Below are 45,412 nucleotides of genomic sequence, written 5' to 3' on the forward strand. Positions count from 1 at the left end.
CCCCTGTGGGAGCGGGCTTGCTCGCGAATGCGGAGTGTCAGGCGACAAATGTTTATCTGATACACCGCATTCGCGAGCAAGCCCGCTCCCACAGGGGTACGCGGTGTTCAGAAATTCACTGTCTGTCTGAGCATCCGCGCCGCCGGCGTATCCGTCGGGCTGACCATCGCATAGTTGTAACCGCCCCCCGACCAGTACTCGGCCTGCAACCCGCCATCACTGCGACTGCCCCTGGGCAACATGAAATTCTTCGGCCCCGCTGGGCGCACGTAGAAGCTGATCTTGTTGCCGCCCTGGTTCTCATACACCACCATCGCCGCCGGTCCCTGTTCGGTGCTCAGCAGGCGTCCGCTGACCGGCTTGAAACCGGCACCGGTCAGATCCGGCAAGCGATTGGCCTGGGTGAAGTAACGGTCGAGCCAGTCCTGCATGTCGCCGTCATCGCCCGCCTTGTAGTCCGCGGGCAACATTCCTTGTTCGGCAATCAGCCGGTAGGCCTGCATGGCATCGGCCATCGGTTGCGCTGCGCTGAGCAGGGTCATTTCCCGGGCCTGCCAGCCGCTGACTCCGCCGATGCTGACGGCGATCAGCAACACCGCGGCGCTGGCCAGGTGACGTCGGGACTGGTTTTTCAGGCGGCGGCGGATCTGCACCGGGTCGAGGTCCGGATTGGCCGGTTGCTGCAAGGCGCCGCTCAGGGCCGCGCGCAGTAGCTGGGCGTCCTGTTGCCAGGCGCGGACCTGGGCGGCGGTTTCCGGTTGGCTGGCGAGAAAGGTCTCTACCAGCAGCCGGTCGGCGTCGCTCAGTTGGTGGTCGATGTAAGCGTGCAGGTCGCGCTCGCTGGGGGGCATGCTGATCATTTGAGTCTCCGCAGAGCTGGGCGGGTGATTTCGCCATCGCTGAGTTGGCGCAGGGCCTGGCGGGCCCGGGACAGGCGGGACATCACGGTGCCGGTGGGTACGTCGAGAATCTCGGCGACCTCTTTGTAACTCAGGCCTTCGACCGACACCCACAACAGCAGCGCGCGCTGTTCGGTGGGCAGTTGATCGAAGGCGTTGAGGGTCGATTGGGCGATCACGGTGCGCTCCACCGAAGGCTGCGCGTCATCGCGCCCGGTGAAGAATTCGAGCATCCGCGCATAACGTCGCGAGCGCCGGTGAGCATCGAGAAACTGCCGGTAGAGGATCGCGAACAGCCAGGCGCGCAAATCGCCGTCGGGGCGTTTGTCACCCCAACTCGACAGCGCGCGCTCGAGGCATGACTGCACCAGATCGTCGGCGCTGCTCGGGTTGCGCGTCAGGGACCCGGCGAAGCGGCGCAATCTGGGAATGATTTCTCTCAGTTGTTCGTCGATATCGTTCATGGAGTTCTGGCTTGTCACTACGCTGAACCAGGAAGACGCCCGGCACTCGAGGTTATTCCACGTCTGAAAAAATAAATACCAGTCGATGGAATAAACCCGAGTGGGGTTCGTCTGCCTGATTCTTCTCACTTGTGGCCGCAGGCCCTGGAGTCTTTCATGGTAGATCGCTCATCACCGCCAACCCGGCCGCCCTTGAGTGCCGCGAGCGTGACGTTGCGCCTGGCCGGCATTGCCGTGGTGGTCGCCGCCGTGGTCGGGGCTTTTGCCTATGTCAACGGCACCCTTGACCCGCAGCGCCTGACCCCGAAAAAACTGGTCAACGTGCTGGAAACCAACAACGGCGTGCACCCCGGTTTTCGCCGCAATCACGCCAAGGGCGTGTGTGTGATCGGCCACTTCGAGAGCAGTGGCGAGGCGCGCAGTTACTCCACCGCGCAGGTGTTCAATGAAGCGCGCACGCCGGTGGTCGGCCGCCTGGCCTTGCCGCCGGGCAATCCCTACGCCCCTGACAGTGCGATACCGATTCGCAGCATGGCGCTGCGCTTCACCCAGGCCAACGGTCAGCAGTGGCGGACCGGGATGAACAGCATGCCGGTGTTCCCGGTGGGCACGCCCGAGGCGTTCTATCAGTTGCAGCAGGCGACCGCTCCGCTGCCGTCGACGGGTAAGCCCGATCCCGCCGCCGTGCCGGCGTTTTTCGGTTCGCACCCGGAAGCCGCACCGTTCCTGGCCTGGATCAAGACCGCAAAACCTTCGGCCAGCTATGTGACGGAAACCTATAACAGCGTCAACGCGTTTTACTTGGTCAACGCCGCCGGACAAAAGCAGGCTGTGCGCTGGAATATGGTGCCGGTGACCCAGGATGCGCCTGGGGCGACGGCGCCAGAAGGCAGCGATTTTCTCGAAAAAGACCTGGTGCAGCGCATCGCCGCAGGCCCTGTGCGTTGGCAACTGATGATCACCCTGGCCAACCCCGGCGATCCGGTCAACGATGCGAGCAAGCCTTGGCCTGAAGGTCGCAAGGTGTTGAACGCCGGTACTCTGGTGATGGAAAGTGTGCAGCCGCAACTCAGTGGCGAATGCCGCGATATCAACTACGACCCGCTGGTGTTGCCGTCCGGCATCGAAGGCTCCGACGACCCGTTGCTCGCCGCTCGTTCCGCCGCTTATGCGACGTCCTACCTGCGTCGCACCAGCGAAGTCAGCCAATTGCCCGCCGCCAAACAGGAGGCCCAGCAATGAGCACTCAACCTAAACACTTCGCTCCCCTGGCGCGCCTGCTGCACTGGCTGATGGCGCTGATGATTATCGCCATGCTGTTCATCGGCGCCGGCATGGTCGCCTCGGTTTCCGAGCGTCATGAGTGGCTGATCAACCTGCACAAGCCGTTGGGGGTGGCCATTTTGCTGCTGGTGATCGTGCGCCTGGTGGTGCGCTTCTCCACGCAACAGCCTCCGTTGCCGGCGGATATGCCGGGTTGGCAAGTCCTGGCGGCCAAGGCTTCTCATGTTTTGCTGTATGCCTTGATGCTGATTTTGCCGTTGCTGGGCTGGGCGATGATTTCCGCTTCCGGTGAGCCGGTGATGCTCAGCAGCTCGGTGCAACTGCCCTCGATCGTGGCGGCCAATGCGCAGATGTTCTCGTTTCTACGCAAGGCCCATGGGTATTTGGCGTATCTGTTGTTCCTGACCGTGCTGCTGCATCTGGCGGCGGCGTTGTTCCATGGTTGGGTGCGACGTGATGATGTGCTCGATAGCATGTTGCGGGGTAGGGATCGCGGCTGATCTAAGTCCGTCAGATCGTTCCCACGCTCTGCGTGGGAACGATCAGGAAGAAGGTAACCCTCTGTACCTGTCAACTTTGACAGTATCGCTTCCCGAAAAAAGCTCGTTCAATGTTCAACGACTGCTGTGGCTCGTGAACAAGGCCAGTCGAAAAGCATTGAATATGTCTTTTCGGGAGATCAAACATGTTCAGCACTGCAGGCTTGTATTGCATACGGCATGTTGTTTTCGCGCTTTTGATTCTGTTGTTGGTGTGCGCTTGTATCCCACCACCGAAAAAAGATCCCGGTCAATCCGCCGCGCAGTTATACGCAGACTTGATCAAGCCTGGCGTATTCGAACGATCAAGTTCGAAGACTATGGATGGCTACACCGTTGAAAGCGGTAATGTGCGGCTGCCGGATAAATCCACGGGTTCGCTGGTGACGGTGCGTTCTTCAGATGGAAGTCTGACGGCTTTGGTCGACAGGCCTGGGGCAAGTGGGCTGCTGTTGATTGATAACAAGGGCGTCGCAACTTTTCAGCCTGAGCCCGTCCTGGCGATCAAGGTCGAAGACGCAGTCCCCAACTCGGGTGAAAAGGTCGTGGTATCCGATCGGGATGAAGCAGGCCCCAAGGTCATTGATGTGCTGATCGGCTACTCCCGAGCGGCCGTGGCGGCGGTAGGCGGCGATGTTCGCGCCAATGCCCTGGCTCAGGTCGAAAGCGTTAACTTGTCGTTGCGCAACTTGCAGGTTTCCGACGTTTCCTTGAGGTTGGTCGGTACGCAAGTCGTTGCGCTGGATTCCCCGATCAGTGTTGAAACACTGGAACAAGTGCCGGTGATTTTTGCCGAAGGCATCGCCAACTTCGAGCCGGATGTTATCTACGGAGTGTTTACTTACAAGGGCGAGCCCGTAACTGGGCAGGGTTATCTGCCGGGACGCACGGCCATCGGTAATCCGTTCAGTCCAACTTTGTTTGCCCATGAACTTGGTCATAACGCAGGTGCAGTAACAGCCGACTCCGCCCGCGCCTGGCGTGAAAGTGCGGGGAGGTTGTCTTCTTACACGCACTTTGCCCGCAAAGTCCCTCAAAGTTTCACCTTCACCTCGGCTTCGTTTGGCACGGTCGGATTCCGGTGGCTGCAGTCACCACGAGCGGTGAAATATGAAGTGATGGGGAAGGAGCCTTTGTTGGAGGGATATAAAAAGCTTGGGGAAAGCACGACCCCGGATGTTGTTTTGTACAACGTGCCGAACGCGAAGATGCCTTATTACGTGGTCGCGGTTTTTGGGGATGGTTCGAAGTCTGAGCCCAGCAATATTGTTTATGCGAAGCCTTATGAAAATACGCTGACGAAATAGCCCTCGCCAGATCGTTCCCATGCTCTGCATGGGAACGATCAGAGAGCGATCACCGCAGGCTATCAACCATCTCGCCAACAACCGTCAACACATCCTTGCCCAACTGCTTCGAACGCTTGCCCGACCAACCCGTGACCGGATTCGGGTGATCGTTGTGGTCCTTGAACGGCATTTCCAGCGTCAGGGACAGGCAGTCGAACTTCTCGCCAACGGCGTTGCAGGCCAGGGTCATGTTGGCCTTGCCCGGTTCGTCGCGGGTGTAGCCGTACTTGGTCTGGAAGTCCTTGGTGGTGTGCTTCAGGCGGCTGCGGAAGTCTTCTTCGAGCTTGGCGATGCGCGGGGTGTAGCCCGGGTTGCCTTCGCAGGCAGCGGTGAAGACGTGGGGGATTTCCTCGTCGCCGTGGGCGTCGATGAACAGGTCCACGCCGTACTTTTCCATCTGCTGCTGGACGAAAAACACTTCCGGGCTCATTTCCGGGTTGGCGTTCTGCCAGGCGCGGTTGAGGTCCTGGCCGGCGGCGTTGGTGCGCAGGTGGCCGTGGAAGGCACCGTCCGGGTTCATGTTCGGCACCAGGTACAGGTCGGCGTTGGCCAGCAGCTTGTCCAGCACCGGATCGTCGTGGCGCTCCAGGCGCTCGATGATGCCTTCCATGAACCACTCGGCCATGTGCTCGCCGGGGTGTTGCTGGGCGATGATCCACACCTTGCGCCGGCCTTCGGCGCCGGTGCCTTTGCGCAGCAATTGAATGTCACGACCTTCGACGCTCTTGCCGGTGGCCAGCAGTTCGGTACCGGCCTTGGTCAGCGCCTGCTCGATCAGCCAGTCGTGGCGACCACGGCTGTAGGGTTCGAAGTAGGCGAACCAAGCGTGGGTTTGCGTGGCTTCCAGGCAGAAGCGCAGGCAATCGCCTTCAAAGATGGTCGGCACGCGGAACCAGTTGACGTGATCGTAGGAGGCGACCGCCTGATAGCCGTCCCATGCCTTGTTGTAGGAAGACTGGCTGGCATTGGTCAGACGAAACCAGTGTTCCTGGCCGACGTGCAGGCCGCTGGCCTTGAAGTGGAACCACTGGAAATGATTGCTCTTGGTGTCGGGTCGGATTGCCAGCAGTGGTTTGAGCGGGTCGCTGAGGTCGATGACCTGGATGTTGCCACTGTCGAAGTTGGCAGTGATGTCGAGGGATTTAGCCACGGTTGGAGTTTCCTGATCTGAATTTTTATGGCGGCTACTTTACACGCAAGGGCAGGGGGCTGGCAGCGAAGAAAAAACGTTTCATCTGCGGCGACCAATCCCGTACCGGGCGCAAAGTCCATCGTCACAGCATAGCCATCGGTGCTGTTACCCCACGCACCTTTTTGTGGCGCTGCTTGTGTAACCACGGTTACAGCATGGGGCATTTCAACTCGCCGGACTCAGGCTGCCGCTCGCCGCAGCTTATCGATTAATCCATCCCAATCAATCACCTGCGCGCCAGGAACGGAATCTGGCATGCAAAGTGCTTTTTTGGCTTTTTTGGCTTTATGGATAATTGGATACAAAACTACAAAAGGTGCATCTGATGAAATTCGCTCCTGCCTATACCGAGCGCCAACCGGTGACCGCCGAGGAAGAGGCCTACAACTTTCTGCTGGAGGCCATTTGCAAGGGTCGTTACCGCACCGGCGAGCGCCTGATCGCCGAGGATATCGCCGGGGAGATCGGCATGAGCCGCATGCCGGTGCGCGAAGCCTTCCGGCGTCTGGATGCCGACGGCCTGGTCACACTGCGGCCCAACCGCGGCGCCATTGTGCGCGGCCTGAACGTCGAGGAAATGCGTGAAGTGTTCGAGATGCGCAGCGCCCTGGAAGGCCTGGCCATTCGTGTCGCCGTACCGAAACTTACCGAGCGTCATTTCAGCCATCTGGAGCGCTTGCTCGACGAGATGGACGACTACCGCGAAGACGGCGCCGAGTGGGTCAGCCGCCATCGCGCCTTCCACGAATACCTGTGCAGCCTGAGCGAACGCCCGCGCCTGATGCGGCAGATTTCGGCGCTGTATTCGGTGATCGAGCCGCACATGCGTCTGTGGCTGCAGCACGCCGATAAACCCCGCAGCGCCCGGGACGAGCACGCATCGATTGTCGAGGCCCTGCGCACGGGCGACGCGGACAAAGCCGCCACCGAAGTGTGCGAGCACATCGAAGGCACCATCCCGCGGCTCATTCAGTTTCTAGAAGCTCATCAACAGAAAGATCGTCCGTAGAAAGCCCATCAATAGAAGAACAACCAGCCAACTGGAGTCATGCACCATGCACAAGCCCTGCGCGTTAGTTGCCGTGTTCACCCTGAGTCTGTGTTCGCAATGGGCGCTCGCCGCCCCCGAGTTGCCCGAGCGTTTGAGCAAGAGCGAGAAAATCGTCTACTGCTCGGGCATGGATTCGCCGCCACTGGTGTCGTTCGACGCCAAGCAGAAACCGGTGGGCCTTCAGGTCGACATGGGCGAGGCGATTGCCAAGCGTCTGGGGGACAAGAAGGTGGAATGGCGCATTTCTCCCTTCGCCGGGCTGATCCCGGCGCTATTGGCGCAGCAGTGCGACATGATCGTCGATCAGCTGTTCGACAAGCCTGAGCGCCGCGAAGTGATCGATATCGTCAACTTCATGTACTCCAGCCAATCCATCGTCGTGCCCAAGGGCAATCCGAAAGGCGTGAGCACCCTGGAAGACCTGTCGGGCCTGAAAGTCGCGGTGAGTAACGGTTCGACCATCCGTTTGCTGCTCGGCAAGGAAAACGAAAAACTCGAAGCCGCCGGCAAGGCGCCGATGAAACTGGTGGTGTACAACGTCGACGCCGATGCCTTCCAGGCCTTGCGCATCAATCAGGTGGACGCCTTCGGCACCACGGTCGAGTCCGCCGGCCACTATCAGCAACTGGCGCCGGACCTGTTCCAGTCCGCGGTGCCGGCCTTCAACCGCATCCTCACCGGTTTTGGCGTGCGCAAGAGCGATCCGCAGCTGACGGTCGCGCTGACCGAGGTCCTGCAGGGCATGCGCGCCGATGGCAGCTACACCGAGCTCCTCAGTAAATGGCATGTCGACAGCGACAAACTGGACTGAGGACAAATCGCATGAATTTCAATTGGGATGTGTTCTGGCAGTACCTGCTGCAGCCCAGCGATGTGTATCTGACAGGGCTGTGGCTGACCTGCCTTATCAGCGTGTCGGCGATGTTGCTCGGTTGCGTGCTGGGGCTGATCGCGGCCTTGATGAAGCTGTCGAGTAACCCGTTCTTGCAATACCCCGTGCGCCTTTATGTTTGGCTGATGCGCGGCACGCCGCTGCTGGTGCAGATCGTGTTTCTGTACACGGCACTGGCGGCGGGCGGGATTTTCCGCTTCGAAGACATCGATCTGGGCTGGATCGTCGTGCCCGGCAATATCCAGGCGGCAATCATCGCCCTGGGCCTCAACGAAGGCGCGTACATGGCCGAGATCATTCGCGCCGGCATCGGTGCGGTGGACAAGGGCCAATACGAAGCCGGGCGCTCCCTGGGCATGACCTTTCCCAAGCTGATGCGGCGGATAGTGCTGCCCCAGGCTTTCCGGGTGATCGTGCCGCCGCTGGGCAACGAGTTCAACGTGATGTTGAAAAACACCACGCTGGTCAGTGTGATCGGGGTTCAGGAACTGCTGCTCAGTACGCAAATGGTTACTTCGGCGACCTTCCGCGTGTTCGAACTGTACCTGGTGGTGGCCATCTACTTCCTCGCCTTGACCACCCTCTGGGGCTTCTTCCAGCGCTGGCTTGAAACCCGCTTCGGTCAGTCCGACCGTCCGGCGCCAGCAGCCAATCGCATGTTCGGTCGCAACACCATGAAACTGTTGAGGGGGCGTTGAGATGGCGCACATGAGTGAAGAACTGGTCATCGAAGCGCTGGACATTCACAAGTCGTTTGGTGATCTGGAAATTCTCAAGGGTATTTCCCTGCAAGTGCGGCGCGGTGAAGTGGTGGTGCTGATCGGGGCCTCCGGTTCCGGCAAGACCACCTTTATCCGCTGCATCAATCTGCTGGAAGACATTCAGTCCGGGCAGATCCGCGTCGCCGGTCAGCCGATGGGTTATCGCACCCGCGCCGACGGCAGTCTGGCCCGGGACTCGGAGCGCAACATCGCCAGGCAGCGCCGAGACATCGGCATGGTGTTCCAGCGTTTCAATCTGTTCCCGCACATGACCGCCCTGGAAAACATCATCGAAGCGCCCATCCAGGTGCTGGGCGTACCTCGCGCGGCTGCGCTGGAACAGGCGCGGGCCTTGCTCAAGCGCGTGGGGCTGGCGGAGAAGGCCGATCACTATCCGTCGATGTTGTCCGGTGGCCAGCAGCAGCGGGTGGCCATCGCCCGGGCCCTGGCCATGAAACCCCAGGCGATGCTGTTCGACGAGCCCACCAGTGCCCTCGATCCCGAGACGGTGGGCGAGGTGCTGCAAGTGATGAAGGAGCTGGCCGAGGAGGGCATGACCATGGTCGTGGTCACCCACGAAATGGGCTTTGCCCGGGAAGTGGCCGACCGGGTCGTGGTGCTCGATCAGGGCGAACTGATTGAGCAGGGCCCGCCTGAACAGATTTTCAGCCAGCCAAAACATGCCCGTACGCGGGCGTTCTTGAGCCGCGTGTTGTGAGCCCATTCAACCGATTTGTGTGAGTCCTGCCATGTTCAAATTTTCTGCTCATGAGTACCCCTACGCCTCACAACGTCAAAGTGTCTTCGCCAAGCGCGGCATGGTCGCGGCCTCGCAGCCGCTGGCCGCTGAAGCCGGGATCGAAATCATGCGTCGCGGCGGCAATGCCATCGACGCCGCCATCGCCACGGCCGCGGCGCTGACCGTGGTCGAGCCCACCGGTTGCGGTATCGGCGGCGACGCCTTTGCCCTGGTCTGGACACAAAACAAGCTGCACGGTTTGAACGCCAACGGCGCGGCGCCGCAAGCCTTGAGTATCGAAGCGGTCAAGGCTGCCGGTCATGAAAAAATGCCCTTGCATGGCTGGACGCCGGTGACCGTGCCAGGCTGTCCATCGGCCTGGGCGGAGCTGTCGTCGCGTTTTGGCCGACTGCCTTTTGCCGACCTGCTGCAACCGGCGATCAGCCTGGCGCGAGACGGTTTTCCCGTTTCACCGGTGGTTGCCCTGCAGTGGCAAACCGCGCTGGAGAATTTCAGCAAGGATCGCGATGAAGTGCTCGAAAGCTGGTTCGAGACGTTCCTGATCGACGGCCGCGCGCCCCGTGCCGGCGAGCTGTTCCGCAATCCGGCCCAGGCGCGAACCCTGAGCGAACTGGCTGCTACCGGTTGCGAAAGCTTCTATCGTGGCGCCTTGGCGCAGCGGCTGGATGCCCACTCGCGAGCCACCGGAGGCTATCTGCGCGGCAGCGATTTGCAGGATTACCGCGCGCAGTGGGTCGAACCGATCAAGGTCAACTACCGTGGCGTGGATGTCTGGGAGATCCCACCGAGCGGCCAGGGACTGGTGGCGTTGATGACGTTGAAGATCCTCGAGGGTTTCGACTTCGATCATCGTGACAGCCAGCAGACCTGGCACCGCCAACTCGAGGCCATGAAACTCGCCTACAGCGACGGTTTGCACTACATCACCGATCCGGAGCACATGCGGGTCGCCGTCGAAGACTTGCTGAGCGATCACTATGCCGCCCATCGTCGCTCGCAGATCGGCGAGCAGGCCGTGGCGCCGCAGCCGGGCGATCCCCATGCCAGCGGCACCGTCTACCTGGCCACTGCCGATGATGAAGGCAACATGGTGTCGTACATCCAGAGCAACTATCACGGCTTCGGTTCGGGCGTAGTCCTGCCCGACAGCGGTATCGCCCTCCAGAACCGGGGTGAGGAATTCAGCCTGGATCCTGCACATTCCAACTGCCTGGCGCCGGGCAAGAAGACCTTCCACACCATCATTCCGGGATTCCTCAGCAAGAACGGTGTGGCGATGGGACCGTTTGGCGTGATGGGCGGTTACATGCAGCCCCAAGGGCACGTGCAGATGGTGATGAACCTGGTGGATTTCGGCCTCAACCCGCAAGCGGCCCTGGATGCGCCGCGCTGGCAATGGCTGGGTGGGTTGAAGGTGGGTATCGAGCAGAACGCGTCACGGGATGTGGCGGCGGCGCTGGCGCGGCGTGGACATGGGGTTGAGGTGGTGTGCGATCTGACCGGTTATGGGCGCGGGCAGATTATCTTGCGTGATCCAGAGAGTGGGGTGCTGTGTGGCGGGACGGAGCCGCGGGCGGATTCGCATATTGCGGTGTATTGAAGTGCGGTGAACCGGGAGGGGGGGGCGTCGTCCCTGACGCGGAGGCAGCTTAGAGTGTATGCAATTGATTCTCAAGTGCTATTTGCCATTACTTTGCCTGCGTCTTCAGGGGCCCGTCTTGCCATCCGGAAAACTTTTGATATGATCCGCGCCATCGAATTTGCGGCACCCAAAGACTTCATTAGCCTGAAGCCATAAGCCAGAAACTGGCAAAAAAAAGACCCGGCAAAAAGCCGGGTCAAAAACCGTGATTAGCCTGATGAGGAGATAGTCCAAGAGTCCGACCTAAGGTCCCTTGGCCCATCGACTGATCTCGCGATCAGTTGGTGAAATAATAATCATTCTCGTTTGCAGGTCAAGCGGTTTGTTTGCGCTATTGGAAAATTTTTTCCCGCCCTCTGTTTTTATCCCTTCGCCTCAAACGCTCTGATGCCTCTCCAGCGCCCGATCCACCATGGCTCTGGCCATGTCGATCATGTGCACCACCGAAAGCGCTAGGTCCCGACTCGAGCCCTGCAATTGCTTTGCGGCTTCGTAGGCCGTGGCACCTGCACAGCGTAAAAGGTCCGTGGCATGCACCAGCGCCTCTTCGCCACTGACATTTTTGTTCACATCAAAAAACCGCACTTCGCCTGCCTCTTCCGCTGCGGCCGGTTTCAGGTAGTAGTCCAGTGCACGCTGGGCCGCGGCGCAGCCTTGGGGAGAGGTCAGGGAAGTATCAATCTGGATATCGGGTAAATCGTCGCTGGGTTGGGTCATGGTTAGGGCAAGCTCCGTGATAGATTCAGATCCGTGAACGGATATTAGTACGATCTGTATTTGTGACCATATTTGAAATACTACATTTTGTGTTTTGCTGGCAGGAGCCGACCCCTTATGGTGCCGCACATGGATAAATGGATTGAGTTGGTCAAAGACAAGATGGGTGAGATCAAAATCACCCAGGAAGAGCTGGGCGATCGCGTGGAAATGTCCCAGGGCGGCATCGGCCACTGGCTCAACAAACGTCGCGAGCCGAGCATCGAGGACATGAACAAGGTGTTGAAAGCCTTGGGCATGGACTTTCTCGAAGTGGCGATGGTGCTTCGCGAACGCCTCGACACGCCCGACGACGAAATGCCCATGGCGCAAAAGTACAACCCGTACTTCCGCTACCCGGTCAGCGACTGGCAGGAAACCGGAATCTGTGAAGACGAACCGGCGAAATACCGTTTTGAACTGACCGATTATTACGCCCGGGGCGCGGCGTTCTGGTTGACGGTGTCGGGGGATGCCATGACCGCGCCCAGCGGTTTGAGCATCTCGGAGGGGATGTCGATTCTGGTGGACCCGGACGTCGCCGCCGAGCCCGGAAAACTGGTCATCGCCCAGTGGCCGACCAGCAGCGAGGCGATTTTTCGCAAGCTGATCGAAGAGGGCGGGCAGCGTTACCTGGTCCCGCTCAACCCGACCTATCCCAAAGCCCTGTTCACCGACGAGTGTCGAATCATCGGTGTGGTGGTTCAGGCAACAATCAAGTTCTGACCCGAACGGTCCTCGCATGGCGCAGGACCGTTCTTCGTTTTACGCCTCTTCGAATTCGACCAGCGCGCTGCCTTCGCTGACCATCTCGCCTTCCTGGCAATACAGCGCCTTGATAACTCCGGCGTGGGGCGCGCGAATGCTGTGTTCCATCTTCATCGCTTCGAGCACCACCAGTTGCGCGCCGGCTTCGACCGTTTGCCCGGCCTCCACCAACACCCGCACGATGCTGCCGTTCATGGGCGCGGTCAGCCCGCCTTGATGGCTGTGGCTGGCTTCAACGGCGCTGATCGGGTCGTAGGACTCGATGCGGCGCAGTTCACCGTCCCATTGCAGGTACACCACCTCGCCGCGACGAATCGCCCGATGCTGGCGGCGCACACCCTGGTGCTCGGTCAGCAACTGCTCGCCCCTGAGCTGCCCGCCGTGGGCGTTTGGCGCGCCCAGGGTCAAGGCGCGGTCCTGGCCTTCGCAGCTCAGGTGCAGGGTGATTTCCGCAGGAAGGCCGGAACGGAAACCGTTGCCGATCGCCCATGGCGAACTCTGGTCGTCGCTGCGTGGCGCGTTGTGCTGGCTCTGGGCAAAAGCCTGGGCGGCGGCCTGCCAGAACTCGTCGCTCAGGCCCGCAGGGGCCGGCAGCAACTGATCCTGGAAGCGCGGGATGAAGCCGGTGTCCAGTTCGGCGGCGGCGAACGCCGGGTGGGCGATGATCCGGCGCAGGAAGTTGATGTTGGTCTTCAGCCCACCAATCGCGAACTCGTCGAGCATGCTCAGCAGGCGCAGGCGTGCCTGTTCGCGGTCCTCGCCCCAGGCAATCAGCTTGCCGAGCATCGGGTCGTAGAACGGCGAAATCTCGTCGCCTTCCTCGACACCGCTGTCCACCCGCCGACCGGCGCCGGGTGCGGATTCGCGATACAACTCCAGGCGCCCGGTGGCCGGCAGGAAGTCATTGCCCGGATCTTCGGCGTACAGCCGCACTTCGATTGCATGGCCGACCAGCGGCACCTGATCCTGGGTCATCGGCAGCGGTTCGCCGCGAGCGACGCGGATCTGCCAGGCCACCAGGTCGAGGCCGGTGATGGCTTCGGTGACCGGGTGCTCGACCTGCAGACGGGTGTTCATCTCCATGAAGAAGAACTCGGCACGGGCGTCCAGCAGAAACTCCACGGTGCCGGCACCGACGTAACCGATGGCCTGGGCCGAACGCACGGCGGCTTCGCCCATGGCCCGGCGCAGTTCCGGGCTCAGGCCGGGAGCGGGGGCCTCTTCGACGACTTTCTGGTGCCGACGCTGAATCGAGCAGTCGCGTTCGTTGAGGTACAGGCAGTTGCCGTGCTGATCGGCGAACACCTGGATTTCCACGTGACGCGGCTTGAGCAGGTACTTTTCCACCAGCATTCGCGAATCGCCGAATGACGACTGGGCTTCACGCTGAGCCGAGGCCAGGGCTTCGGCCAACTGGCTGACGTCCTCGACCACTTTCATGCCCTTGCCGCCGCCACCGGCCGTGGCCTTGAGCAGCACCGGATAGCCGATGCGTTCGCAGGCGTCGCGGAAGGTGTCGAGGTCCTGGGCTTCGCCGTGGTAACCCGGCACCAGCGGCACGCCGGCGGTTTCCATCAGGGCCTTGGCGGCGGATTTGCTGCCCATGGCGTCGATGGCCGAGGCGGGCGGGCCGAGGAAAATCAGCCCGGCGGCTTCGATGGCGCGGGCGAAGCCTGCGTTTTCCGAGAGAAAGCCGTAACCGGGGTGGATCGCCTGGGCGCCGCTGGCCTTGGCCGCCGCGATCAGTTTGTCGATCTGCAGGTAGCTGTCGGCGGCCTTGCTGCCACCGAGGTCGACACGGATATCGGCTTCGCGGCTGTGGCGGGCGTCACGGTCGGTGGCGCTGTGCACGGCCACAGTGGTCAAGCCCAGGGACTTGGCGGTACGCATCACGCGGCAGGCAATCTCGCCGCGATTAGCCACCAGCAGGGTAGTGAGGACAGGGGCGCTCATCAACGCGACTCCTTGGTGGTTTTTTCGGCTTGCCAGCTTGGCGGACGTTTTTGCAGGAAGGCCCGCAGACCTTCCTGGCCTTCGGGGCTGACGCGGATGCGGGCGATGGCGTTTTCGGTGTAGCGGCGCAGGGCCGGGAGCAGCGAGCCGTCGCCAACTTCGCGCAGCAGGTCCTTGCTGACCCGCATGGCTGCCGGGCTGTTGAGCAGCAGGTTGTCGATCCACTGCTCGAGCTTCTGCTCAAGCTCGGCCGATGGATAGCTTTCCGAGAGCAGGCCCAGTTCCTGTGCCCGCTGGCCGCTGAAACGTTCGGCGGTCAAGGCGTAGCGGCGGGTGGCGCGCTCGCCCATGGCTTGCACCACGAACGGGCTGATCACCGCCGGGGCCAGGCCGATGCGCACTTCCGACAGGCAGAACTGCGCGTCGTCGGCACCGATTGCCATGTCGCAGCAGCTGATCAGGCCCAGCGCGCCGCCGAAGGCCGCGCCTTGCACCACGGCCAGGGTCGGGATCTTCAGCTTGGCCAGGTTGTACATCAACTCTGCCAGTTCCCGGGCGTCGTCGAGGTTGGTCTGGTAATCGAGTTCGGCCGATTGCTGCATCCAGGCCAGGTCCGCGCCGGCACTGAAGTGCTTGCCGCGACCGCGCACCAGCAGGAAACGCAGGCTCGGATCGCTGGAGACCTTATCGAGGGCCAGGATCAGTTCGCGGATCATTTGGGCGTTGAACGCGTTGTTCTTTTCTTCGCGGCTGAGCCACAGGGTTGCGAAACCCCTGGGGTCGGTCAGCAGTTCGAGGGTGTTGAAGTCGCTCATGAGTTCCACTCTTTTAACTGTAGGAGCGAGCATGCTCGCGATGGTCGTTAACGATTACGCTGTAAACCTGATGCCCCGCGGTGTTCTCGAGTCCATCGCGAGCGTGCTCGCTCCTACAGGGGGTAGGATCACATCCGGAACACGCCGAAGCGGCTCGGTTCGATTGGCGCGTTCAGCGACGCCGACAAGGCCAGGCCCAGGACATCGCGGGTCTGCGCCGGGTCGATGACGCCGTCGTCCCACAGGCGAGCGCTGGAGTAGTAGGGGTGGCCCTGTTCTTCGTACTGGTCGAGGATCGGCTGCTTGATCTCGGCTTCCTGCTCGGCGCTGAAACCCTGGCCGCTGCGCTCGGCCTGCTCGCGCTTGACCTGTACCAGCACGCCGGCGGCCTGTTCGGCGCCCATCACGCCGATGCGCGCGTTCGGCCACATCCACAGGAAACGCGGATCGTAGGCCCGACCGCACATGCCGTAGTTACCGGCGCCGAAGCTGCCGCCGATGATCACGGTGAACTTCGGCACCTTGGCGCAGGCCACGGCGGTCACCAGTTTCGCGCCGTGCTTGGCGATGCCGCCGGCCTCGTATTTCTGGCCGACCATGAAGCCGGTGATGTTCTGCAGGAAAAGCAAAGGAATGCCGCGCTGGCAGGCCAGTTCGATGAAGTGCGCGCCTTTCTGCGCGGCTTCGGCGAACAGGATGCCGTTGTTGGCGAGGATCGCGATCGGGTAGCCGTGCAGGTAGGCGAAACCGCACACCAGCGTCGTTCCGAACAATGCCTTGAACTCGTCGAATACCGAGCCATCCACTAGCCGCGCAATCACTTCACGCACGTCGAACGGCTGCTTGGCATCGGCCGGCACCACGCCGTACAACTCGTCGCTGCTGTAGAGCGGGGCGATGGGCGCGCGCTGCTGCACTTCGCCGAGTTTGCGCCAGTTGAGGTTGGCAACGCTGCGGCGTGCCAGGGCCAGGGCGTGTTCGTCGCTCTCGGCGTAATGGTCGGCAACACCGGAGATCTTGCAGTGCACATCGGCGCCACCCAGGTCTTCGGCGCTGACCACTTCACCGGTGGCGGCTTTTACCAGCGGCGGGCCGGCGAGGAAAATCGTCGCCTGCTCGCGAACCATGATCGCTTCGTCGGCCATCGCCGGCACGTAGGCGCCACCGGCGGTGCAGGAGCCCATCACCACGGCGATCTGCGGAATGCCCATGGCGCTCATGTTGGCCTGGTTGAAGAAGATCCGGCCAAAGTGCTCTCGGTCGGGAAACACTTCATCCTGGCGCGGCAGGTTGGCGCCGCCGGAGTCCACCAGATAGATGCACGGCAGACGGTTCTGCTGGGCGATGGTCTGGGCGCGCAGGTGTTTTTTCACGGTCAGCGGGTAGTAGGAACCGCCTTTCACCGTGGCATCGTTGGCCACGATCATGCACTCGATGCCTTCCACGCGGCCGATCCCGGCAATCACGCCCGCGGCGGGAACGTCTTCGCCATACACTTCGTAGGCCGCCAGCTGGCTGATCTCAAGAAACGGCGAACCCGGATCGAGCAGGCGGTTGATGCGCTCGCGCGGCAGCAACTTGCCCCGCGAGGTGTGGCGTTCTTGCGCTTTCGGACCGCCGCCTTGCTGTACCTGGGCGAGCAGGGTGTGCAGGGCGTCGACCTGTTTGAGCATGGCCGCGCTGTTGGCGGCGAACTCCGCTGAACGGGGGTTGAGCTGGGTATGCAGGATAGCCATGGGCAGCTCCGTTTAGCGGGTTTCGTTGAACAGTTCGCGACCGATCAGCATGCGACGGATCTCACTGGTGCCGGCGCCGATTTCGTACAGCTTGGCGTCACGCAGCAGACGACCGGCCGGGAATTCGTTGATGTAGCCGTTGCCGCCCAGGATCTGGATCGCGTCCAGCGCCATTTGTGTGGCGCGCTCGGCGCTGTAGAGGATCACGCCGGCGGCGTCCTTGCGGGTGGTTTCGCCACGTTCGCAGGCCTGGGCCACGGCATACAGATAAGCGCGGCTGGCGTTGAGCTGGGTGTACATGTCGGCGACCTTGCCCTGGATCAGCTGGAATTCGCCGATGCTCTGGCCGAACTGCTTGCGGTCGTGGATGTACGGCACGATCAGGTCCATGCAGGCCTGCATGATCCCGGTCGGGCCGCCGGAGAGCACCACGCGCTCGTAATCGAGGCCGCTCATCAGCACTTTCACGCCGCCGTTGAGTACGCCGAGGATGTTTTCTTCCGGCACTTCGACGTCATCGAAGAACAGCTCGCAGGTGTTCGAACCGCGCATGCCCAGCTTGTCAAACTTGTTGCTGCGGCTGAAGCCCTTCCAGTCGCGTTCCACAATGAAGGCGGTGATGCCGTGTGGGCCCTTTTCCAGATCGGTCTTGGCGTAGATCACGTAGGTGTTGGCGTCCGGACCGTTGGTGATCCAGGTCTTGCTGCCATTGAGGACGTAGTGGTCGCCGCGTTTGTCGGCGCGCAGTTTCATCGATACCACGTCGGAGCCGGCATTCGGTTCGCTCATGGCCAGGGCGCCGATGTGTTCGCCGCTGATCAGCTTCGGCAGGTATTTGAGTTTCTGTTCGTGGGTGCCGTTGCGGTTGATCTGATTGACGCAGAGGTTGGAGTGGGCGCCGTAGGACAGGGCCACAGAAGCCGAACCACGGCTGATTTCTTCCATCGCCACCACGTGGGCCAGGTAACCCAGGCCGGCGCCGCCGTACTCTTCCGGTACGGTGATGCCCAGCAGGCCCATGTCGCCGAATTTGCGCCACAGATCGGCGGGGAACAGGTTGTCGCTGTCGATCTGAGCGGCGCGCGGGGCGATCTCTTTGGCGACGAAGGACTTAACCTGATCGCGCAGCATGTCGATGGTTTCACCGAGGGCAAAATTCAGGGTCGGGTAGTTCATGGGTCACCTTTTGGCTTTTTTGTCGGGTGGGGAGGGCAGCGATTCAGCTCTCACCTTTACGTTAACGTAAGCCTGTGACGAATGGCTGTCAATCACCCTTTACGTTAACGTCAACTTAGGTGATTCTGTAGGAGCCGAGCTTGCTCGCGAAGGACGTTAACGATCACGGTTACCTGTCTGGATAAACCCCTGCCTGGATAAACCGTTGCCTTGACCTCCATCGCGAGCGGGTTCGCTCCTACAGAATAAAGACAATAGGGGTCGTCATGGATCAACCCAGTGCAAACCCGCAGCGCAGCTACACCCGAGGTTCCCAGGACAAAGCCTTGCTGGCGATGACCATCGGCCAGGCGTTCGACAACACGGTCGCGCAGTACCCGGACGGCGAGGCTCTGGTCGTGCGTCATCAGCAGGTGCGCTACACCTGGCGGCAGCTGGCCCAGGAGGCGGACCTGCACGCCAGGGCGATGCTGGCGCTGGGCATGCAGGCCGGTGACCGGCTCGGTATCTGGGCGCCGAACTGCGCGCAGTGGTGCATCAGCCAGATCGCCAGCGCGAAAATCGGCGTGATCCTGGTCAACATCAACCCGGCCTATCGCAGCTCGGAACTTGAGTATGTCCTCAAGCAATCGGGTTGCAAGTGGCTGGTGTGCGCCGGGGCGTTCAAGACCTCCAATTATCACGCGATGCTGCAGGGCCTGGCGCCTGAGCTGGCCGAACACGCCATCGGCCAATTGCACAGCGAACGCCTGCCTGAGCTGCGCGGCGTGGTCAGCCTGGATGCGCAACCACCAGTCGGTTTCCTGCCGTGGTCGCAACTAAGCGATCTGGCGGGCAGCGTGTCGGTCGAGCAATTGCGCGAGCGCCAGGACAGCCTGCATTTCGATCAGGCGGTGAACATTCAGTACACCTCCGGCACCACCGGTTTCCCCAAGGGCGCGACCCTCAGTCACTACAACATTCTCAATAACGGTTACATGGTCGGCGAAAGCCTCGGCCTGACCGCCGCTGACCGGCTGGTGATCCCGGTGCCGCTGTATCACTGCTTCGGCATGGTCATGGGCAATCTGGGCTGCATCACCCACGGCAACACGATGATTTACCCCAACGATGCCTTCGATCCGCTGCTGACCCTGAACACCGTCGCCGAAGAAAAAGCCACCGCCCTGTACGGCGTGCCGACGATGTTCATTGCCATGCTCGATCAGCCGCAGCGCGCCGAGTTCGACCTGTCGAGCCTGCGCACCGGAATCATGGCCGGCGCGACCTGTCCGATCGAAGTGATGCGCCGGGTCATCAATGAAATGCACATGAGCGAAGTGCAGATCGCCTACGGCATGACCGAAACCAGTCCGGTGTCGTTGCAGACCGGTCCATCGGACGACCTGGAATTGCGTGTTACCACGGTCGGTCGCACCCAGCCGCAACTGGAAAGCAAGATCATCGACGAGGCGGGCAACCCGGTACCGCGCGGCACCATAGGCGAGTTGTGCACCCGCGGTTACAGTGTGATGCTCGGTTACTGGAACAACCCGCAAGGCACCGCCGAAGCGATCGATCAGGCCGGCTGGATGCACACCGGCGACCTGGCGAGCATGAACGACGAGGGCTATGTGTGCATTGCCGGCCGTAACAAGGACATGATCATCCGTGGCGGCGAAAACATTTATCCGCGCGAGCTTGAGGAGTTCTTCTTCACCCACCCGGCGGTGGCCGATGTGCAGGTGATCGGCATTCCGTGCTCGCGTTACGGTGAGGAGATCGTCGCCTGGATCAAGTTCCACCCCGGCCACAGCGCCACCGAGCAGGAGCTGCAGGCCTGGTGCAAGGAGCGCATCGCGCACTTCAAGACACCGCGTTACTTCAAGTTCGTGGACGAATTCCCGATGACCGTGACCGGCAAAATCCAGAAATTCCGCATGCGGGAGATCAGTGTCGAGGAATTGCGCGGCAAGCAGGCCTGACCGAAACCCTGTGGGAGCGGGCTTGCTCGCGAATGCGTTGGATCAGTCGCCACATGTGTTGACTGACACACCGCATTCGCGAGCAAGTCGAATCGTCGCACCGCCGCTCCCACAGTTTGATCGAGGTGAAATACTGAATCGCAGACAGCACAAAGGGGAGCCGAAGCTCCCCTTTAATTTTCGTTGCGCGTGCTCTTTTTTATTATTGAGGGGCGGTCTGTTTTTGTTATTGGCAACCGTTGCCCTTTACCGCTGTTTTTGGCGATCCCCATCCGGGATCAAGAGCAAACGTATTTTTTTGAGCGCTGATCTACTTTCTCGCCAAGCGATCCAACCGATACGGGAGCTACCTGAAGGTAGTTTTATTGTTCTCTGCCCGGTTGCGGGTAACTCCGAAAAGCACCCTGAAAAGCACATCTTCTCCAAAAAAATCTGTTAGCTGCGTCTCTGCCGTGTTGTTTTTGTTATGTCAGAGTCGTTACGTCTTGTTTTTATTAGTGGTGTCGCATTTTTTATTCTTGTTATGCCATAGAGATAGCAGAAGCCGTGCCAACTTTTAAAAACCCTTTAAAATCAACAACTTAATAATTTGTAGGATTGTTCTCTCAGGCAAACCCTGACATTTTGTTTCCGTGTTACTCGCTTTTCCCCACGTTTGTGATGTCGCGGTAACACACGCGCGTGTCGTTGCCCTCACTGTGCGCTACGGGCCTTGGCCACGCGGGAACCGGTCGGGCGGCCGAGCACGGCGCTGATCTGCTGACCGGCCTTGATCAGTGCGTCCAGGTCGATGCCGGTCTGAATGCCCAGGCCGTTGAGCAGGTACACCACGTCCTCGGTGGCGACGTTGCCGCTGGCGCCCTTGGCGTATGGGCAGCCGCCGAGGCCGGCGATGGAGCTGTCGAACACCGAGATGCCTTCGAGCAGGCTGGCGTAGATGTTGGCCATGGCCTGGCCGTAGGTGTCATGGAAGTGCCCGGCCAGCTTCTCGCGCGGTACTTCGGCCGACACCACCTCGAACATCTTGCGGGTGGCGCCGGCGGTGCCGGTGCCGATGGTGTCGCCCAGAGACACCTCGTAGCAGCCCATGGCATAGAGTTCGCGGGCGACCCGGGCCACCTGCTCGGGGGCCACGTCGCCTTCATAGGGGCAACCCAGCACGCAGGACACGTAACCGCGCACCGTCACCCCGTGTTGCCGTGCCGCGTCCATGATCGGCACGAAACGCTCCAGGCTTTCGCTGATCGAGCAATTGATGTTGCGCTGGGAGAAGGCTTCGGACGCGGCGGCGAACACCGCGACCTCCTTGACCCCCGAGGCGATGGCATCTTCAAAACCGCGCAGGTTGGGGGCGAGCGCACCGTAGGTCACGCCGGGCTTGCGCTGGATCTGCGCGAACACATCGGCGGAACCGGCCATCTGCGGCACCCATTTTGGGGACACGAAACTGCCGACTTCTATATAGCCCAGGCCCGCGGCCGTGAGCGCGTCGACCAGCTGTACCTTGTCGGCGACGCTGATGGGTTGGGCTTCGTTTTGCAGACCATCGCGTGGGCCGACTTCGACAAGGCGTACGTGGGACGGTAGGGACATGGGATTGGACCTGTGTAGTTGAACCATAACCTGTAGGAGCGAGCATGCTCGCGATGGAAGCTCAGGCACCGCGGGCTTTCAGGTAGCCAGCGTCATCGTTGACGACCATCGCGAGCGTGCTCGCTCCTACAGGGGAGGGTGGTTACTGGACGGCCTGCTGGCTCTTGAGGGTTTGTTCCAGCGCCTGCACGCAGCGCTCTTCGGCGGTGTCGAGTTCCAGTTTCATCTGTTCGATGTCCAGCAGTTGCTGTTCCAGCTGGGCCCGGCGTTCGCTGATTTTCGCCAGCATGCTGTGCAGTTGCTTGGTGTTACCGCTGGACGGGTCGTAGAGTTCGATCAGCTCGCGGCATTCGGCCAGGGAAAAGCCGATGCGCTTGCCTCGCAGGATCAGTTTCAGGCTCACCTTGTCCCGGGGCGAATAGATACGCTCCTGACCCCGGCGCTCGGGGGTGAGCAGGCCTTGTTCTTCATAAAAGCGAATGGCCCGGGTGGTGATGTCGAGCTCGCGGGCAAGGTCGGAAATGCTGTAGGTCTGGCTGCTCATGGAAGCGCTCACGAAAGGTCATGACACTAAGCTAAAGGCAGGTTGACGTATACGTCAAGGGGGAGGGTTTACTGGTGTCTTTACGGGCCTCTTCGCGGGCAAGCCTCGCTCCTACAGGTTCGCAAAAAATTGCGGACGACCGGTATCTCTGTAGGAGCGAGGCTTGCCCGCGAAGAAGGTGACGCGCTGCTGCGACCTACGCACTCTCGAGTTTTTTCTCATGCGCCGTCACCTGCTGGCACAACTCGATCATCTGCTCGCGCATCCAGCGGTTGGCCGGGTCCTGGTCGGTGCTTTCGTGCCAGTAGAGGTGAGTTTCGACCGGCGGTACATCGTTGACCGGCAAATTGAACGCGTGCAAATCGTTACGGCGGGCGAAACGTTCCGGCACGGTCATGACCATGTCGGTCTGCTGCATCACTTGCGAGGCCATCAGGTAATGCTGGGAGCGCAGGGCGATCTTGCGCTGGATGCCCATCTTGCCCAGCGCCAGGTCGACATAACCCAGGCCGCTGCGGCGACTGGAAATATGGATGTGAGTCAGCCCCAGATACTCATCGAGCGTGAGCTTTTCCTTGCCCGCCAGCGGGTGCCCCTTGCGCATGGCGCAGACGTAACGGTCCTCCATCAGCTTGACGTGGCGCACTTGCGGGTCGGTGTTGAGCGGCGCGTCCACGGCAAAATCCAGGCGCCCGGCGGCCAGTTCCTTGGTGGTTTCGCGGCGTTTGGACAAAAAGCTTTCGATGATCACCGTGGGCGCCAGGCGGCGCAGGCGCTGGAAAAGCGGCGGCAGGATCACCGCCTCGGTGAGGTCGGTCATGCTGATGCGGTAGGTCTTGACCGCCTGCTGTGGATTGAAGATGCGGCTTTCCTGCACGGAGACGCGCAGCAGCGAGAGCGCGTTGCGCACCGGGCCGATGATGTTCTGCGCCATGGGCGTGGGCACCATGCCCTGGGCGGTACGCACGAACAGCGGATCGTTGAAGGTCTCGCGCAGGCGGGCCAGGGCATTGGACACCGCAGGCTGGGTAATGCCGACGATCTGCCCGGCGCGAGTCAGGTTGGCTTCGGTGTAGATCGCGTCGAAGACGATGAAAAGGTTGAGGTCGACCTTGCTCAGATTCATGCGCTGCACTCTTGTTATAAGGTGTTATCGGGACGTCTTCTTCGGACCCGGGAGGGCCTTGGCAATCAGCCGATCATATATCGGTGATGAATGTTAATACACGCCGAGAATAGGCTAGGTAAATTTTCGTAGCTGTTCTAGCATCGATTGCATGATCTAAACAACCTCCCCCAAGAAGGTATCTGCTCATGGATTTCGCTTATTCGCCCAAGGTCCAGGAACTGCGCGAACGCGTGACTGCGTTCATGGACACCTACGTTTATCCGGCCGAAGCCGTGTTCGAGCGCCAGGTCGCCGAGGGTGACCGCTGGCAGCCGACGGCGATCATGGAAGAACTCAAACTCAAGGCAAAGGCCGAAGGCCTGTGGAATTTGTTTCTTCCTGAGTCCGAACTCGGCGCCGGCCTGACCAACCTTGAATACGCACCACTGGCGGAAATCATGGGCCGCTCGCTGCTGGGCCCGGAGCCGTTCAACTGCTCGGCGCCGGACACCGGCAACATGGAAGTGCTGGTGCGCTACGCCAATGAAGAGCAGAAGCAGCGCTGGCTTGAGCCGCTGCTGCGCGGCGAGATCCGCTCGGCCTTCGCCATGACCGAGCCGGACGTGGCGTCTTCCGATGCCACCAACATGGCGGCGCGCGCAGTGCGCGACGGCGACGAGTGGGTGATCAACGGCAAGAAATGGTGGACCTCCGGCGCCTGCGACCCGCGCTGCAAAATCCTGATTTTCATGGGCCTGAGCAACCCGGATGCACCGCGTCATGCCCAGCATTCGATGATTCTGGTGCCGGTCGATTCCCCCGGCGTGAAGATCATCCGCCCGCTGCCGGTGTTCGGTTACGACGACGCGCCTCACGGCCACGCTGAAGTGCTGTTCGACAACGTGCGGGTGCCATACGAAAACGTGCTGTTGGGTGAGGGTCGCGGATTCGAGATTGCCCAGGGTCGTCTTGGCCCGGGCCGGATTCACCACTGCATGCGTTCGATCGGCATGGCCGAGCGCGCGCTGGAACTGATGTGCAAGCGTTCGGTGGCGCGCACGGCGTTCGGCAAGCCGCTGGCGCGACTGGGCGGTAACGTCGACAAGATCGCCGACTCGCGGATGGAAATCGACATGGCGCGCCTGCTGACCTTGAAGGCGGCGTACATGATGGACACCGTCGGCAACAAGGTGGCTCGGAGCGAGATTGCGCAGATCAAGGTGGTGGTGCCGAACGTAGCCTTGCGGGTGATCGACCGGGCGATCCAGATCCATGGCGGGGCAGGGGTGTCGAACGATTTCCCGCTGGCCTACATGTACGCCATGCAGCGCACCCTGCGCCTGGCCGACGGCCCGGACGAAGTGCACCGCGCGGCGATCGGCAAGTTCGAAATCGGCAAGTATGTGCCGAAAGAGATGTTGCGTAACGGGCAGTAACAGACACCGCGTAATCGTTCATCGCGAGCAGGCTCGCTCCCACAGGGATCACCAATACCTTTGTGGGAGCGAGCCTGCTCGCGATAGCGTCGGTCGATTCACTGCATCAGCTTCAGATTCAGTACACCCAAACCTCAACCCGCCGATTCTTGATCCTGCCTTCGTCCGCGCTATTGGCCGCCACCGGCATTTCCGCGCCGAAGCCGCGCACCTCGCGCAACACCACGCCGCTTTTCACCAGTTCCCGTCGTACCGCCATGGCCCGCAGTTTCGATAGCAGGTCGGCGCGTGCCGGGTCGCTCTTGGCGTCGCCGAAGCCAACCAGGGTGATCTGCCGATCGTTCTTCTCATGCTGCTTTATATAGTCGAGCACCCGCGTCAGGTCCTGCCGGGCCTTGTTGTCCAGCGTGGCGCTGCCTTCCTCGAAACGAAAATTCACCGACAGCCGCTGGGCGTGACGGCTGAGTCCCTGATAACCCTCGGGCATCAGCGCGTTCGGCGTGACGGCCATGGCCTGCACGGTCTGGGCGATGAAACCGTTTGCGGCGACGATCGCCTGGCCCTGGGTGCTTTGGGTAAACGCCACCAGCGCCTCGGCCCATCGATTGTTGCCGGCCGGCGGCAGGTAAAAGAACAGACGGCGGGACAACGGGTAGTCTTCGGTGGCGATCAGGCTATTGAGCGGAAGCATGGCCTGAGACTGGCCATCGACAATCGCCACCGCCTTGGCCTGACGCACGTAGGGCAGGCCAATGAAACCGATGCCCTGCGGATCGAGGCTGATGGCGTCGGACAACTGCTCGCTGGATTCGAAGCGTTTCGCGGCGCCGCTCAGGGTTTTCCCGCGGCCGCTGAGCACCAGTTCCTTGAAAGTGTCGTAAGTGCCGGATTGATCATCCCGCGCATACAGATGAATCGGACCGCCGCTGCCGCCGACTTCTTCCCAGGTTTTGACGTCGCCACTGAAAATCCGCGCCAGTTGCACGGTGTCCAGTTGGTTCAGCGGGTTTTGCGGGTGAAGGATGATCGCCAGGCCGTCGATGGCGATGACCTGTTCGGCGCCGGGGCTTTTCAGATCACCCAGGGCTTGCAGGTCTGTCACCTCGCGGTCCTTGATCGGGCGCGAAGATGCGGCGAGGTCGGCGTTGCCGATTTTCAGCGCGGCAAAGCCGGTGCTGGAACCGTGGGCCGCCAGTTCCACCTCGACCCGGCGCCCCTGGGCGGTTTCGCCGACGATGCGCAGTTCGTTGGCGGTGTCCGGGGTTTCGCTGTGAATGTTGACCAAGCCCTGTTGGCGCATCAGGCCCTTGACCAACGCCGGACCCAACGCAGCGCCGATGGTGTTGGAACCCTGGATGCGCAGCACCGGGCCGTGTTCCGGCGTCGGCAAATCCCCGGCTGAAGCCGTCAGCGGCAGCCAGGTGCAGAGCAATAACAGGAACAACACGCGCAGCGTCATGCCGGCACCTTTTTAGACAAGGAAAGTGCCGGGAGAATAAGTCAGTAACATTACTGAAAAATGACGGTTTCCATTGTGGGAGCGGGCTTGCTCGCGAATGCGGTGTGTCAGTCGCCACATGTATTGATTGACACACCGCCTTCGCGGGCAAGCCCGCTCCCACAAGGGGATTGTGTGAGCCCGTGATCAGCTCAATTCAAGCCAGATCGGCGCATGATCCGACGGTTTTTCCATACCGCGCAGTTCATAGTCGACTCCAGCCGCCTTGACCCGCGGCAGCAAGCCGTGGGAGGCGAGGATCACGTCGATACGCAGGCCGCGCTTGGGTTCGTCTTCAAACCCACGGCTGCGGTAGTCGAACCAGCTGAAGACATCAGCCACTTCGGGGTTCAGGTGGCGGAAGCTGTCGGTCAGGCCCCAGTTCTTCAGGCGCGCCATCCACTCGCGTTCTTCGGGAAGGAAGCTGCATTTGCCGGTTTTCAGCCAGCGCTTCATGTTGTCCGGGCCGATGCCGATGTCGCAGTCTTCCGGGGAAATGTTCACGTCGCCCATGACCACCAGCGACTGGTCGTTCTTGAACTGGCTTTCCAGCAAGACTTGCAGATCGCTGTAGAAGCGCGCCTTGGCCGGGAATTTGGTCGGGTGGTCGCGGCTTTCACCCTGGGGGAAGTAGCCGTTCATGATGGTGACCGGCGCGCCGTTGGCGTCGGCGAAGGTGCCCCAGATGAAGCGGCGCTGGGCGTCTTCTTCGTCGCTGGCAAAGCCCTTGTGCACGGCAATCGGTTCCTGGCGCGAGAGCAGGGCGACGCCGTAGTGGCCTTTCTGGCCGTGGAAATACACGTGGTAGCCCAGGGCTTTGACTTCATCGAGGGGGAACTGGTCGTCGTGGACCTTGGTTTCCTGCAACCCGATCACATCGGGCTGGTGCTTTTCTATCAGCGCCGCCAGCTGATGGGGACGGGCGCGCAGCCCGTTGATGTTGAAGGAGACGATCTTCATGGTCGGCAGTCCTGGCAAAAAGGGCGATGCTAGCTGACCTGTAGGAATCGGGCCAGTGTTGTAGTGGGGCAAGTCTCGCTCCAAGCGTCTATACCTGTGGGGGAACTGTATCGTCGCCCACAGCTCGTACTAAAAGAGCGCAGCCACTCGAGCTGTGCCGGGGAGATCAACCGTCATGCCCGAAACATCCACCGCCATCGCCGATATCCACATGCTCGACAGCGGCTATGCCCGCGAAGCGCGTTCCCTGTTGTATCAGGCGTATCGGCACGAGCCGACCTTCAGTTACCTGTTCGAAGCCGAGCGCCCGGGCTACGAGCAGCGGGTGCGCGCCACGGTGCGCGAACTGGTCACGCAGCACTTCATGCAGGACTTGCCGGCCATCGGCCTGCTGGTCAACGACCGCCTGATCGGCATCGCCCTGATCGCGCCACCGCAACGTCGGCTCGGCATCACCGAAAGCTGGGCCTGGCGCCTGCGCATGGTGCTCAGCACCGGTTTTCGCTGCACCCGTCGCTACCTCGAATATCACGATGCGGTCGCCGCGTGCTCGCCGTCGGACTCGGTGCATGTCCTGCCGTTGCTGGGGATTCACCCGCAATTCCAGGGCAAGCACTTTGGCGAACAGCTGCTGCAAGCGGTGCACAACTGGTGCGCGGTGGATGAAACTTCCCAGGGCGTGGTGCTCGACACCGGCGATGAGCGCTATCTGGAGTTCTACAAGCGCCAGGGCTACGAGGAAATTGGCGAGGTGGCGGTGGGGCCGGTGCGCGACCACGTGTTTTTTCACCCCAACCCCCAGGTGGTGCAGAGCGCGACGGCCTGAGTGGCGAACTTTTGCGGCGTCCCGGGCTCTATCACCGTCCGACGCCCGTGATAGCATCCGCGCTTATGAAGTTTCCAGGAAGAATCACCAGTGGCGTGCTCCTGCTGATCAGCAGCTGCACGGCACTGGCCCAAAGTGAATTGGATGTGCGGATCAAACCGTCCAACGATGCACTCAAAGCCAATATAGAAGGCTATATCGGCAGTCTCGGCGATCGTGACGAAGAGGCGCTGCTGCGCTTCAGTCGCGGCGCCGAAGAACAGGCGCGCAAGGCCGCCCAGGCCCTGGGCTATTACCAGCCGCAGATCGACAGCACCGTCACCGGCGGCAAGACCCCGCACCTGATACTCAACATCGAACCCGGCGAGCCGGTGCACCTGCGCAACGTCACCATCCGCGTCGACGGTCCTGCGGCCTCCCTCAAGTCCTTTCGTGTGCCCGAGAACCATGCGCTGCAAACCGGCGCCGTGCTCAATCATGGGCAATACGACGACGCCAAGCGGCTGATCCAGAATCAGGCCTCGCGCTTCGGTTTCTTCAGCGGTCGGTTCACCAGTTCGAAACTGGCGGTCGACCCGCGGGCTGGCGTAGCGGATATCGAGTTGATCTACGACAGCGGTCCGCGTTACTCCATGGGCAAGGTCAGTTTCGAGGGCGACACCCCGTTCGATGAAGACCTGCTGCAACGCATGGTGCCGTTCAAGGCCGGTACGCCCTACGACTCCGAACTGATCGCCGAACTCAGCCAGGCGCTGCAATCGAGCGGCTATTTCGAGGCCGTGCGGGTCGATGCCGCGCCTACGGCGGCGAAAGACAACGTGATCCCGGTCGACGTCAAGCTGGACACCCGCAAGCCACGGACCTTGGGCCTGGGGCTTGGTTATTCCACCGACGTCGGCCCGCGGGTCAAGGCCAACTGGACCCGCCACTGGGTCAATCCCCAAGGTCACAGTTATGGCTGGGAAACCGAAATCTCCGCGCCACGGCAGAACGTCGGGGTGTTCTACGACATTCCACTGGACCCGCCGCTGACCGACAAACTGCGTTTCGCCGGCGGCTACCAGAACGAAGAAATCGCCGACAAGGACAGCCTCAGCAAGCTGCTGACCCTGGGCCCGGAGTGGCACAGCAAGTTGCCCAGTGGCTGGCAACGGGTGGTGTCGCTCAAGTGGCAGCGCGAGGAATACCGACTGGGCGACGACTCCGGACTCAGTACCTTGCTGATGCCCGGCGTGAGCTACACCTACCTGAAAAGCGACAACCGCATCGACCCGCACAACGGCTATCGCCTGGCATTCGAAACCAAGGTGGCCAAGGAAGGGCTGGGTTCGGACAACAATCTGGTGTACGGCTCGGCGCTGGTCAAAGGCTTGACCACGGTGTTCGACAAACACCGCTTCCTCGGCCGGGTGCAGGTCGGCGGTAGCGCCACCAACGGCTTCAAATCGATCCCGCCTTCCTTGCGTTTCTTCGCCGGTGGCGATCAGAGCGTGCGCGGCTACGACTATCAGAGCCTGTCCCCGGAAAACAACCAGGGCGACCGCATCGGTGGCCGCTACATGGTGACGGCCAGTGCCGAGTACCAATATTCGGTGGCCGAAAAATGGCGGGTCGCGACATTTGTCGATCAGGGCAACGCCTTCAATAACCTTGAACTGCCAAGCCTCAAGACCGGGGTCGGTATCGGCGTGCGCTGGGTATCGCCGGTGGGGCCGATCCGCCTCGACCTGGCCCATGCGCTGGACGACGATGGCGGTATCCGATTGCACTTTTCCATGGGGCCAGAGTTGTGAAGCCTGTTTTTGTAAGGCGAGGTTTGAAGATTGTGTCACTGGCGATTCTGGCGCTGCTGTTGCTGATCGTCGTGACATTGACCAGCGTGCTCGGCACAGCGACCGGCAGCCGCTGGGCGCTGGGATTCGTGCCGGGTCTGACCCTGGACAACTTCCAGGGCCGACTCGGCAGCCAGTGGAGCGCCGATCATCTGTTGTGGGAACAGGGCAGCGACCGGGTCGAACTGAACAAAGTGATCTTCGCCTGGCGGCCGCTGTGCCTGACCCGCATGACCCTGTGCATCGATCAGCTGAAGGCCGATCAGGTCAGCCTGCAAATTCCCCCGAGCAACGACGCGCCAGACAGCGGGCCGATCAGCCTCCCGGACTTGAAGCTGCCCGTGGCCCTGGAACTGGGCGACATTCAGGTCGGCAGCCTGCTGTTCAACGGCAGCGAACAGCTCAAGGGCCTGCAACTGGCGGCGCACTGGACCGCCAACGGCCTGCAGATTGATTCGGTGAAATTGCAGCGCGACGAACTGAGCCTGAATCTCTCCGGCCTGCTGCAACCCACCGGCAATTGGCCGCTCAAGGCCGAAGGCAACCTGACCCTGCCTTCGCCCGGCACCGAGCCTTGGGCGCTGGCGCTGAATGTCGACGGTGAGCTGCTGAAAACCTTGAATCTGAAAGCCGACAGCAGCGGTTACCTGAACGGACAACTGACTGGCGAGCTGCAAGCTCTGGCGGAAAATCTGCCGGCCAAGGTGCGTATCACCGCCGATAGTTTCAAGCCCGTCGCCGATCTGCCGGACACCCTGCAATTCAATCAACTGGTTCTCACCGGTGAAGGTGACCTGAAGAACGGTTACCAGCTAGTGGGCAGCGCGACACTGCCCGCCGAAAAAGGACCGGTGGCACTGGCTCTGCAAGGCAAGGTCGACGCCAATGGCGCGCAAATCGCCGCCCTGGACCTGAGCGCCAGCGACAAGCAAAGCCTGAAACTCAGCGGCCAGCTGGACTGGAGCAAGGGTTTGACCGCCGACGCGAAAGTCGACTGGCTGGATTTCCCCTGGCACAGCCTGTACCCGGTGATCGACGAACCGGAAGTCACCTTGCGCACCTTCAAGGGCGAAGTGTCCTACACCGACGGCAAGTACCTCGGCCACTTCGACGCCGCGGCGGACGGACCGGCCGGCGCCTTCACCCTGACCAGCCCGTTCGCCGGCGACCTGACAAAAGTCTATCTGCAACAGATCCAGCTGGTGGCCGGGCAGGGCAAGGCCGAAGGGCACCTGAACCTGCAATTCGCCGATGGCATTGCCTGGGACACCGCGCTGGATCTGTCGGCAATCAACCCGGCGTACTGGGTGGCGGAGTTGCCGGGCACCCTCGCCGGACCGCTGCGCAGCAAGGGCGAGTTCAAGAACGAACAGCTCAGCCTGAACGCCGACCTGGACTTGAAGGGCAAACTGCGTGGCCAGCCGGCCGTGCTGCAAGCCAAGGCCGATGGCGCCGGCGAGCAATGGAACCTCAACGCGTTGCAGATCCGTCTCGGCGACAACAGCATCAATGGCAAGGGCAGCCTGCAACAGAAACTCGCCGGGCAGATCGACATCAAGCTGACTCGCCTGGCCCAGCTCTGGCCGCAGTTGCGCGGGCAGATCAATGGCCGGGTCGACGTCGCCGGTACTCTCAAGGCGCCCCAGGGCAAGCTCGACCTGCAAGGCACGCAACTGGCGTTCGCCGAACATCGCCTGCAAAGCCTGAACCTGGACGCCACGCTCGACAGCGCGCAACGGGCGAAAATCGACCTCAAGGGCAGCGGCATCCAGACCGGTGACACGTCACTGGGCACCCTGACCGCCAGTGGCCAGGGCGACATCAAGAACCAGAAACTCGACCTCGATCTGCAAGGGCCGAAGCTGAAACTGGCCCTCGGTTTCGATGGCGCGCTGGACAAGGGCAACTGGCGCGGACGGCTGGCCAATGGCGATATTCAGGCCGGCGGGCAGGACTGGAAGCTGCAGGGTCCGGCAAAGCTTGAGCGTCTGGCGGACGGCAAAATCAACTTCGGCGCCCATTGCTGGATGTCCGGCGCCTCGAGTCTGTGCGGTGAAGATCAGCGCCTGATGCCGGAACCGAAGCTGCGTTATCACCTCAAGCAGTTCCCGATCGAAAGCCTGGCCCAATGGCTGCCGAAGGATTTCGCCTGGAAGGGCAGCCTCAATGCCGACGTGCAACTGGACGTGCCGGCCAGCGGTCCGAACGGCCAGATCAGTATCGATGCCAGCGGCGGCACCCTGCGGGTCAAGGAAAAGGACCAGTGGCTGGACTTCCCGTACCAGACCCTGAACCTCACCAGCAAGCTCACACCCAAGCGCATCGACACCAACCTCAATTTCGTCGGCGGCAAGCTCGGCGAGCTGATGGTGCAGGCGCAGATCAATCCGCTGCCGAAGGACAAGCCCGTGTCCGGTTCATTCCGCCTGAGCGGCCTGGACCTGTCGGTGGCCCGTCCCTTCGTGCCGATGGTGGAAAAATTGACCGGGCGTTTGAACGGCAGCGGCACCATTACCGGTGGCCTGCTGGCGCCGCAGATCAATGGCAATCTGCTGCTCAGCGACGGTGAAGTCTCCGGCCCGGAATTGCCGATGGAGATCGAGGCCCTGCAAGTGCGCGCGGTGATCGCCGGCGAAACCGTGCAACTCAACGGCGACTGGAAAAGCGGCAAGACCGGGCAAGGCAGTCTCAACGGCGATATCGCCTGGGGTCAGGCGCTGGCGATGAATCTGGCACTCAAGGGTTCGCAGTTGCCGGTCACCGTCGAGCCATACGCCAAGCTCGAAGTGGCGCCGGACCTGAAAATCTCGATCAAGGACGACAAGCTCGCGGTCGCCGGCAAAGTGCTCGTGCCCAAGGGCGAGATCACCATTCGCGAATTGCCGCCATCGACGGTCAAGGTCTCCGATGACACGGTGATCGTCGGCCAACAGACCGAAGAGGGCAAACCGCCGATGGCCACGGTCATGGACATCGATGTGGTGGTGGGCGAGGAGAAGCTGGCTTTCTCCGGGTTCGGGCTGACGGCGAACCTGCAGGGGCATGTGCACATCGGCGACAACCTCGACACCCGTGGCGAACTCTGGCTCAACGACGGCCGTTACCGCGCCTATGGCCAGCGCCTGACGGTGCGTCGTGCGCGTCTACTGTTCGCCGGTCCCATCGACCAGCCATATCTGGATATCGAAGCCATCCGCCAGACCGACGATGTGATTGCAGGGATTCGCCTGAGCGGCAGTGCCGAGCAGCCGACCACGCAGATTTTCTCGGAACCGGCCATGAGCCAGGAGCAGGCGCTGTCCTATCTGGTACTCGGTCGTCCGCTGAGCACCAGCGGCGAAGACAACAACATGCTGGCGCAGGCGGCCCTCGGTCTGGGGCTGATGGGCAGTTCCGGGGTGACGGGCAGCCTGGCGAAGAATCTGGGCATCGACGATTTCCAGCTCGATACTCAGGGCAGCGGCAACGCCACCAGCGTGGTCGCCAGCGGCAACCTCTCCGAGAAGCTCAGCCTGCGCTACGGCGTCGGCGTGTTCGAACCGGCCAACACCATCGCCTTGCGCTACAAGCTGAGCAAGAAGGTCTACCTGGAAGCGGCGGGCGGCGTGGCCAGTTCGCTGGATATCTTCTACAAGCGGGACTTCTAGATCCCGTTGTCTCCCAAATCGGCATCGCCCCAATCGCGAGCAGGCTCGCTCCCACAAGGATCACACTGACCTCTGTGGGAGCTTTATGAGCACATACCTGTGGCGAGGGGGCTTGTCGAAACGTCGCACCGCCCCGTTGGACTGCGCAGCAGTCCCGTCTTTTTGGGGTCGCTTCGCGACCCAGCGGGGGCAAGCCCCCTCGCCACAGGAATTGTGTTCACCCCTAAATCCGACGCCATTGGTCAACTAATTGCAAAGCAACCTAACTATTACGTTGACATTGGCTGCCTAGGCAGTAACATCTGGTCATACATTCACTGCCTAAGCAGCTAATCGGTGGTCAGATGAAACATTTCTCTCCAGACAACTTCCACAATTGCCATCTCGGCATGCTGCTCGGACGTGCCGCGCTGCTCAAGGACCGCATCCTCGACACGCACATGGAACCCCACGGCATTACCGCCGCGCAGTTCAAGGTGCTGATCATCATCGCCCAGTATGGCGTCGATTCGCCGGGCGAGCTGTGCCGCCACCTGTCCCTGGACAGCGGCTCGATGACCCGCATGCTCGATCGTCTGGAGCAGAAAGGTTTCCTCGCTCGCCAACGCTCCGAAGAAGATCGCCGTCAGGTACGGCTGGTGCTGACAGAAGAGGGTCAGTCGCTGGCCGACCGCCTGCCGCACATCGGCGCCGACGCCATGAACGAACTGGCAGGTGCCGTTTCTCCCGAAGAGCTGCAAACCCTGGAAAACATCCTCAAGAAAATACTGCTGGCGGCCGGTGACTCGATCACCGTGCTGCGGTTGGGTGGTACTCATGAACAGTAAAACCGTACGCACGGGCCTGAGCCTGGTGCTGCTGGCCATGACCCTGGCCGGTTGCGCCAACTACAGCGGCCTGAACCCCGAAGGCGTCAGCCTCGATGCCAAGAGCCTCAAGGCCGGACAATCCCTCAACGGTGTCACCCTGTCGCCGGCAGCCTGGCCGCAAAGCGACTGGTGGAAGACTCTTGGCGATCCGCAGCTCGACGGTCTGATCCGCGAAGCCCTGCACGACAGCCCGGACATGCAGATCGCCGACGCCCGCGCCCATCAAGCCAGCGCCGCGGCATCGGCCGCCGACGCCGAACGGATGCCGACCCTAGATGCCAGCGCCGGTGTCAGCCGTTCGCGCTTTGCCAAGGATCAGGATCCGCTGGGGCAGGGCGATCACTACGCCACCGTGCGCAGCCTGGCAGCCACCTTCAATTACAACTTCGATCTCTGGGGCGGTCAGCGTGACGCCTGGGAAGCCGCGCTGGGCCAGGCCCGTGCCGCCGAAGTCGACCGTCAGGCCGCGCAGTTGACCCTGTCCGCCGACGTCGCCCGCGCCTACAGCGATCTGGGGCTGGCGCACATTGTCTATGACCTGTCCGCCGAGGACCTCAAACGCACGAGGCAGATGCTCGACCTGAGCCAGCGTCGCCTGGCGTCCGGGATCGACAGCCAGTATCAGTTCCAGCAGACCGAAAGCCTTGAAGCCACTTCCCAGGCCAACCTGATCGACGCCGAAAAACGCCTGAACAGCGCGAAAATCGCCCTGGCCGTGTTGCTCGGCAAAGGCCCGGACCGTGGCAATGAAATAGCCCGCCCGCAAATCCTCAAGGCCAGCGCCGTGGCTTTGCCGTCGGTATTGCCCGCCGAGTTGCTCGGCCGACGTCCGGACCTGGTGGCCGCGCGCTGGCGGGTGGAGGCGGCGAGCAAGAGCATCGACGCCGGCAAGACCCGCTTCTATCCCAACTTGAACCTCAGTGCCGCTGCCGGTGCCGAATCCTTGTTGGGCGACGCGATGTTCGGTTCGGCCAGTCGCTTCTTCAACATCGCACCGACGATTTCGGTGCCGATTTTCGACGGCGGCCGCCTGCGAGCCGACCTCGATTCCCGCGACGCCGACTACGACCTGGCGGTGGCGCAGTACAACAAAAGCCTGGTCAAGGCGCTGGGGGATGTCAGCGACAGCATCAACCAGCTGCGTGACATCGGCCGGCAGATCGCCGCCCAGCAGCACGCCACCGACATTGCCCAGCAGTCTTACAACACCGTGGTCCAGCGGTACGGTTCCGGCATCGGTAACTACCTGGACGTGCTCAGCATCGAGCAGCAATTGCTTCAGGCCCAGCGTCAGCTGGCCAGCCTGAATGCCGAGCAGATCGACCTGTCGATCCAACTGATGCAGGCGCTGGGTGGCGGGTTTCAACCAGAGGCCATCGCTTCCTCGACTACAGCCGCTCCAGCCACGCTGACTCACTAATTCAAGGTATTTGTCATGGCCACTGCCGATACAACCTCAACTGAAACAACCCAGGGAAATCCCAACTCGGGCAAGCGCAAGTTCATGCTGCTGATCCTCGCCATCGTGGTCGTGTTGTGCGGCGCGGGCGTGTGGGCTTATCACGAGTTTTACGGGCGCTGGAGCGAAAGCACCGACGACGCCTACGTCAACGGCAACGTAGTGGAAATCACCCCGCTGACTACGGGTACGGTGGTCAGCATCGGTGCCGATGATGGCGATCTGGTGCAGGAAGGCCAGGTGCTGGTGAACTTCGACCCCAACGATGCCCAGATCGGCCTGCAAAACGCCCAGGCTTCCCTGGCGCGCACCGTGCGTCAGGTCCGTGGTCTGTACAGCAACGTCGACGGCCAGAGAGCCCAGGTCAACGCCCAACAGGCCGAAGTGCAAAAGGCCCAGGACAACTACAACCGCCGTAAGAATCTCGCCGCCGGCGGGGCGATTTCCCAGGAAGAACTGTCCCACGCCCGTGACGACCTGACCTCGGCGCAAAACGCCTTGGCCAACGCCCAGCAGAAACTCAAGACCACCAGCGCTCTGGTGGACGACACCGTGGTGTCTTCGCACCCGGACGTGATGGCGGCCGCCGCGCAATTGCGCCAGGCCTACCTGAACAATGCTCGCAGCACCCTGATCGCACCGGTCACCGGCTACGTGGCCAAACGCACCGTGCAACTGGGCCAGCGGGTCCAGCCGGGCGAGGCGCTGATGGCGGTGATCCCGCTCAATCAACTGTGGATCGACGCCAACTTCAAGGAAACCCAGCTGCGTGACATGCGCATCGGCCAGCCGGTGGAAATTGAAACCGACCTCTACGGCAGCAGTGTGAAATACAGCGGCACCATCGACAGCCTCGGTGCCGGAACCGGCAGCGCCTTTGCCCTGCTGCCGGCGCAGAACGCCACCGGTAACTGGATCAAGATCGTCCAGCGGGTGCCGGTGCGGATTCATGTCAACGCCGATGAACTGGCCAAACACCCGTTGCGCGTCGGTCTGTCGACCATCGTCGATGTCGATCTGCACGACCAGAGCGGCCCGGTGCTGGCCCAGCAGCCGCCGCAAAAGGCCTCGTTCAGCACTAGCATCTACGACCGCCAGTTGGCCGAAGCCGACGCCATGATTACGCAACTGATTCACGACAACAGCGCCTCGGTCAGCAAGACCGCGAAACGCTGATTCGCCAATCCGTCGGCCGCGCCTGTGACGGGCGCGGCGCCCACCCGGTTTCCAAGGATTCGCGATGAGCAATAACGCCTCTTTCACGCCACCCAGCCTGGTGCTCAGCACCATCGGCCTGTCGCTGGCGACCTTCATGCAGGTGCTCGACACCACCATCGCCAACGTGGCCTTGCCGACGATTTCCGGCAACCTGGGCGTGAGTGCGGAGCAGGGCACCTGGGTCATTACCTCGTTTGCCGTGAGCAACGCCATCGCCTTGCCGCTGACCGGCTGGCTCAGCCGGCGCTTCGGCGAGGTGAAGCTGTTTGTATGGGCGACGCTGCTGTTCGTGCTGGCGTCGTTCCTCTGCGGGATTTCCACCTCGATGCCGGAACTGGTGGGCTTTCGTGTCCTGCAAGGGGTCGTGGCGGGGCCGTTGTACCCGATGACCCAGACCCTGCTGATTGCGGTCTACCCGCCGGCGAAACGGGGGATGGCCCTGGCGCTGCTGGCGATGGTGACGGTAGTGGCGCCGATTGCCGGGCCGATTCTCGGCGGCTGGATCACCGACAGCTATAGCTGGCCGTGGATTTTCTTCATCAACGTGCCGATCGGGCTGTTCGCCGCCTGGGTGGTGACGCAGCAGATGAAGAAACGGCCGGTGGTTACCAGTCGCCAGCCGATGGATTACGTCGGTCTGATCGCGTTGATCATCGGCGTCGGTGCCTTGCAGATCGTGCTCGACAAGGGCAATGACGCGGACTGGTTCGAATCGAACTTCATTATTATTGGTACGGCCATTTCCGTGGTCGCCCTGGCGTTTTTCGTGATCTGGGAAATGACCGACGAGCATCCGGTGGTGAACCTGCGGCTGTTCGCTCACCGTAACTTCCGTTACGGCACCATCGTGTTGATTCTGGGTTACGCCGGGTTCTTCGGGATCAACCTGATCCTGCCGCAGTGGCTGCAGACGCGGCTAGGCTACACCGCGACCTGGGCCGGTTTCGCCGTGGCGCCGTTGGGCATCCTGCCGGTGCTGCTGTCACCGTTCGTCGGCAAATACGCGCCGCGCTTCGACATGCGGGTGCTGGCGGGCGGGGCGTTCCTGGCCATTGGTTTGAGCTGTTTCATGCGTGCCGGTTTCACCAATGAAGTGGACTTCCAGCACATCGCCATGGTGCAGCTGTTCATGGGGATCGGCGTGGCCCTGTTCTTCATGCCGACCCTGACCATCCTGCTGTCGGATTTGCCTCCGCATCAGATTGCCGACGGCTCGGGCCTGGCCACGTTCCTGCGGACCCTGGGCGGCAGTTTCGCGGCGTCGTTGACCACCTGGATCTGGATCCGCCGCGCCGACCAGCACCATGCGTACCTGACCGAAAGCATCACCCAGTACGACCCGGCCACCCGCGAGACGCTGACGCAGTTGGGCGGAGAAGGGGCCAAGGCGTACACGCAGCTGGAGCAGATGGTTACCAGCCAGGCGTACATCATGTCCACGGTGGACTACTTCACCTTGCTGGGCTGGATGTTCATGGGGCTGATCCTGATTGTCTGGCTGGCAAAACCACCGTTCACGGCCAAGGCCGGGCCTGCGGCCTCCGCCGGCCACTAAGACCTCCGCTGCCCCCTGTAGGAGCTAGCTTGCTCGCGATGGACGTTAACGATGACGCGGGAAGCCTGACACCCCGCGGTGCGCCAACCTTCATCGCGAGCAAGCTCGCTCCTACAGGGCAGGCGCAGCCAACTGCGGCGGCGGGGCGAAGTCGAAGGGGGCGAGGGTGTAGCCGCTGTCGTCCACTTGTAGCGCCCAACCCTGACGATCCCAATCCCCCAACACGATGCGCCGTGCGGCCTGGTCGCCGATCTGCAACTTGTGAATCGCCGGACGATGGGTATGCCCGTGGATCAGGGTCTTCACCCCGTATTCCTGCATGATCCGCGGAATTTCCTCCGGCGTGACATCGACGATGTCATTGGCCTTCATCCGCGTTTGCGCGCGGCTTTCGCTGCGCAGCTTGCGCGCCAGCTTGTGCCGGGTGCGCAGCGGCAGATGGCGCAGGATGAACAGGGTGACGGGGTTACGCAGGTAGCGACGCAGCTTCATATAGGCTTCGTCGCGGGTGCACAGGCTGTCGCCGTGCATCAACAGCACCGGCTCGCCATTGAACGGCACGACACTCGGATCTTTCAGCAACGTGCAGCCGGCCTGTTTGCAGAAGGCCTGGCCCAGCATGAAATCGCGATTGCCGTGCATGAGAAAGATGGCCGTGCCGCTGTCGCTCAATTCGCGCAGGGCCTGGCAGATGGAACGCTGGAAAGGGGTCATGGCGTCGTCGCCAATCCACGCTTCGAAGAAGTCGCCCAGAATGTACAGCGCACTCGCCGAGCGGGCGCGTCCGGCGAGCAAATCCAGAAACGCCCGGGTAATGTCCGGGCGCTCCTCTTCCAGATGCAAGTCTGAAATCAGCAATATCACTCAATGATCTCGGCTTTCTCGATGATCACGTCGTCTGCTGGTACGTCTTGGTGGCCGGCCTTGGAAGTGGTGGCAACACCTTTGATCTTGTCGACAACGTCGGTGCCTGCGGTGACTTTACCGAATACCGCGTAGCCCCAGCCCTGAACGTTCTTGCCGCTGTGGTTCAGGAAGCTGTTGTCGGTCACGTTGATGAAGAACTGTGCCGAAGCCGAATGCGGCTCCATGGTACGGGCCATGGCGATGGTGTACTTGTCGTTGGAAAGACCGTTGTCGGCTTCGTTCTGGATGCTCGGGCGCTTGTCTTTCTTTTCTTTCATGCCTGGCTCGAAACCGCCGCCCTGGATCATGAAGTTACCGATGACACGGTGGAAAACGGTGTTTTCGTAGTGACCGGCTTTGACGTACTCGACGAAGTTGGCCACGGTGATCGGAGCCTTGGCAGCGTCCAGTTCCAGAACGATGTCGCCAAAGTTGGTAGTCAGTTTGACTTGGGTCATGATCGGTACTCTTTGTAGGGAATTCGTGGGCATTGGAACATTTCATTCCGTTACCGGTTCAGCCTGATCGGCCAAGCTGCGCAGTTTAGCGTGACAGACGCGAATTTCGAGGCTGTTTTTTCGTTTGTCGCCGATTAAATGCGACCGTTTGCCAAGCACGCTCTGTCAGGTGCTTGACGGCATCGGCTATGATAGCGGCTTTGTTTTGTCCGGCCTCGACCCAGGCCACGCACTTCGCCAAGGATTCTATGAGCAAGCCCACTGTCGACCCTACCTCGAATGCCAAGACCGGCCCTGCCGTGCCGGTCAACTTCCTGCGGCCGATCATCCAGGCGGACCTGGACTCGGGTAAGCACACGCAGATCGTCACCCGTTTCCCGCCTGAGCCCAACGGCTATCTGCACATCGGTCACGCCAAGTCGATCTGCGTGAACTTCGGTCTGGCCCAGGAGTTCGGCGGCGTCACGCACCTGCGTTTCGACGACACCAACCCGGCCAAGGAAGACCAGGAATACATCGACGCGATCGAAAGCGACGTCAAGTGGCTGGGCTTCGAGTGGTCCGGCGAAGTGCGCTACGCCTCGCAATACTTCGACCAGCTGCACGACTGGGCCGTCGAGCTGATCAAGGCCGGCAAGGCCTATGTCGACGACCTGACCCCGGAGCAGGCCAAGGAATACCGTGGCAGCCTGACCGAGCCTGGCAAGAACAGCCCGTTCCGCGACCGCAGCGTCGAAGAGAACCTGGACTGGTTCGCCCGCATGCGCGCCGGTGAGTTCCCGGACGGCGCTCGCGTTCTGCGCGCCAAGATCGACATGGCCTCGCCGAACATGAACCTGCGCGACCCGATCATGTACCGCATCCGTCATGCGCATCACCACCAGACCGGCGACAAGTGGTGCATCTACCCGAACTATGACTTCACCCACGGTCAGTCGGACGCCATCGAAGGCATCACCCACTCGATCTGCACCCTGGAGTTCGAAAGCCATCGCCCGCTGTATGAATGGTTCCTCGAGCACCTGTCAGTGCCGGCCAACCCGCGCCAGTACGAGTTCAGCCGCCTGAACCTGAACTACACCATCACCAGCAAGCGCAAGCTCAAGCAACTGGTCGATGAGAAGCACGTCAACGGCTGGGACGATCCGCGCATGTCCACGCTGTCGGGCTTCCGTCGCCGTGGCTACACGCCGAAATCGATCCGCAACTTCTGCGAAATGATCGGCACCAACCGTTCCGACGGCGTGGTCGACTTCGGCATGCTCGAATTCAGCATCCGCGACGACCTCGACCAGAGCGCCCCGCGCGCCATGTGCGTGCTGCGTCCGCTGAAGGTCGTGATCACCAACTATCCGGAAGGCCAGGTCGAGAACCTCGAACTGCCGTGCCACCCGAAAGAAGACATGGGCGTGCGCGTCTTGCCGTTCGCCCGCGAGATCTACATCGACCGCGACGACTTCATGGAAGAGCCGCCGAAAGGCTACAAGCGCCTGGAACCGGCTGGCGAAGTGCGTCTGCGCGGCAGCTACGTGATCCGTGCCGACGAAGCGATCAAGGACGCCGACGGCAACATCGTCGAGCTGCGTTGCTCCTACGATCCGGACACCCTGGGCAAGAACCCTGAAGGCCGCAAGGTCAAGGGCGTGGTGCACTGGGTTCCGGCTGCCGGCAGCGTGGAGTGCGAAGTACGCCTGTACGACCGTCTGTTCCGCTCCGCCAACCCGGAGAAGGCCGAAGACGGCGCCAGCTTCCTGGACAACATCAACCCTGATTCGCTGCAGGTACTCACCGGTTGTCGTGCCGAACCGTCGCTCGGCAACGCACAGCCGGAAGACCGTTTCCAGTTCGAGCGCGAAGGCTACTTCGTCGCGGATATCAAGGACTCGAAACCGGGCGCTCCGGTATTCAACCGTACCGTGACCCTGCGTGATTCGTGGGGCCAGTGATTCAGCGTCAAGGAAATAACGTGCTTACGATCTACAACACGCTCACCAAGAGCAAAGAAGTCTTCAAGCCGCTCGATGGCAACAATGTGCGCATGTACGTGTGCGGCATGACCGTGTACGACTACTGCCACCTGGGCCACGGCCGCAGCATGGTCGCCTTCGACCTGGTGACCCGCTGGCTGCGTTTCAGCGGCTATGACCTGACTTATGTGCGCAACATCACCGACATTGACGACAAGATCATCAATCGGGCCAACGAGAACGGTGAATCGTTCGAAGCCCTGACCGAGCGCATGATCGCGGCGATGCACGAAGACGAAGCGCGCCTGAACATCAAGAAGCCGGACATGGAGCCGCGGGCCACGGACCACATCCCTGGCATGCACGCGATGATCCAGACCCTGATCGACAAGGGTTACGCCTACGCACCGGGCAATGGCGACGTGTACTACCGCGTCGGCAAGTTCATGGGCTACGGCAAGCTGTCGCGCAAGAAGATTGAAGACCTGCGTATCGGCGCCCGCATCGAAGTCGACGAGTCCAAGCAGGACCCGCTGGACTTCGTGTTGTGGAAAGCCGCCAAGCCGGGCGAGCCGAGTTGGGAATCGCCATGGGGCGCCGGGCGTCCGGGCTGGCACATCGAGTGCTCGGTGATGTCGACCTGCTGCCTGGGCGAGACGTTCGACATTCATGGCGGCGGCAGCGACCTGGAGTTCCCGCACCACGAGAACGAGATCGCCCAGAGCGAAGCGGCCACCGGCAAGACCTACGCCAACGCGTGGATGCATTGCGGCATGATCCGGATCAACGGCGAGAAGATGTCCAAGTCCTTGAACAACTTCTTCACCATCCGCGACGTGCTGGACAAGTACCACCCGGAAGTCGTGCGTTACCTGCTGGTGTCGAGCCACTACCGCAGCGCCATCAACTATTCGGAAGACAACCTCAAGGACGCCAAGGGCGCCCTGGAGCGTTTCTACCACGCGTTGAAAGGCCTGCCGAAAGTCGCCCCGGCTGGCGGCGAAGCGTTCGTCGAGCGCTTCACCACGGTGATGAACGACGACTTCGGTACGCCGGAAGCCTGTGCGGTGTTGTTCGAGATGGTGCGTGAGATCAACCGTCTGCGCGAGAGCGATCTCGACGCGGCGGCCGGTCTGGCGGCGCGCCTGAAGGAACTGGCTGGCGTGCTGGGCGTGTTGCAGCTCGAAGCCGAAGACTTCCTGCAAGCCGGTGCCGAAGGGCGCGTGGATGCAGCCGAGGTCGAAGCGCTGATCGCCGCGCGCCTGGCGGCACGTGCCGGCAAGGACTGGGCCGAATCCGACCGCATCCGCGACCAGCTCACCGCCATGGGCGTGGTGCTGGAAGACGGCAAGGGCGGGACGACCTGGCGGTTGGCTGACTGATCGTCAGAGCTGCTGAAAAACAAAACCCGCCTTGTGCGGGTTTTTGTTTTTGGGGTGGGTACAAATAGTGCGGTGCCCTGACTGACGTCATCGCGGGCAAGCCCGCTCCCACAGTGGTTCGGGGTGAAGTCAGATTCTGAGTACGACGAAGATCCCTGTGGGAGCGGGCTTGCCCGCGATGGTCTCAAGCCTTACGCGGTCATTCTGTCTGACGCAACCGCTTGTAAAGGGTATTGCGACTAACCCCCAACCGCCGCGCCAGATGGGAAATGTTGCCTCCCACCGCCTGCAACTGCCGATTCAGATCCTCCACATCATCCAGATCCACCATCACCAGCGGCTCCGGTGTCTCGATCGGCTCCATATCCAGATCGACAAAAAAATCATCCGGCAAATGCTCAGGCCTTACCGGCTGTTCCTCGGCCATGGCCAGCGCCACCTGCATCACGCTGCTGACCTGCCGCAGGTTCCCCGGCCAGGGGTGGCGATCGAACAGTTCCAGCACCTCACGGCTCAAGCCCGCCCATTGGCTGGTCTCGCGATGTTGTTCCCACAAGCGCTTGAACAGCGCCTGCTTGTCACTGCGCTCGCGCAAGGGCGGCAGTTCCAAGGTCAAGCCGCCGATGCGGTAATACAGGTCCTCGCGAAAACGCCCCAATTGCACCTGTTCGCGCAATGAACGGTTGGTCGCGGAAATGATGCGGATGTCCACTGGGAACAGCTCGCTGCTGCCCACCGGTTGCACGCAGCGTTCCTGCAACACGCGCAGCAGCCGCGCCTGAGTCGGCAGCGGCATGTCGCCGATTTCATCGAGGAAGAGGGTGCCTTTATCGGCCTTGCGGATCAGGCCGATGCTGCCTTTCTGGTTGGCCCCGGTGAAGGCGCCTTTCTCGTAGCCGAACAGCTCGGACTCCACCAATTCGGCGGGAATTGCCGCACAGTTGACGGCGATCAGCGATTGTTTGTTGCGCGAGCTGGCCTGGTGCAGGGCCTTCACGAACACTTCCTTGCCGACCCCGGTCTCGCCGTGGATCAGCAGCGGAATGTCCTTCTCCAGCAGACGCTCGGCCTGGCGGACGGCCTTTTCCACGCGACTGTCGCCGAAGTGCAGGGTATTGAGGCTGATCGCGGCCGGTGGCGGTTCGGCAGGTTCGGCGCTTTTTTGTTCAGTAAACACCCTGGGTTGAATCAAAGCCTGCTTCGGCCGTTTCAGCACGCACTGGAAACGGTTGCGCCCGGAAGCCTGGAGCGAGAAGGGCAGGCCTTCCGGCTGATTGAGCAAATCCAGCAACGACACCTTGAACAGACTCTCAACGCTGACCCGCGACAAACGCACACCCAGTAGATTATCGGCACGCCGGTTGGCGGACAGCACGTGGCCACTCTCGTCGAAGATCAGCAACCCGGCCCACTGACTGTCGAGGTTGTTCAGGCCGGTGTTGAAGGTCAACTGGAAATGCTGGCCGTGGAACAGATTGAGGATCAGCCGGTTTTCCACGGTCTGACTCATCATCTTGACCATGCCCAGGGTGTGGGACGGCGGCAGGTAACTGTCGCTGGACACATCCAGCACGGCAATGACCTTGCGTTCGGCATCGAAGATCGGCGCGGCGGAACCGGTCATGAAACGGTTGGCCTTGAGGAAGTGTTCATCGTGCTCGATGTGCACCGCCTGCTCGCACGCCAGCGCAGTGCCTATGGCGTTGGTCCCGCTGCAACGCTCCATCCAGCTGGCGCCGGCGGCAAACCCGCGGGCCAGCCCCGGCTCGATGAATCGCTGGGTGCCCCAGGACGTCAGCACCTGGCCCTGATTGTCGGCGAGCATGATCAGGCAGTTGGAGTTGCTGAGGATGTTCTCGTAGTACGGCAGCACTTCCTGATGGGTGGTCTGCACCAGTGAATGCTGGCTCTCCAGCAAGTGCGCGATGTCGGCGGCCGGCAGCTGATCGAAGGCCGGCGTGCTCTGATGGCTCAGGCCGAACGCACGGCAACGGGACCAGGAGTCCTGGATGATGGCGTCATGGGATAACGCGGGGGCAGGTGCGGCCATGGCAGTGGATCTCTGAATCAGCTTTTATTGTTTTTATGAAATTTGCGAGAGCTGTGATTCGCCTCATGCCTGTAGGAGCACGGCTTGCCGGCGAAGGCGATTT

At 61.6% G+C, this 45,412-nt stretch carries 36 protein-coding genes; 20 read left to right on the plus strand and 16 right to left on the minus strand.

All coding sequences use genetic code 11. From position 1 onward, the window contains the following. Positions 1–107: 107 nt before the first annotated feature. Together ACW9JE_RS07760 and ACW9JE_RS07765 are read right to left on the minus strand one after the other, a co-directional pair. Positions 108–860 carry an anti-sigma factor family protein gene (locus ACW9JE_RS07760; RefSeq protein WP_457432410.1) on the minus strand — a complete coding sequence of 251 codons (753 nt, stop codon included), beginning with the start codon at positions 858–860 and terminating at the stop codon, positions 108–110. Beyond that, entirely contained in the window at positions 857–1,363 is a 507-nt protein-coding gene (locus tag ACW9JE_RS07765; RefSeq protein ID WP_175377434.1) for a sigma-70 family RNA polymerase sigma factor, read from the minus strand. The genes ACW9JE_RS07760 and ACW9JE_RS07765 overlap by 4 nt, the downstream gene beginning before the upstream one ends. A 156-nt stretch (positions 1,364–1,519) precedes the next feature. On the opposite strand from ACW9JE_RS07765, the gene ACW9JE_RS07770 reads away from it, so the two are divergent. The 3 genes from ACW9JE_RS07770 (at position 1,520) to ACW9JE_RS07780 (ending at position 4,493) form a co-directional block, all read left to right on the plus strand. Then, positions 1,520–2,605 (plus strand): catalase family peroxidase, encoded by a 1,086-nt coding sequence (locus ACW9JE_RS07770; protein WP_457432411.1) that lies wholly within the window; start codon positions 1,520–1,522, stop codon positions 2,603–2,605. Continuing rightward, positions 2,602–3,147: a cytochrome b gene (locus ACW9JE_RS07775; protein WP_457432412.1), complete on the plus strand. Its 546-nt coding sequence runs from the start codon at positions 2,602–2,604 to the stop codon at positions 3,145–3,147. The genes ACW9JE_RS07770 and ACW9JE_RS07775 overlap by 4 nt, the downstream gene beginning before the upstream one ends. 185 nt (positions 3,148–3,332) lie before the next feature. Continuing rightward, the gene (locus tag ACW9JE_RS07780) at positions 3,333–4,493 is read left to right on the plus strand and encodes a hypothetical protein (RefSeq protein ID WP_457432413.1); all 1,161 of its coding nucleotides are present in this window, start codon (positions 3,333–3,335) and stop codon (positions 4,491–4,493) included. Between the two features lie 49 nt (positions 4,494–4,542). On the opposite strand, the gene ACW9JE_RS07785 is transcribed toward ACW9JE_RS07780, so the two are convergent. Further along, the gene (locus ACW9JE_RS07785) at positions 4,543–5,685 is read right to left on the minus strand and encodes a M14 family metallopeptidase (RefSeq protein ID WP_224534096.1); all 1,143 of its coding nucleotides are present in this window, start codon (positions 5,683–5,685) and stop codon (positions 4,543–4,545) included. A 367-nt stretch (positions 5,686–6,052) separates the two neighbouring features. On the opposite strand from ACW9JE_RS07785, the gene ACW9JE_RS07790 reads away from it, so the two are divergent. The 5 genes from ACW9JE_RS07790 to ACW9JE_RS07810 are packed head-to-tail and all read left to right on the plus strand — an operon-like array spanning position 6,053 to position 10,791. Beyond that, positions 6,053–6,736, plus strand: a complete 684-nt coding sequence (locus ACW9JE_RS07790) for a GntR family transcriptional regulator (RefSeq protein ID WP_457432414.1) — start codon at positions 6,053–6,055, stop codon at positions 6,734–6,736. Between the two features lie 46 nt (positions 6,737–6,782). Then, complete coding sequence (locus ACW9JE_RS07795) at positions 6,783–7,589, plus strand: ABC transporter substrate-binding protein (protein WP_224534094.1); 807 nt, start codon at positions 6,783–6,785, stop codon at positions 7,587–7,589. Between the two features lie 11 nt (positions 7,590–7,600). Continuing rightward, a complete protein-coding gene (locus tag ACW9JE_RS07800; protein WP_224534093.1) occupies positions 7,601–8,368 on the plus strand; it encodes an amino acid ABC transporter permease in 768 nt (255 codons plus the stop codon). A 1-nt stretch (position 8,369) separates the two neighbouring features. After that, on the plus strand, positions 8,370–9,149 hold the full coding sequence (locus ACW9JE_RS07805; protein ID WP_224534092.1) for an amino acid ABC transporter ATP-binding protein: 780 nt from the start codon (positions 8,370–8,372) through the stop codon (positions 9,147–9,149). Between the two features lie 31 nt (positions 9,150–9,180). Then, entirely contained in the window at positions 9,181–10,791 is a 1,611-nt protein-coding gene (locus ACW9JE_RS07810) for a gamma-glutamyltransferase family protein (RefSeq protein WP_224534091.1), read from the plus strand. Positions 10,792–11,208: 417 nt separating this feature from the next. Here the strand turns inward: ACW9JE_RS07810 and ACW9JE_RS07815 are convergent, their stop codons facing one another. After that, positions 11,209–11,550 carry a DUF6124 family protein gene (locus ACW9JE_RS07815; protein WP_224534090.1) on the minus strand — a complete coding sequence of 114 codons (342 nt, stop codon included), beginning with the start codon at positions 11,548–11,550 and terminating at the stop codon, positions 11,209–11,211. A 129-nt stretch (positions 11,551–11,679) separates the two neighbouring features. On the opposite strand from ACW9JE_RS07815, the gene ACW9JE_RS07820 reads away from it, so the two are divergent. Then, positions 11,680–12,315: a LexA family protein gene (locus ACW9JE_RS07820; protein ID WP_224534089.1), complete on the plus strand. Its 636-nt coding sequence runs from the start codon at positions 11,680–11,682 to the stop codon at positions 12,313–12,315. A 39-nt stretch (positions 12,316–12,354) separates the two neighbouring features. Here ACW9JE_RS07820 and ACW9JE_RS07825 read toward each other — a convergent pair whose 3' ends face one another. The 4 genes from ACW9JE_RS07825 to ACW9JE_RS07840 form a co-directional block, all read right to left on the minus strand. After that, the gene (locus tag ACW9JE_RS07825; protein WP_457432415.1) at positions 12,355–14,310 is read right to left on the minus strand and encodes an acetyl/propionyl/methylcrotonyl-CoA carboxylase subunit alpha; all 1,956 of its coding nucleotides are present in this window, start codon (positions 14,308–14,310) and stop codon (positions 12,355–12,357) included. After that, a complete protein-coding gene (locus tag ACW9JE_RS07830; RefSeq protein ID WP_457432416.1) occupies positions 14,310–15,125 on the minus strand; it encodes a gamma-carboxygeranoyl-CoA hydratase in 816 nt (271 codons plus the stop codon). The genes ACW9JE_RS07825 and ACW9JE_RS07830 overlap by 1 nt, the downstream gene beginning before the upstream one ends. 128 nt (positions 15,126–15,253) lie before the next feature. Next, entirely contained in the window at positions 15,254–16,861 is a 1,608-nt protein-coding gene (locus ACW9JE_RS07835) for a carboxyl transferase domain-containing protein (RefSeq protein ID WP_457432417.1), read from the minus strand. A gap of 12 nt (positions 16,862–16,873) precedes the next feature. Continuing rightward, positions 16,874–18,037: an isovaleryl-CoA dehydrogenase gene (locus tag ACW9JE_RS07840; protein ID WP_457432418.1), complete on the minus strand. Its 1,164-nt coding sequence runs from the start codon at positions 18,035–18,037 to the stop codon at positions 16,874–16,876. A 266-nt stretch (positions 18,038–18,303) separates the two neighbouring features. Here ACW9JE_RS07840 and ACW9JE_RS07845 point away from each other — a divergent pair, with 266 nt between their 5' ends. Continuing rightward, on the plus strand, positions 18,304–20,001 hold the full coding sequence (locus ACW9JE_RS07845) for an AMP-binding protein (RefSeq protein WP_457432419.1): 1,698 nt from the start codon (positions 18,304–18,306) through the stop codon (positions 19,999–20,001). 693 nt (positions 20,002–20,694) lie between these two features. Here ACW9JE_RS07845 and ACW9JE_RS07850 read toward each other — a convergent pair. The 3 genes from ACW9JE_RS07850 to ACW9JE_RS07860 form a co-directional block, all read right to left on the minus strand. Beyond that, entirely contained in the window at positions 20,695–21,594 is a 900-nt protein-coding gene (locus tag ACW9JE_RS07850) for a hydroxymethylglutaryl-CoA lyase (RefSeq protein ID WP_457432420.1), read from the minus strand. A gap of 142 nt (positions 21,595–21,736) precedes the next feature. Then, entirely contained in the window at positions 21,737–22,138 is a 402-nt protein-coding gene (locus tag ACW9JE_RS07855; RefSeq protein ID WP_224534082.1) for a MerR family transcriptional regulator, read from the minus strand. A 196-nt stretch (positions 22,139–22,334) separates the two neighbouring features. Further along, positions 22,335–23,264, minus strand: a complete 930-nt coding sequence (locus tag ACW9JE_RS07860) for a LysR family transcriptional regulator (protein ID WP_175377415.1) — start codon at positions 23,262–23,264, stop codon at positions 22,335–22,337. Between the two features lie 188 nt (positions 23,265–23,452). Between ACW9JE_RS07860 and ACW9JE_RS07865 the strand changes: the two genes are divergently transcribed. Continuing rightward, positions 23,453–24,682 (plus strand): acyl-CoA dehydrogenase, encoded by a 1,230-nt coding sequence (locus tag ACW9JE_RS07865; RefSeq protein WP_457432421.1) that lies wholly within the window; start codon positions 23,453–23,455, stop codon positions 24,680–24,682. Positions 24,683–24,800: 118 nt separating this feature from the next. Here ACW9JE_RS07865 and ACW9JE_RS07870 read toward each other — a convergent pair whose 3' ends face one another. Continuing rightward, positions 24,801–26,141 (minus strand): substrate-binding domain-containing protein, encoded by a 1,341-nt coding sequence (locus ACW9JE_RS07870; RefSeq protein ID WP_457432422.1) that lies wholly within the window; start codon positions 26,139–26,141, stop codon positions 24,801–24,803. 186 nt (positions 26,142–26,327) lie between these two features. Then, the gene (gene xthA, locus ACW9JE_RS07875; RefSeq protein WP_457432423.1) at positions 26,328–27,140 is read right to left on the minus strand and encodes an exodeoxyribonuclease III; all 813 of its coding nucleotides are present in this window, start codon (positions 27,138–27,140) and stop codon (positions 26,328–26,330) included. A gap of 175 nt (positions 27,141–27,315) precedes the next feature. On the opposite strand from xthA, the gene ACW9JE_RS07880 reads away from it, so the two are divergent. The 7 genes from ACW9JE_RS07880 to ACW9JE_RS07910 all read left to right on the plus strand — a co-directional run bounded on the left by ACW9JE_RS07880 (position 27,316) and on the right by ACW9JE_RS07910 (position 38,546). Then, positions 27,316–27,966: a GNAT family N-acetyltransferase gene (locus ACW9JE_RS07880; RefSeq protein WP_457432424.1), complete on the plus strand. Its 651-nt coding sequence runs from the start codon at positions 27,316–27,318 to the stop codon at positions 27,964–27,966. Between the two features lie 65 nt (positions 27,967–28,031). Further along, positions 28,032–29,759: an autotransporter assembly complex protein TamA gene (locus tag ACW9JE_RS07885; RefSeq protein ID WP_224534077.1), complete on the plus strand. Its 1,728-nt coding sequence runs from the start codon at positions 28,032–28,034 to the stop codon at positions 29,757–29,759. Then, complete coding sequence (locus tag ACW9JE_RS07890) at positions 29,756–33,445, plus strand: translocation/assembly module TamB domain-containing protein (RefSeq protein ID WP_457432425.1); 3,690 nt, start codon at positions 29,756–29,758, stop codon at positions 33,443–33,445. The genes ACW9JE_RS07885 and ACW9JE_RS07890 overlap by 4 nt, the downstream gene beginning before the upstream one ends. Before the next feature lie 344 nt (positions 33,446–33,789). Beyond that, positions 33,790–34,272 carry a MarR family winged helix-turn-helix transcriptional regulator gene (locus ACW9JE_RS07895; protein WP_224534075.1) on the plus strand — a complete coding sequence of 161 codons (483 nt, stop codon included), beginning with the start codon at positions 33,790–33,792 and terminating at the stop codon, positions 34,270–34,272. Next, positions 34,262–35,734 carry an efflux transporter outer membrane subunit gene (locus ACW9JE_RS07900; protein WP_457432426.1) on the plus strand — a complete coding sequence of 491 codons (1,473 nt, stop codon included), beginning with the start codon at positions 34,262–34,264 and terminating at the stop codon, positions 35,732–35,734. The genes ACW9JE_RS07895 and ACW9JE_RS07900 overlap by 11 nt, the downstream gene beginning before the upstream one ends. A gap of 15 nt (positions 35,735–35,749) precedes the next feature. After that, entirely contained in the window at positions 35,750–36,949 is a 1,200-nt protein-coding gene (locus tag ACW9JE_RS07905) for an HlyD family efflux transporter periplasmic adaptor subunit (RefSeq protein ID WP_457432427.1), read from the plus strand. A 64-nt stretch (positions 36,950–37,013) separates the two neighbouring features. Next, on the plus strand, positions 37,014–38,546 hold the full coding sequence (locus tag ACW9JE_RS07910) for a DHA2 family efflux MFS transporter permease subunit (protein WP_224534072.1): 1,533 nt from the start codon (positions 37,014–37,016) through the stop codon (positions 38,544–38,546). 111 nt (positions 38,547–38,657) lie between these two features. Here the strand turns inward: ACW9JE_RS07910 and lpxH are convergent, their stop codons facing one another. Next, positions 38,658–39,410, minus strand: coding sequence for a UDP-2,3-diacylglucosamine diphosphatase (lpxH, locus tag ACW9JE_RS07915; RefSeq protein ID WP_457432428.1), 753 nt, complete (start codon positions 39,408–39,410; stop codon positions 38,658–38,660). Further along, complete coding sequence (locus tag ACW9JE_RS07920; RefSeq protein WP_224534070.1) at positions 39,407–39,910, minus strand: peptidylprolyl isomerase; 504 nt, start codon at positions 39,908–39,910, stop codon at positions 39,407–39,409. Before ACW9JE_RS07920 ends, lpxH begins: the two co-directional genes overlap by 4 nt. Positions 39,911–40,158: 248 nt before the next feature. On the opposite strand from ACW9JE_RS07920, the gene ACW9JE_RS07925 reads away from it, so the two are divergent. Continuing rightward, positions 40,159–41,856 (plus strand): glutamine--tRNA ligase/YqeY domain fusion protein, encoded by a 1,698-nt coding sequence (locus ACW9JE_RS07925; RefSeq protein WP_457432429.1) that lies wholly within the window; start codon positions 40,159–40,161, stop codon positions 41,854–41,856. A gap of 20 nt (positions 41,857–41,876) precedes the next feature. Further along, positions 41,877–43,259, plus strand: coding sequence for a cysteine--tRNA ligase (gene cysS, locus ACW9JE_RS07930; RefSeq protein ID WP_457432430.1), 1,383 nt, complete (start codon positions 41,877–41,879; stop codon positions 43,257–43,259). A 199-nt stretch (positions 43,260–43,458) separates the two neighbouring features. Here cysS and ACW9JE_RS07935 read toward each other — a convergent pair whose 3' ends face one another. Beyond that, the gene (locus tag ACW9JE_RS07935; RefSeq protein ID WP_457432431.1) at positions 43,459–45,309 is read right to left on the minus strand and encodes a sigma-54-dependent Fis family transcriptional regulator; all 1,851 of its coding nucleotides are present in this window, start codon (positions 45,307–45,309) and stop codon (positions 43,459–43,461) included. Positions 45,310–45,412: the final 103 nt, after the last annotated feature.

This window comes from Pseudomonas sp. SDO55104_S430 (assembly GCF_054070595.1).

Bases quoted from the DNA above. Each gene is read 5' to 3' on its own strand.
- ACW9JE_RS07800 (WP_224534093.1), top strand. From the start codon at position 7,601: ATGAATTTCAATTGGGATGTGTTCTGGCAGTACCTGCTGCAGCCCAGC.
- ACW9JE_RS07795 (WP_224534094.1), top strand. From the start codon at position 6,783: ATGCACAAGCCCTGCGCGTTAGTTGCCGTGTTCACCCTGAGTCTGTGT.
- ACW9JE_RS07870 (WP_457432422.1), bottom strand. From the start codon at position 26,141: ATGACGCTGCGCGTGTTGTTCCTGTTATTGCTCTGCACCTGGCTGCCG.
- ACW9JE_RS07895 (WP_224534075.1), top strand. From the start codon at position 33,790: ATGAAACATTTCTCTCCAGACAACTTCCACAATTGCCATCTCGGCATG.
- ACW9JE_RS07760 (WP_457432410.1), bottom strand. From the start codon at position 860: ATGATCAGCATGCCCCCCAGCGAGCGCGACCTGCACGCTTACATCGAC.
- ACW9JE_RS07790 (WP_457432414.1), top strand. From the start codon at position 6,053: ATGAAATTCGCTCCTGCCTATACCGAGCGCCAACCGGTGACCGCCGAG.
- ACW9JE_RS07905 (WP_457432427.1), top strand. From the start codon at position 35,750: ATGGCCACTGCCGATACAACCTCAACTGAAACAACCCAGGGAAATCCC.
- ACW9JE_RS07935 (WP_457432431.1), bottom strand. From the start codon at position 45,309: ATGGCCGCACCTGCCCCCGCGTTATCCCATGACGCCATCATCCAGGAC.
- ACW9JE_RS07780 (WP_457432413.1), top strand. From the start codon at position 3,333: ATGTTCAGCACTGCAGGCTTGTATTGCATACGGCATGTTGTTTTCGCG.
- ACW9JE_RS07900 (WP_457432426.1), top strand. From the start codon at position 34,262: ATGAACAGTAAAACCGTACGCACGGGCCTGAGCCTGGTGCTGCTGGCC.
- xthA (WP_457432423.1), bottom strand. From the start codon at position 27,140: ATGAAGATCGTCTCCTTCAACATCAACGGGCTGCGCGCCCGTCCCCAT.
- ACW9JE_RS07770 (WP_457432411.1), top strand. From the start codon at position 1,520: ATGGTAGATCGCTCATCACCGCCAACCCGGCCGCCCTTGAGTGCCGCG.
- ACW9JE_RS07810 (WP_224534091.1), top strand. From the start codon at position 9,181: ATGTTCAAATTTTCTGCTCATGAGTACCCCTACGCCTCACAACGTCAA.
- ACW9JE_RS07765 (WP_175377434.1), bottom strand. From the start codon at position 1,363: ATGAACGATATCGACGAACAACTGAGAGAAATCATTCCCAGATTGCGC.
- ACW9JE_RS07880 (WP_457432424.1), top strand. From the start codon at position 27,316: ATGCCCGAAACATCCACCGCCATCGCCGATATCCACATGCTCGACAGC.
- ACW9JE_RS07865 (WP_457432421.1), top strand. From the start codon at position 23,453: ATGGATTTCGCTTATTCGCCCAAGGTCCAGGAACTGCGCGAACGCGTG.
- ACW9JE_RS07815 (WP_224534090.1), bottom strand. From the start codon at position 11,550: ATGACCCAACCCAGCGACGATTTACCCGATATCCAGATTGATACTTCC.
- ACW9JE_RS07885 (WP_224534077.1), top strand. From the start codon at position 28,032: ATGAAGTTTCCAGGAAGAATCACCAGTGGCGTGCTCCTGCTGATCAGC.
- ACW9JE_RS07825 (WP_457432415.1), bottom strand. From the start codon at position 14,310: ATGAGCGCCCCTGTCCTCACTACCCTGCTGGTGGCTAATCGCGGCGAG.
- ACW9JE_RS07840 (WP_457432418.1), bottom strand. From the start codon at position 18,037: ATGAACTACCCGACCCTGAATTTTGCCCTCGGTGAAACCATCGACATG.
- ACW9JE_RS07845 (WP_457432419.1), top strand. From the start codon at position 18,304: ATGGATCAACCCAGTGCAAACCCGCAGCGCAGCTACACCCGAGGTTCC.
- ACW9JE_RS07850 (WP_457432420.1), bottom strand. From the start codon at position 21,594: ATGTCCCTACCGTCCCACGTACGCCTTGTCGAAGTCGGCCCACGCGAT.
- ACW9JE_RS07775 (WP_457432412.1), top strand. From the start codon at position 2,602: ATGAGCACTCAACCTAAACACTTCGCTCCCCTGGCGCGCCTGCTGCAC.
- ACW9JE_RS07820 (WP_224534089.1), top strand. From the start codon at position 11,680: ATGGATAAATGGATTGAGTTGGTCAAAGACAAGATGGGTGAGATCAAA.
- ACW9JE_RS07830 (WP_457432416.1), bottom strand. From the start codon at position 15,125: ATGAGCGACTTCAACACCCTCGAACTGCTGACCGACCCCAGGGGTTTC.
- ACW9JE_RS07805 (WP_224534092.1), top strand. From the start codon at position 8,370: ATGGCGCACATGAGTGAAGAACTGGTCATCGAAGCGCTGGACATTCAC.
- ACW9JE_RS07835 (WP_457432417.1), bottom strand. From the start codon at position 16,861: ATGGCTATCCTGCATACCCAGCTCAACCCCCGTTCAGCGGAGTTCGCC.
- ACW9JE_RS07920 (WP_224534070.1), bottom strand. From the start codon at position 39,910: ATGACCCAAGTCAAACTGACTACCAACTTTGGCGACATCGTTCTGGAA.
- ACW9JE_RS07860 (WP_175377415.1), bottom strand. From the start codon at position 23,264: ATGAATCTGAGCAAGGTCGACCTCAACCTTTTCATCGTCTTCGACGCG.
- ACW9JE_RS07855 (WP_224534082.1), bottom strand. From the start codon at position 22,138: ATGAGCAGCCAGACCTACAGCATTTCCGACCTTGCCCGCGAGCTCGAC.
- ACW9JE_RS07910 (WP_224534072.1), top strand. From the start codon at position 37,014: ATGAGCAATAACGCCTCTTTCACGCCACCCAGCCTGGTGCTCAGCACC.
- ACW9JE_RS07925 (WP_457432429.1), top strand. From the start codon at position 40,159: ATGAGCAAGCCCACTGTCGACCCTACCTCGAATGCCAAGACCGGCCCT.